Annotated in this window: 63 protein-coding genes and 2 CRISPR repeat arrays (2 of these 65 running past the window's edge); of the genes, 18 read left to right on the top strand and 45 right to left on the bottom strand. The window is 66.3% G+C overall.

Going from position 1 to position 54,093, the window contains the following annotated elements; all coding sequences use genetic code 11:
* On the top strand, positions 1–590 hold the final stretch of the coding sequence (locus tag J2852_RS23990) for a plasmid replication protein (protein WP_209880597.1). 676 nt of this gene lie to the left of the window's left edge; only the last 590 of its 1,266 coding nucleotides appear in the window; its start codon lies off the left edge, out of view; its stop codon occupies positions 588–590.
* A gap of 871 nt (positions 591–1,461) precedes the next feature.
* Here J2852_RS23990 and J2852_RS23995 read toward each other — a convergent pair.
* Positions 1,462–1,710, bottom strand: a complete 249-nt coding sequence (locus J2852_RS23995) for a hypothetical protein (protein WP_209880598.1) — start codon at positions 1,708–1,710, stop codon at positions 1,462–1,464.
* Between the two features lie 119 nt (positions 1,711–1,829).
* On the opposite strand from J2852_RS23995, the gene J2852_RS24000 reads away from it, so the two are divergent.
* The gene (locus J2852_RS24000; protein ID WP_209880599.1) at positions 1,830–2,072 is read left to right on the top strand and encodes a hypothetical protein; all 243 of its coding nucleotides are present in this window, start codon (positions 1,830–1,832) and stop codon (positions 2,070–2,072) included.
* Between the two features lie 108 nt (positions 2,073–2,180).
* Here the strand turns inward: J2852_RS24000 and J2852_RS24005 are convergent, their stop codons facing one another.
* The 5 genes from J2852_RS24005 to J2852_RS24025 all read right to left on the bottom strand — a co-directional run bounded on the left by J2852_RS24005 (position 2,181) and on the right by J2852_RS24025 (position 4,751).
* Entirely contained in the window at positions 2,181–2,342 is a 162-nt protein-coding gene (locus tag J2852_RS24005) for a hypothetical protein (RefSeq protein WP_209880600.1), read from the bottom strand.
* Between the two features lie 480 nt (positions 2,343–2,822).
* Positions 2,823–3,272 (bottom strand): hypothetical protein, encoded by a 450-nt coding sequence (locus J2852_RS24010; protein WP_209880601.1) that lies wholly within the window; start codon positions 3,270–3,272, stop codon positions 2,823–2,825.
* Complete coding sequence (locus tag J2852_RS24015) at positions 3,269–3,754, bottom strand: AbrB/MazE/SpoVT family DNA-binding domain-containing protein (protein ID WP_209880602.1); 486 nt, start codon at positions 3,752–3,754, stop codon at positions 3,269–3,271. The genes J2852_RS24010 and J2852_RS24015 overlap by 4 nt, the downstream gene beginning before the upstream one ends.
* Positions 3,751–4,287 carry a hypothetical protein gene (locus J2852_RS24020; protein ID WP_209880603.1) on the bottom strand — a complete coding sequence of 179 codons (537 nt, stop codon included), beginning with the start codon at positions 4,285–4,287 and terminating at the stop codon, positions 3,751–3,753. Before J2852_RS24020 ends, J2852_RS24015 begins: the two co-directional genes overlap by 4 nt.
* Positions 4,284–4,751 carry a hypothetical protein gene (locus tag J2852_RS24025; RefSeq protein ID WP_209880604.1) on the bottom strand — a complete coding sequence of 156 codons (468 nt, stop codon included), beginning with the start codon at positions 4,749–4,751 and terminating at the stop codon, positions 4,284–4,286. The genes J2852_RS24020 and J2852_RS24025 overlap by 4 nt, the downstream gene beginning before the upstream one ends.
* A gap of 188 nt (positions 4,752–4,939) precedes the next feature.
* Here J2852_RS24025 and J2852_RS24030 point away from each other — a divergent pair, with 188 nt between their 5' ends.
* From J2852_RS24030 to J2852_RS24040, 3 genes are all read left to right on the top strand, one after another.
* The gene (locus tag J2852_RS24030) at positions 4,940–5,143 is read left to right on the top strand and encodes an antitoxin Xre/MbcA/ParS toxin-binding domain-containing protein (protein ID WP_343206809.1); all 204 of its coding nucleotides are present in this window, start codon (positions 4,940–4,942) and stop codon (positions 5,141–5,143) included.
* A gap of 74 nt (positions 5,144–5,217) precedes the next feature.
* The gene (locus tag J2852_RS24035; protein ID WP_209880605.1) at positions 5,218–5,535 is read left to right on the top strand and encodes a hypothetical protein; all 318 of its coding nucleotides are present in this window, start codon (positions 5,218–5,220) and stop codon (positions 5,533–5,535) included.
* 316 nt (positions 5,536–5,851) lie between these two features.
* Positions 5,852–7,309 (top strand): lysozyme inhibitor LprI family protein, encoded by a 1,458-nt coding sequence (locus tag J2852_RS24040; RefSeq protein WP_209880607.1) that lies wholly within the window; start codon positions 5,852–5,854, stop codon positions 7,307–7,309.
* A 159-nt stretch (positions 7,310–7,468) separates the two neighbouring features.
* Here J2852_RS24040 and J2852_RS24045 read toward each other — a convergent pair whose 3' ends face one another.
* The 7 genes from J2852_RS24045 to J2852_RS24075 form a co-directional block, all read right to left on the bottom strand.
* A complete protein-coding gene (locus J2852_RS24045) occupies positions 7,469–7,996 on the bottom strand; it encodes a hypothetical protein (protein WP_209880609.1) in 528 nt (175 codons plus the stop codon).
* Positions 7,997–8,446: 450 nt separating this feature from the next.
* Positions 8,447–9,616 carry a tyrosine-type recombinase/integrase gene (locus tag J2852_RS24050; protein ID WP_209880611.1) on the bottom strand — a complete coding sequence of 390 codons (1,170 nt, stop codon included), beginning with the start codon at positions 9,614–9,616 and terminating at the stop codon, positions 8,447–8,449.
* A gap of 364 nt (positions 9,617–9,980) precedes the next feature.
* On the bottom strand, positions 9,981–10,259 hold the full coding sequence (locus tag J2852_RS24055; protein ID WP_209880613.1) for a hypothetical protein: 279 nt from the start codon (positions 10,257–10,259) through the stop codon (positions 9,981–9,983).
* 343 nt (positions 10,260–10,602) lie between these two features.
* The gene (locus J2852_RS24060) at positions 10,603–11,115 is read right to left on the bottom strand and encodes a hypothetical protein (protein ID WP_209880615.1); all 513 of its coding nucleotides are present in this window, start codon (positions 11,113–11,115) and stop codon (positions 10,603–10,605) included.
* Between the two features lie 18 nt (positions 11,116–11,133).
* The gene (locus tag J2852_RS24065; RefSeq protein WP_209880616.1) at positions 11,134–11,466 is read right to left on the bottom strand and encodes a hypothetical protein; all 333 of its coding nucleotides are present in this window, start codon (positions 11,464–11,466) and stop codon (positions 11,134–11,136) included.
* Positions 11,463–11,771, bottom strand: coding sequence for a hypothetical protein (locus J2852_RS24070; RefSeq protein ID WP_209880618.1), 309 nt, complete (start codon positions 11,769–11,771; stop codon positions 11,463–11,465). Before J2852_RS24070 ends, J2852_RS24065 begins: the two co-directional genes overlap by 4 nt.
* 5 nt (positions 11,772–11,776) lie before the next feature.
* Positions 11,777–11,992 carry a hypothetical protein gene (locus tag J2852_RS24075; RefSeq protein WP_209880619.1) on the bottom strand — a complete coding sequence of 72 codons (216 nt, stop codon included), beginning with the start codon at positions 11,990–11,992 and terminating at the stop codon, positions 11,777–11,779.
* Positions 11,993–12,069: 77 nt separating this feature from the next.
* Between J2852_RS24075 and J2852_RS32270 the strand changes: the two genes are divergently transcribed.
* Entirely contained in the window at positions 12,070–12,711 is a 642-nt protein-coding gene (locus J2852_RS32270; RefSeq protein WP_209880621.1) for an antitoxin Xre/MbcA/ParS toxin-binding domain-containing protein, read from the top strand.
* 140 nt (positions 12,712–12,851) lie between these two features.
* Here the strand turns inward: J2852_RS32270 and J2852_RS24085 are convergent, their stop codons facing one another.
* Both J2852_RS24085 and J2852_RS24090 read right to left on the bottom strand, forming a co-directional pair.
* The gene (locus J2852_RS24085; RefSeq protein ID WP_209880623.1) at positions 12,852–13,655 is read right to left on the bottom strand and encodes a hypothetical protein; all 804 of its coding nucleotides are present in this window, start codon (positions 13,653–13,655) and stop codon (positions 12,852–12,854) included.
* A 497-nt stretch (positions 13,656–14,152) separates the two neighbouring features.
* Positions 14,153–14,365, bottom strand: a complete 213-nt coding sequence (locus tag J2852_RS24090) for a hypothetical protein (RefSeq protein ID WP_209880625.1) — start codon at positions 14,363–14,365, stop codon at positions 14,153–14,155.
* A gap of 184 nt (positions 14,366–14,549) precedes the next feature.
* On the opposite strand from J2852_RS24090, the gene J2852_RS24095 reads away from it, so the two are divergent.
* Positions 14,550–14,951: a response regulator gene (locus J2852_RS24095; protein WP_209880627.1), complete on the top strand. Its 402-nt coding sequence runs from the start codon at positions 14,550–14,552 to the stop codon at positions 14,949–14,951.
* Between the two features lie 93 nt (positions 14,952–15,044).
* A complete protein-coding gene (locus tag J2852_RS24100) occupies positions 15,045–16,355 on the top strand; it encodes a hypothetical protein (protein ID WP_209880629.1) in 1,311 nt (436 codons plus the stop codon).
* 76 nt (positions 16,356–16,431) lie between these two features.
* Here the strand turns inward: J2852_RS24100 and J2852_RS24105 are convergent, their stop codons facing one another.
* On the bottom strand, positions 16,432–16,581 hold the full coding sequence (locus J2852_RS24105; protein ID WP_209880631.1) for a hypothetical protein: 150 nt from the start codon (positions 16,579–16,581) through the stop codon (positions 16,432–16,434).
* A 239-nt stretch (positions 16,582–16,820) separates the two neighbouring features.
* On the opposite strand from J2852_RS24105, the gene J2852_RS24110 reads away from it, so the two are divergent.
* Complete coding sequence (locus J2852_RS24110; RefSeq protein WP_209880633.1) at positions 16,821–17,048, top strand: hypothetical protein; 228 nt, start codon at positions 16,821–16,823, stop codon at positions 17,046–17,048.
* A gap of 116 nt (positions 17,049–17,164) precedes the next feature.
* Here J2852_RS24110 and J2852_RS24115 read toward each other — a convergent pair whose 3' ends face one another.
* From J2852_RS24115 to J2852_RS24160, 10 genes are all read right to left on the bottom strand, one after another.
* Positions 17,165–17,389 carry a hypothetical protein gene (locus J2852_RS24115; RefSeq protein ID WP_209880635.1) on the bottom strand — a complete coding sequence of 75 codons (225 nt, stop codon included), beginning with the start codon at positions 17,387–17,389 and terminating at the stop codon, positions 17,165–17,167.
* Between the two features lie 378 nt (positions 17,390–17,767).
* A complete protein-coding gene (locus tag J2852_RS24120; RefSeq protein WP_209880636.1) occupies positions 17,768–18,079 on the bottom strand; it encodes a hypothetical protein in 312 nt (103 codons plus the stop codon).
* The gene (locus J2852_RS24125) at positions 18,072–18,362 is read right to left on the bottom strand and encodes a hypothetical protein (protein ID WP_209880638.1); all 291 of its coding nucleotides are present in this window, start codon (positions 18,360–18,362) and stop codon (positions 18,072–18,074) included. Before J2852_RS24125 ends, J2852_RS24120 begins: the two co-directional genes overlap by 8 nt.
* Positions 18,363–18,369: 7 nt before the next feature.
* The gene (locus J2852_RS24130; RefSeq protein WP_209880639.1) at positions 18,370–18,567 is read right to left on the bottom strand and encodes a hypothetical protein; all 198 of its coding nucleotides are present in this window, start codon (positions 18,565–18,567) and stop codon (positions 18,370–18,372) included.
* Positions 18,568–18,605: 38 nt separating this feature from the next.
* On the bottom strand, positions 18,606–18,839 hold the full coding sequence (locus J2852_RS24135; protein WP_209880641.1) for a hypothetical protein: 234 nt from the start codon (positions 18,837–18,839) through the stop codon (positions 18,606–18,608).
* Positions 18,840–19,351: 512 nt separating this feature from the next.
* Positions 19,352–19,621, bottom strand: coding sequence for a hypothetical protein (locus J2852_RS24140; protein ID WP_209880643.1), 270 nt, complete (start codon positions 19,619–19,621; stop codon positions 19,352–19,354).
* A gap of 35 nt (positions 19,622–19,656) precedes the next feature.
* Positions 19,657–20,157, bottom strand: a complete 501-nt coding sequence (locus tag J2852_RS24145; protein WP_209880644.1) for a hypothetical protein — start codon at positions 20,155–20,157, stop codon at positions 19,657–19,659.
* 208 nt (positions 20,158–20,365) lie between these two features.
* Positions 20,366–20,980 carry a hypothetical protein gene (locus tag J2852_RS24150; protein ID WP_209880646.1) on the bottom strand — a complete coding sequence of 205 codons (615 nt, stop codon included), beginning with the start codon at positions 20,978–20,980 and terminating at the stop codon, positions 20,366–20,368.
* A gap of 79 nt (positions 20,981–21,059) precedes the next feature.
* Positions 21,060–21,800, bottom strand: coding sequence for a hypothetical protein (locus J2852_RS24155; protein ID WP_209880648.1), 741 nt, complete (start codon positions 21,798–21,800; stop codon positions 21,060–21,062).
* Positions 21,801–21,819: 19 nt separating this feature from the next.
* The gene (locus J2852_RS24160) at positions 21,820–22,053 is read right to left on the bottom strand and encodes a hypothetical protein (RefSeq protein WP_209880650.1); all 234 of its coding nucleotides are present in this window, start codon (positions 22,051–22,053) and stop codon (positions 21,820–21,822) included.
* Between the two features lie 99 nt (positions 22,054–22,152).
* On the opposite strand from J2852_RS24160, the gene J2852_RS24165 reads away from it, so the two are divergent.
* Positions 22,153–22,311 (top strand): hypothetical protein, encoded by a 159-nt coding sequence (locus J2852_RS24165; protein ID WP_209880651.1) that lies wholly within the window; start codon positions 22,153–22,155, stop codon positions 22,309–22,311.
* 221 nt (positions 22,312–22,532) lie between these two features.
* Positions 22,533–23,537: a CRISPR direct-repeat array (repeat unit 29 nt; unit sequence CGGTTCACCCCCGCGTGCGCGGGGAAGGG).
* 107 nt (positions 23,538–23,644) lie between these two features.
* On the opposite strand, the gene cas2e is transcribed toward J2852_RS24165, so the two are convergent.
* The 7 genes from cas2e to casA are packed head-to-tail and all read right to left on the bottom strand — an operon-like array spanning position 23,645 to position 29,740.
* Positions 23,645–23,932, bottom strand: coding sequence for a type I-E CRISPR-associated endoribonuclease Cas2e (cas2e, locus tag J2852_RS24170; RefSeq protein ID WP_209880653.1), 288 nt, complete (start codon positions 23,930–23,932; stop codon positions 23,645–23,647).
* Positions 23,913–24,833 (bottom strand): type I-E CRISPR-associated endonuclease Cas1e, encoded by a 921-nt coding sequence (gene cas1e, locus J2852_RS24175; protein ID WP_209880655.1) that lies wholly within the window; start codon positions 24,831–24,833, stop codon positions 23,913–23,915. The genes cas2e and cas1e overlap by 20 nt, the downstream gene beginning before the upstream one ends.
* Positions 24,830–25,498, bottom strand: coding sequence for a type I-E CRISPR-associated protein Cas6/Cse3/CasE (gene cas6e, locus J2852_RS24180; RefSeq protein ID WP_209880657.1), 669 nt, complete (start codon positions 25,496–25,498; stop codon positions 24,830–24,832). The genes cas1e and cas6e overlap by 4 nt, the downstream gene beginning before the upstream one ends.
* Before the next feature lie 2 nt (positions 25,499–25,500).
* Entirely contained in the window at positions 25,501–26,403 is a 903-nt protein-coding gene (locus J2852_RS24185) for a type I-E CRISPR-associated protein Cas5/CasD (protein ID WP_209880659.1), read from the bottom strand.
* A 7-nt stretch (positions 26,404–26,410) separates the two neighbouring features.
* Positions 26,411–27,448: a type I-E CRISPR-associated protein Cas7/Cse4/CasC gene (gene cas7e, locus J2852_RS24190; protein ID WP_209880661.1), complete on the bottom strand. Its 1,038-nt coding sequence runs from the start codon at positions 27,446–27,448 to the stop codon at positions 26,411–26,413.
* 43 nt (positions 27,449–27,491) lie between these two features.
* A complete protein-coding gene (gene casB / locus J2852_RS24195; RefSeq protein ID WP_209880663.1) occupies positions 27,492–28,079 on the bottom strand; it encodes a type I-E CRISPR-associated protein Cse2/CasB in 588 nt (195 codons plus the stop codon).
* On the bottom strand, positions 28,076–29,740 hold the full coding sequence (gene casA, locus J2852_RS24200) for a type I-E CRISPR-associated protein Cse1/CasA (RefSeq protein ID WP_209880665.1): 1,665 nt from the start codon (positions 29,738–29,740) through the stop codon (positions 28,076–28,078). Before casA ends, casB begins: the two co-directional genes overlap by 4 nt.
* A gap of 242 nt (positions 29,741–29,982) precedes the next feature.
* On the opposite strand from casA, the gene cas3 reads away from it, so the two are divergent.
* The 4 genes from cas3 (at position 29,983) to J2852_RS24220 (ending at position 35,821) form a co-directional block, all read left to right on the top strand.
* Complete coding sequence (gene cas3 / locus J2852_RS24205) at positions 29,983–32,616, top strand: CRISPR-associated helicase Cas3' (RefSeq protein WP_209880666.1); 2,634 nt, start codon at positions 29,983–29,985, stop codon at positions 32,614–32,616.
* Between the two features lie 123 nt (positions 32,617–32,739).
* A CRISPR array of direct repeats spans positions 32,740–33,439; the repeat unit is 29 nt; unit sequence CCTTTCCCCGCATGCGCGGGGGTGAACCG.
* A gap of 188 nt (positions 33,440–33,627) precedes the next feature.
* Positions 33,628–34,833, top strand: coding sequence for a hypothetical protein (locus J2852_RS24210; protein ID WP_209880668.1), 1,206 nt, complete (start codon positions 33,628–33,630; stop codon positions 34,831–34,833).
* 49 nt (positions 34,834–34,882) lie between these two features.
* A complete protein-coding gene (locus J2852_RS24215; RefSeq protein ID WP_209880670.1) occupies positions 34,883–35,455 on the top strand; it encodes a hypothetical protein in 573 nt (190 codons plus the stop codon).
* Positions 35,456–35,494: 39 nt separating this feature from the next.
* The gene (locus J2852_RS24220) at positions 35,495–35,821 is read left to right on the top strand and encodes a cyclic-phosphate processing receiver domain-containing protein (protein WP_209880672.1); all 327 of its coding nucleotides are present in this window, start codon (positions 35,495–35,497) and stop codon (positions 35,819–35,821) included.
* A gap of 3 nt (positions 35,822–35,824) precedes the next feature.
* On the opposite strand, the gene J2852_RS24225 is transcribed toward J2852_RS24220, so the two are convergent.
* The 3 genes from J2852_RS24225 to J2852_RS24235 are packed head-to-tail and all read right to left on the bottom strand — an operon-like array spanning position 35,825 to position 38,317.
* Positions 35,825–36,295 (bottom strand): hypothetical protein, encoded by a 471-nt coding sequence (locus J2852_RS24225; protein ID WP_209880674.1) that lies wholly within the window; start codon positions 36,293–36,295, stop codon positions 35,825–35,827.
* 47 nt (positions 36,296–36,342) lie between these two features.
* Complete coding sequence (locus J2852_RS24230) at positions 36,343–37,071, bottom strand: hypothetical protein (protein WP_209880675.1); 729 nt, start codon at positions 37,069–37,071, stop codon at positions 36,343–36,345.
* A 40-nt stretch (positions 37,072–37,111) separates the two neighbouring features.
* Positions 37,112–38,317: a Fic family protein gene (locus J2852_RS24235; RefSeq protein WP_209880676.1), complete on the bottom strand. Its 1,206-nt coding sequence runs from the start codon at positions 38,315–38,317 to the stop codon at positions 37,112–37,114.
* A 1,156-nt stretch (positions 38,318–39,473) separates the two neighbouring features.
* Between J2852_RS24235 and J2852_RS24240 the strand changes: the two genes are divergently transcribed.
* Positions 39,474–39,716 (top strand): hypothetical protein, encoded by a 243-nt coding sequence (locus tag J2852_RS24240; protein WP_209880677.1) that lies wholly within the window; start codon positions 39,474–39,476, stop codon positions 39,714–39,716.
* Positions 39,716–40,285 (top strand): hypothetical protein, encoded by a 570-nt coding sequence (locus J2852_RS24245; protein WP_209880678.1) that lies wholly within the window; start codon positions 39,716–39,718, stop codon positions 40,283–40,285. Before J2852_RS24240 ends, J2852_RS24245 begins: the two co-directional genes overlap by 1 nt.
* Positions 40,286–40,586: 301 nt before the next feature.
* Here J2852_RS24245 and J2852_RS24250 read toward each other — a convergent pair whose 3' ends face one another.
* The 4 genes from J2852_RS24250 to J2852_RS24265 all read right to left on the bottom strand — a co-directional run bounded on the left by J2852_RS24250 (position 40,587) and on the right by J2852_RS24265 (position 47,040).
* Complete coding sequence (locus J2852_RS24250) at positions 40,587–42,920, bottom strand: peptidoglycan-binding domain-containing protein (protein WP_209880679.1); 2,334 nt, start codon at positions 42,918–42,920, stop codon at positions 40,587–40,589.
* A gap of 126 nt (positions 42,921–43,046) precedes the next feature.
* On the bottom strand, positions 43,047–43,517 hold the full coding sequence (locus J2852_RS24255) for a hypothetical protein (RefSeq protein ID WP_209880680.1): 471 nt from the start codon (positions 43,515–43,517) through the stop codon (positions 43,047–43,049).
* 259 nt (positions 43,518–43,776) lie between these two features.
* Positions 43,777–46,248 carry a DUF4852 domain-containing protein gene (locus J2852_RS24260; protein ID WP_209880681.1) on the bottom strand — a complete coding sequence of 824 codons (2,472 nt, stop codon included), beginning with the start codon at positions 46,246–46,248 and terminating at the stop codon, positions 43,777–43,779.
* Between the two features lie 45 nt (positions 46,249–46,293).
* On the bottom strand, positions 46,294–47,040 hold the full coding sequence (locus tag J2852_RS24265; protein WP_209880682.1) for a glycine zipper 2TM domain-containing protein: 747 nt from the start codon (positions 47,038–47,040) through the stop codon (positions 46,294–46,296).
* 383 nt (positions 47,041–47,423) lie between these two features.
* On the opposite strand from J2852_RS24265, the gene J2852_RS24270 reads away from it, so the two are divergent.
* Entirely contained in the window at positions 47,424–48,206 is a 783-nt protein-coding gene (locus tag J2852_RS24270) for a helix-turn-helix transcriptional regulator (protein ID WP_209880684.1), read from the top strand.
* Positions 48,207–48,406: 200 nt separating this feature from the next.
* Here the strand turns inward: J2852_RS24270 and J2852_RS24275 are convergent, their stop codons facing one another.
* A complete protein-coding gene (locus J2852_RS24275) occupies positions 48,407–49,732 on the bottom strand; it encodes a calcium-binding protein (protein ID WP_209880686.1) in 1,326 nt (441 codons plus the stop codon).
* A 583-nt stretch (positions 49,733–50,315) separates the two neighbouring features.
* Here J2852_RS24275 and J2852_RS24280 point away from each other — a divergent pair.
* Positions 50,316–51,194, top strand: coding sequence for a DMT family transporter (locus tag J2852_RS24280; RefSeq protein WP_209880688.1), 879 nt, complete (start codon positions 50,316–50,318; stop codon positions 51,192–51,194).
* Positions 51,195–51,339: 145 nt separating this feature from the next.
* On the opposite strand, the gene J2852_RS24285 is transcribed toward J2852_RS24280, so the two are convergent.
* The 4 genes from J2852_RS24285 to J2852_RS24300 form a co-directional block, all read right to left on the bottom strand.
* The gene (locus J2852_RS24285; protein ID WP_343206810.1) at positions 51,340–51,963 is read right to left on the bottom strand and encodes a helix-turn-helix domain-containing protein; all 624 of its coding nucleotides are present in this window, start codon (positions 51,961–51,963) and stop codon (positions 51,340–51,342) included.
* Between the two features lie 266 nt (positions 51,964–52,229).
* A complete protein-coding gene (locus J2852_RS24290) occupies positions 52,230–52,703 on the bottom strand; it encodes a hypothetical protein (RefSeq protein WP_209880690.1) in 474 nt (157 codons plus the stop codon).
* Positions 52,704–52,794: 91 nt separating this feature from the next.
* Complete coding sequence (locus tag J2852_RS24295; protein ID WP_209880692.1) at positions 52,795–53,337, bottom strand: uracil-DNA glycosylase family protein; 543 nt, start codon at positions 53,335–53,337, stop codon at positions 52,795–52,797.
* On the bottom strand, positions 53,286–54,093 hold the 3' portion of the coding sequence (locus J2852_RS24300) for a hypothetical protein (protein WP_209880694.1). The gene runs 11 nt beyond the window's last position; only the last 808 of its 819 coding nucleotides appear in the window; the start codon falls outside the window, past its right edge; its stop codon occupies positions 53,286–53,288. Before J2852_RS24300 ends, J2852_RS24295 begins: the two co-directional genes overlap by 52 nt.

Raw genomic sequence — 54,093 nt, forward strand, 5'->3', positions numbered from 1 at the left:
AGGAGACCTACCTGGAATTCAATCCTCTGGTCTCGTCGGCGATCCGGAACTTGGAATTCCAGCCGGTGTCGTACCGCTGGCTCATGAAACTGAAGAGCCCGGTCTCGCGATGGCTCTACAACCGCCTTTCGGTCGAGTACGGCGAGGTCAGCGACATTGGAGCCTTGCTCGCCTGTGACGTCCAACCGGTAACGCTGACTGCAGACGAGATCGTCAAGTACAGCGGTATGAATGAGTGGAGCAGGCGTCGCGATACGCTGCGCGTCGTAACCGCCGCCGTCGATGCGCTGGTTGAGGAGGGAATCCTCGATCGCGTTGAAAAAGACTTCGACAAGCAGGGCAAGAGGATCGACGACATCACCTACATCATGACGCCGTCGAAGGAGTTCATGGCCCAATTGCGTCGCGCCAAGCAGTTGGAGGCAGCCAACACCTTGGTGCTTCAGGCCATCACCGGCAGCACAAGTAAGCCGGATGGCTTCGTGCCGGTGTCATCGACACAGGCCACGGAGACGCGCCAGCGCCGCGTAAAGCGCCTGAGCACGGACGAGGATGACGCTCCGCTGCTGCGCCTCCGTGGGCAGGGCTGACGTTCCCCACGCAGGTCCTCGCGCCCGAAATCCATCGCCTCTCCGATGCCGCCCACCGATTCCTGCAGGATTCGATGGCATAGTTCCGCGAACAGGGTTTGGCGTCGAGGTTGCGGAGGCACCCATGGGACTGGCAATGGCGATGAACGCGCGCGATCTGTGCGAGGCCTGCGTCCGGCACGCTTCCGATTTGGCCGCGTCGATGGAGCGCTCCGGACGCCCCGACCTCATGCGTGGCGCGGCCGAAGTTCTGGGACGTGACCTGCTCCCCGAGCCTCCTCCACTCAGAGAGCGAGTCCTCTCGATTGATGCCCTGAATGGGCGGCGATGGCAACTGGGGCCGGGGCATGCCCCGGCCCCAGTTGCGGCGATGTTTGTCGGGCGACCTCGATCGGCGTGGCGCCGCCGAGGCCGGAGTGCGGGCGATTCCTCTCGGGCCGCGGGTGTGTCCTCTTGGTGATGTCCGACGCCGCCAATCTGTGGGCGGTTCCTCTCACAGTCCCGCCCCAGCCTCGATGTCCGCGAGGTATTCCGCCCAGGACCGGGCCTTGCACGGGGGCGCCGCTGACGTCCGCGAGCCAATCCCCTCGGAAAGGTGCGGGTGATTCCTCTCGCCCCGCGAGCCGTTCCTGCCGGCCCTCACCGTCGCGCGACAGGCTATCCACTGAAACGCCGAAACCATTTCAGCGATTTTTCCACCCGATCACCCCGGCCTTCATCCGGGCCAGAAACCGAGGCACTGCAGTGCGTTGGCGTTGTCGCCTCATTCGACGCATCCGCCTCAACGGACGCGATTGCGTTTTTCGTGTCCGAAACTCCGGTGCCGGAACACGGTGCCAGCGGGGGGTTGTTTTCGCGGTGCGGCCTGTGTTCAGCGGGCGAAAGCCTGCAGCGCGACCCCGTACAGGACTCCGCCGATGCCGAGGCACACGAGCGCAAAGCCGCCAAGGTGGAACAGCGTGTCGATCGCGACCTCGCTTTGCATCGTCGCGTGGTCGTCTAAGACCTGGATGCCGTGCTCATTTCGCCGGTCGAACCGGCGCCGCTCTGCGATACCCTGGAGATGGAGGCCGCCAGCGATCAGCACGCTGCTCAGTGCGACGCTGAGAAGAATCGACATATGGGGCCCTGCGGCAGTTGTTGACCACTGTATCCTGTTGGTGAGTCGCTAAGAATCCACTCCATCCGACCGTGTTCGCCGGGCTACAACGTCGGCGGCGGGGAGCGGCGGAGGGCGGGATGCCGAAGAGGATCAGGTGGACCTACACGACGGCCAGAGCCGCGGCGCACGGATGCGACCTCACGGTCTCAGCGACTACCGGCGCCGGTGACACCTGGGCCTGGTTCGTCGTTGCCGGCGGACAGCACGTCGCCAACGGGGGCGCGCTCAGCATGGAATCCGCCCAAGAGCAGGCCGAGGCCGCGGCCAGGCGCCACGCCGAAGGCATCGAGGAGCAGTCGCGGCAGATGACGCTGTTCTGAGGCGGCGGTTCCCGGCGCCATCGGGACGGCCGCGGAAGGGCTGCCCGGCCGGGGCGCACCGGGGCGGGCCGCTCGCGCGAGCCCGCCCGCCGGCGCTGAAGGGCTTGGTCAGCGCGTGCGCGTCAGCCGGCGCTTGCGCGTCGGCTTGGGCGGCTTGACCCCGCCGACGGTCGTGACGACCGGCTGCGGCGGCGGCTCGACGGCCGGCGGCAGGGCCGGGGCGGCGACGGCGAGCGCGATGGCGACAAGAAAAGCGGCAATCTTCGTCATGTCCGATGACCTCCTTGCTTGGGACGTCATCAATATTAGATCGCCTGCGCCGCGCCGTCCCTCAAAACGTTCCAGTTCTCAAAGCGCCAATTTACAGTTATTGAGCGCGAATACAAGCGTTCTATAAGCCTTGAATATTTTATTCAAGTGAAGAAGTCGGTATTTTGACAGGGTTCTCCTGCCGCATGGCAGTGTTGCGCGGCGCGCGGGGCGGCGTCCGCCGGTGCGGGCCGTCGTGGGGATTCCGGTGTTGATGTGGCGTTGTGTCGGTCGCGCGGATGCGCGGTCTGTTATTCGGCTGTTGGGTTTTTCTGTCGGAAAACCCCGAAATCGAGGCGGCGGTGACGAAGAACGCTGGCGCGGCAGAGCGTTGGCGCGATGACCTCGCCCTATGCCTCATCTCCCGCCGAAAGCGCGCCTGAGACAGGACTCTGACGCGCTTCTGTGCCCCATATGCGGCTCGCTCGAAAACAGAACAAATCATGAATATTGGCTCTTCCCCATTGGGGAAGAGCCAAGCCTCCATCCGTCCGGTGCCACCGGCTCCACGGTCAAGTGCTGCCTGTCCAAGCCGTCGGCGAGGACGTAGATCGCGTCGTGCTCGCCGTCCGGCCCGTCGGCCGTGATGCCGTACTCAAGCAGTTCGGCGATGACGGCACGGTCTTGATGCGCCAGCAGGATACCGCGTTCCGGTTGGACTTCCAGGACGGCAACTGGCTGGCCACCCAGGACGTGCACCGCCGGGCGGACGCGCATCGGCCGTTCCGTTGCGCGGTCAACCAATCCCCACAGCGCCTCCTCTTCCAGATCGCGCGCCCGCGCGCCACGGCACCGCGCCGCGAGGCGTCGGCGGGCATCCGGCGGCAGGATCCACAGCAGGGCACGCGCGAGTTCGGAGCGCGCAATCCCCAGCCGGGCCGCCTTCGTCATTGTTGCGCGATCCTCCTTGCCGCCCGCCAGATCCTTCGCCGAAGGTCGATGTCGGCGTAGTAGCCATCACCAAGGAGCGGTGACGAGGACCGCAAGCGCTCCATTTCTTCGCTGCGCTCGGTGATCCGTCGGCGGAGATCGGCCAAGGGAAGGTTGAGCAGGGCGCGCCACTCAGCAACGCAATCTGGCTGCGGCGTTCCGGTGTCGGCGACACGTGCGCGGGCGCGGGCGAGCAGGTCGGGCTCGCGCGGCAGACGCCGGGCGATGAGGCGATGCATCAGGCGCTTGGCCGCGTCGTTGACGCGCTCGGCGTTGGGCCTCGGCGCGGGCTCGGGCTCATCCTCATCGGGCAGCGGCGCGTCCAAGTCCCCGCGCGCGTCGCCGACCAGCGCCCTCATCCTGGCGAACAACGGCCCGGCGGGCTTGTAAATCCCAGCGGCGATGTCGCGCTCCAGGTCGTCACCGTCATCGGGATTCGTCATCGATCCTCCGGGTAGCAGCCGTCGGCGATCGCATCGATTACGTCCGGATCCGTGACTGGCCCCTCCGCTCCGCGCGGCGGCGCGGCGATGCCGGCCTTGGCCGAGGCCAACGCCGCCTCGATCTGCCGTAGCGCAGCCACGCCCTCTTCGCCGGCGGCTGCCAGGGCCCGGATGCGGTCGATGCACTCGGAGGCCGTGTCGTCGATGCGGCGCCGGCGGTCCTGCCGACGTTCCGGGTGGGCAACCGGCAGATCAGCCAGTGTGGTCGCGTAGTCGATGCCCAACGCCTCCAGGTCGAGGTCGGCCGCAACGGCGGCCAGCAAGTGAAGAGGATTCCGGTGCCCTGACCGATCCTTGGAGACCTCGCCCTTTACGACGCTGCCCACCCCGGCGCAGTTGGCCACGGCGAGGCGGTAGCCATGCGCCGGCTGACCTTCGGCGCCGACGGTCGAGCAGATCGAGCCGGTGAGCAACGGGTGTTCGCCGGCAACCGGCTCGCCGTACGGCACAAGTGTCATCGTCAGCCGGATCATGGCCTCACCTCATCTGCGGCCGCCCGCTCGATCGCCCCGGCCAGCCACCATGCGCGCGGATCGGGCGATCCCCGCTCCCGTAGCGCCCGGGCGACCACCAGCCAAATGGCGCGCGGATCGGCGTCCCGGTCGATATCCTCGGCCCACAGGCACGCCTCGTGACTCCGCCAGGCATGCTCGATCAGCGCCGCCAGCCCAGCCGGCAGCGGCTCGCGCGGCGGAATCGGCTCGGACCAGATCCGAGCGTCCGGCCCGCCGGCGAAGCGCAGCATCCGTTGCCGGACCTGGGCCAGATCAACGGTCTGGTGATGTTCGTCCGCCCACCGCCCGACAGCGGCCTGGGCTTGGTCGAGCAAGGCATCGCACCCGGTGATGCCCCGTGAACGGGCCTCCCCGATGGACTGCAGCAGGAGGGAGCGCAGGGTGGCCTTGTCCGGCGTGCCGCCCTCCAGATCGACCTGCATCACACCCTCCTGCCCTTATCCAACCAAACCCAAACGACTGCCACAAGGTAATCACATGCAGTGTGAGCCGACAAGGGCAAGTCACGCCCTAATACAAGCGGATGATGGAAGTGGCGACCGCGGCGACAAATTCTGGAAACGACTGTTGTGATCGGTGACCTGGAAACGAAAGCCTGCGGAGGTGTCCGGTGGGTGCCGAAGAAGACCAAATTCGAATCCTGGCGAAAGCCGCGCAGGTTCTCGGATCGCTGGAGGCCGCCGAAGCGTGGCTCTTGATCCCGGCAGTCGGCCTGGACGGTCAACGGCCCGCCGATTTGCTGGCCACGCCGGCCGGCGCGAAGGCCGTCGAAGAGCACCTGGACGAGATCGAGCGCGACGGCGACAAGCCGTAGGCCGATGGGCTGGTTGCGGCCGGAATCCCGGCCCGGCAGACTTGAGCCTGGCGGGATCGGAGAGGAGTGGGACGTTGGCTGAGGTGATGGCGGAGCGGACGGTCGGGGGCATCCGGATCGAGCGGTATTGCACTCTCCATGTCGCCGGTGACCGCCACCTCGTCGGCCGCGTGCTGCCGGGCCGCTGGGTGGTGACGGGTGCGGTTGTCGTGGAGGAAGGCGACGTGCTGATCACGCATGACGCGAGGCGGTACGTCCTGGGCGAGCCGGCCAAGGCCCTATTCCCGGAGGCCGAAGCCGCGGCGCGCGCCGTGTTGAAGGGGCTGTGCTGCTATGATGCCGAACAGATCGACGCCATCGTGGACCGACTGCGGGCATTGGTCGCGGGCTGAGGGGTCGGCTCTTGCGGGCTATTTGCCGCAAGCGTGCCGTCCTCATCCTCGTCAGGCAGCGGCGCGTCCACGTGCGCACCTCCGACCAATGCCTTCATAGGCGAACTCTGGAAACAGAAAGCCGCGGAGGTGCCTCGCGGACGCAATAATGGGCCAGATCATTGCCAAGGCGGCCGAGGTGTTCGGCTCGCGAACAAACGAGCGGAAACGCAAGTCGGGATCGAATACCGAGACCCTGGGGAAATTGACCGAGCGACGAGAGAATTGCTATTGAGGGGTGTGGAACGGCGGGTCTTTCGGTGGACGGGAAGAGCATATGAGGGCGCTTCGACTCTCTGTGGTGGCGTTCGGGTTGGCCACCGCAGCCATGGGAGTGAGCGAAAGCAAGGCTTTCGACTGCTCGAAGGCATATCTCGCAGTTGATCACGTCATCTGCTCGGACACCAACCTGGTGGAGAGCGTTGACCGACTCCAGAGCGTCTGGAACGTGTTGCGGAAATCGCTCGATGAGGACCGCCGGAAGACCCTGACCGCCGAACAGAAGCAGTGGATCGCTGACTACACCCGGATGTGTGGCGTGCCGGGACGCGGTGTGCCGCCAGCGGATGTCATCGCCCGAAGCCGGAGTTGTGTTGGTGAGAACCTCGCAGCGCGCACGGCGTACCTGGACGGTCTCGGGCATTCGACGTCGGCGCCTGCGAGCGGAGGGGCGGCTTCTGGTGAGGTGAACAGACCCGCCGGCCCGCCGACCGCTTCGTCAAAGCCGGGTCCCATCATTGAGCATATCGATGACGACCATCTGACGTTCATGGGCGAGCCCCCGTGGCTGCCGCAGGTCACCGGGACGGCGTGGCGCATCCAGTTGTTCGGCCCGTTCGACAAGGGTGCGTCGAGGCGGTTTTCCGCTTTCCTGGAAGCCAACAACGTTCCCGATGGATCAAGCGTCATTCTGAATTCGCCTGGCGGCAACCTTGCCGAAGGCATTGCCCTCGGGCGCGAGTTTCGGAAGCGCGGCTTCTCGACCACCATTGGTGTTCGCAGGACCACAGACAGCGGGATTGATCCCGGTTACTGCTACAGCGCCTGCGCCACCGCGTTTCTCGGGGGCAAATTCCGCAGTGTTCCGTCCGGCTCCAAGTATGGTGTCCATCGCTTCGCATTTTCGAGGACAACCGGACAGGACAGCGATGCCGCCCAGATGGTGAGCGCGCTCCTGGTATCCTACCTCGGCGAAATGGGGATCGACTCTGGGCTCTTCCCCGTGATGACCCGTGCGTCGAGCAGCGACATGGTTGTGCTCTCCCCGTCGGATCTTGAACGGTACCGCGTCGTCCACTCGGGGACGGATCCGAAGTGGACCATCGAGTCCCTGGACTTTGGCCTTTATGTGAAAGGTCAGCAGGAAACCTGGAATGGCGCCAGCAAAGCCATCTTCTTCTGCAACGAGGACAAGGAGATCAACTTCACCGCGATGTTCATGGGGGCTGATGAATCCTTTGCTCTGGCAGCCCGGAATCCTCCGCAGACCCTGACCCTTGATCAGACGCCGATCGCTGTCAAAGGATTCAAAGGGGCACTTCTCGAGCGTCGCGGTGAGTACGTTGCCGGGCATTACGTACTGCCCGCCAATGTTGCGGCGATGGCCGCCTCCTCAAACATGATCCGGTACGCGTTGCAGCCGCTCAATCCGGACTTCTATTACGGATACGAGATGAAGATCACGGCGGAGGCGAGAAAAATGCTGAAGGGGCTTGTCGCCTCCTGCCAGAAGTAGCCGTGCGATCCGAGACGAAACGTTTTTCCGGTGGGCAGCCGACCGTCGCCGATGCTTTTACCGATCAACCGAGAAGCGCTGGTCGGCCCATGCGTCGTGAAGTGCTGCCCGATGCGCTATCGGGGCGAAATGATCAGTTGACAGTGGGCCGCCGCGCCATCACTGGCGGCCTTCCTGCACCTCCAACTGGTTTAACATAATATGCAGTTCCGCATCGCCAAGTAGGGTGATCGCCTTCCTTTTGGCAGCATCGAGGCTCTCTTGCCATACCGGCCAGGGTGGACTGAAACGAGTCGGAAGATGCTCGACGTTGACTAGCCAGCGGCCTCGCGTCTGCGGAACTAGATTGATTTCGAATAGGTTGCCGATCACCGCGTAAACCCGTCCGTCCGGACGCCTTTTCCAATCCAGATTGGCGTATTGCGTCCGAAGAAGACGCTGCCGATGCACAAGCATCCTGGCGATCACGAGCATCTCACCAGAAACCCCGGTCTCACCGGAGGCCATGCGCTGGATGCTTCGAAGGATGGCGGCCACGGAGCGATGATCCCCCAGACCGTGCATTCGCTTGGCCAATTCCGGCGGTGTCTCTTCCATTTCCTCCAGCAACCGCCGAAACTCGGCCAGGAGTTGGTCGGGCGACCGCTTCGGGAAGACGGAATCATCAACAGGATCGGCTTCGGTCATGATGGTGCTCGCAAATTCAACCTCCTGTCATGATGTACCAGTTTGTCGTCTCCAGCAAGACATAATGACTGTTAATCAGCGACAATATGTCGTTCTTGTTCAGCCATCCGTGGGCTTCGCCCAATGTGAACGGAGGCGGCATGGTTAGCCGATGGCAGATGGAACCAAGCCCCGGCGGTACTCGGGCGGTTGCCTTCCACGAGAACTGCCATTTGGATACGCCGATGCGGGACTGCTTCAGCGTTCAACGTGGTTCAACACCATCCCAATGACCCGCTTTGCGGCTTTAAGAATGCCCTGCCGTTCCGGCAACCGGCCAAAATAGACCGGGTGCCCGAGCCCGATTACCGCCAGCGGCCGGCCAATATCCGGCGTAAAATGATCTTGGCATCGTGCGACTGCAGGAGACGCTCGCGGGCTGGGTGATGGTGCCGGAAATCGGTGCCGCGATCACAGGTCATCGAGGGTCACGCTGACGTAACGCGCCGACGATTTTTTGGTGTTGGTCGCCAGATAGCGGTTGGTCGTGGCCACCGAGGCGTGGCCCAGGGTGTCACGAACCAAGGCCAGATCAGCCCCGGCCTCCAAGGCGTGGCTGGCATGGGCGTGGCGGAACCAGTGCGCGCTCGTCCCGGCCTTGAGGTCGGCCAGCAGCCGCTCGTTGCCGGCCGCTACGGCCTGCTGCCGGGCGCTTTCCAGCGCCGCCTTGATAAGTCGGTGAATGCTGCTCGGGTGCAGATGGCCGGCATTCCGGCCGACCGTCTTGCGCGAGCGGAAGATCGGCTGGTCGGCTTCGACCAGGGCCGGGTTGAGGGCGGCCGTCCGGCGGCGCAGGTGCTCCAGGTCATGCACAATGCTTTCCGGAAGCGCGACGTGCCGGGTTCTAGCCCCCTTGCCGTAGACGGTGAGCACGGCGGCCCGCTCCGCCGTCGGGTTTTCCGACAGCGCAAGGTGGCGGTAGCACAGGCCCGACACCTCGCTGACCCGCAGGCCGGCAATATAAAGAAGAGCCAGGAGCCCGCGGTCGCGTCCGGGCTTCGCGGCCGCCACCAGGGCGCGCACGGCGCGCTTGGTGAGGATGCGCTCCGCCAGCGTGTCCTCGGGCGTCGGCAGTTTCGCGGTTGCTGCCTCGTTGATGGCCAGGTGGCGCTTGCCCACCGCGTATTTGAAGAGAGACCGGATGGCGGTCAGGCGGCGTTCCCGCGTGCGGTCGGAGACCGGCGAGCCGTCCTTGGCGGTCATGGTGAGGACATGCCGCTGGATCATCGCGTCGGTGATCGCGGCGAGCGGCCGGCCGACCCACTCCAGGAACGCCTCGATGTCGTCGCGGTAGGCGCGCCGTGTCCGGTCGGACTTCTGCGTGGCCAGCCAGCCCAGGATGATGTCGTGGTCCGTCCGTCGGATCGGCTGCGGCTCCACCCAGACGTCCATCGCCCCAGTCGGCGATGGGACGGGCACCAGCGCCCCCGTTCCTCCACCGCCAGGCGGATTCGGTTCGGCGTCGTCTACGACCACGACCTCGAACTCGGCGTCGGTGATGGTCGGTGACGCGGATTGTCGGCGGGGCGCGCCTTCCGGATCGGTCGGCCGGTCGTGGAACGGATGGTTGGTGTCGGTCATGGGTGGCCTGTCCATCGGTCCGGCGGGTCCGCCGCGAATGCAATATAATGACCCATAGATTGCGTTGAAAAAAGGTTCCAACCGGTCCGACCGGCGTGAAAAACCGGCGTGAAAATTTTCACGCCGGTCGGGCAGGGAAGGGCGCTCGTTGGAACGGCATTTGCCTTTGCCGGTCGCCCGCTCCGGCGGCCATTCACCGCGCCTTTTGCGTGCATTCGCATTTGAAGGCGCGACGGATGATCCGGAGGCGGAGCCGTCAGCGCGATTTCACGACCGGCGTTTGCGGGATACTGGAGCGGGGAGGGCAGGGGAAATTCACTTGGAGGAATTTTCCAGCCGAGGTCATTCGGTGGCGGCGGTGATATCAGTTGGTCACGCGGCGCAGTTCCTTCGCCCATTCCCGGCGGTGGCGCCCGAACAGGTCGGTGACCATCGCCCGGTCGGGCTCGGGCAGGCGCTTGGCCCGCTCCAGCATCCGGTCGAGGTTGGCGATCATGTGGCTGTAGAGCAGCACCAGGTCGTCGTTGTCGGCGGTGGCCATCGTCGCCTCCATCCTGTCGCACCACCACGCTACGCCGCCCAGCCGGCCGTCGCCGCAACGCATCCGGACGTCTTCCGGCAGGAGGACGGCCGCGACGAACACGGTGGCAAAGGTCCCGGGATCGGTTGTCGGCCGACCGGGTTGCGGTCGCGGGGGCTTTCCGGATCGACGCCTACGGTCGGGCGGAGCGGGGCCCGTCTCCCCGCTCCGAATACCTCATCATCCCGACCGCTTCACGGCGTCGCCGGAACCTTGGCCCCCGCTTGACTGGCCGGACCGCCCCCACACCCCTGCTGCGCAGGCCGCGGCGGGCCAAGCCCGCCACGGCGCCAGTGGCGAAAGGATCGTGGGGGGCATCCGTCCCGTCAACCGCTGCCCGCACCACTCGGCCGCGGCATCGGACCCGGCTCCAGGAACACGCCACCGGGACGACGGCGCCCGTCCATCACGCTGCTGGAGGCCAGCCGCCCCAGCGTACGGCCGACGCCGGCTCTACCCATCCGGCGGCTTGTAGGTCACAGGCGCGCCCGTAGCCCCATTGGCGCAACGCCCGCGCGAAGGCGAGCAGGTGGTCCACCGGCGGTTCACCCTCGCCGAGCGCTGCCAACCCGCCGCGGATCCCGTACACGGAGCCCGTCTGCGTCAGCACGACGCCGCGCGCCGCGTCAACGCGCTCGATCGGGCTCGTGACGACCGGCTCATCCAGGCCCTCGACCGTGCCGACAGTGTGCAGCCACGTCGCCCAGGGCGCGCCGAGGTGTTCGCGCTCGTCCATCCGGACGATCCAGATGTCATCGAGCGTCGCCACCGGCTCACCGTCCACGGACCCCGCCAGCGTAGCCACGTCGCCGTTGGTCGCCGGCGCCAGGCGCACATAGTCCTCGCGGCCGAGCAGGCCGGCGAGGGTCGGCGGTGGGGGAAGGTCGGTGGCGGGTTTGACGATCGATGGTGCGGTCATGGCGGTTCTCCGGAGCCCTCATGTTATGTCACCGACCGAATTGAGGCGGTCATACTCGCGCGTCAACCAAGCCATTTCGCGGACCCACGGCGCCGCGCGGGCGTCGCCCAGGTCCCAGACCGCCAGGGCACGCTCCAGCGTCGCGAAATCGACGACGCCGGCGAGCACCAAGTCGTGCAACGCCTCCTCCGAGCATTCGTCGAACAGCGCCTCGACGTGGGGACGCCACTGCGGGTCCGGCGAGTCGGCGCGCAGGCACTCCAGCAGCCCGTCGCCGGTCAGCCACACCGGCCTGGGCGCGTTGATCGTCGCCAACACGGCGTCGAGGCAGGCGTCAGCGTGGTTTGTCATCGGCGCTCATGCTCCGGCGCATGCGGGCCATAGTCAGGCGGGACTTCTCCGGCCGCCACCGACGCGAGATCGAAGACCAAATCGTCGATCAGTCCAGCCACCATGCCGCCGACGCCGGCCGGGTCGCAGGTGCCGCTGCGCCGCCGCCATGTCGCGGTGTCGTCGATGACGACGAGCACGGTGCCGCCGGTGCCGGGAACCACGCGCACGCGCATTTCCCGCGGGCAGTCGAACACCTCCTCGGCGGCCTCGGTGAGCGCCCGGAGGTAGCCGGCGCGCTGGTCGATGTCGCTCGGCTCCGACATGCTGCTCACCTGGGTGGCCGGCCGGCGATCCGCGTCACCAGGTGCCGCAGCCAGTGCGCGGCCGCGTCGCGCTGGAACCCCCACTCCAGGGCCCGGCTGTCAGGGCCGGAGATCACGTAGCGATCACTGCCGAGACGGGCCATAATCTTGTGGCCGTCGTCAGCGTCATCCGACAGCCACCCTGTGTAGCCGCCGATGATCGAGCAGACCTCGGTTGCCATCGTCATCCTCCTCCACGCCAGCCCTCCATATATATAATAGCACGCGCGCATGCGCGCGCGGGAGCAGGGAGGACAGCGTGGCCGTGGACAAGAGCATCATCGCCGACATCATCCGCGACGTCATCCTCACGGCCAACGTCGATGACAGCGGCCCGGAGCCCGTGACCCTCCAGCATGTGCTGGAATCGGGCATCCTGGCCGAGGTGAGCGATCCCGACGTGGTGATGCGCCTCATCGCCGACCGGCTGGCCGAGGCAATCGCCCTGCGCCTGGAAGATCAGGTGGCTGCGGCGCCGGTCCCGACGCCGACGGAAATCGCCGCCGCATCCCGGCCGCGACATCTGGAGATCACACGCGAATCCATGGCCAAAGCCTTGGAGGCCCTGGATTTTTGGGGGGCGACGGACGAACAGGTCATGGCCATCCTGGGTGCCGGGCTGCACGGCGTCTTGCAGGGCTGGCGGCGCGGCGTCGGCATTGAGATTGCGTTGGACGACCAGCACGTGAGCGAGCGCCTGACCGCGATCACCGTCATCATCCATCACCTGGGTCGGTTGTTTGCCGATCCGGAGGACGTGCTGACTTGGATGCGGTCGCCGGCTGATGCGTTCGGCGGCCGGAGCCCGCTGGAGCGGATGGCCACCGGCAGAGCGGAGGACTTGGAAGCGGTCCGCGTCCATCTCCGGCACCATGCCAACGCTGCCGCTGGCGACCGTTAAGCCGCGGTTTGTTGAAAATCCCGGAACCTCGGTGGCGAAGGTCCTGGGAGGCGCGGGGCGCTTCCCGCCCCGCTTGACTTCCTCTGCGCGAACCCCGCTTTGTGTCCGGCGCCGGGCTGCGCGTGGGAGGCCCTGCCCTACTACATGATCAAACGGCCACGGTCGCCGAAGCACGTCGGCTTGATGTCCAGAGACGCGACAGTCTCCAGGCGTTGCTTGCGGCATTTGAGGCTGCTGACACTGTACTGGAGCCAGGCACCGGTCCGGCGCTCAAGCCAGCCGGACGCGAATACATCGCCGGCGTTAAAGCCCGCATTGCCAACGGACACCCACTCCTCACCACGATCGGTCGGCCACAGCGCGACGTGGACGGACACCTCGTCGAATCCCGCGTCGCCGACGTAGCCGATGGCCGGGATGTCCCCGATGGTGAAACGGAACACGGCGCCCGAACCGCCGGGCTGGCGGTGCTGTTGGGCACGGTCGGGGGTCCAGCCCGGCCAGCGGTTATCACCCGGCCTCACCGAGATGAGGCGCTGCTCGACGGCCGTGTTCACCGCCGCGACCATGACGTTACGCCAAGCCCGTGCGCGGATGCTCGTGTAGTCGATTGCGTCGGCCGAGGCCGGTCGCGTTTTGATGAGGATCTTGCCGTCCTCCGGCACCCGGAGAAACGCGAACAGGCCCAGCCCGTCGTCGGGCGACATGGCATCGACGCCGAGTTCGGAGAGGCGCCGGAAGAACGCCACCTCATCGAGAAGGCGGATCTCCGGATCCCGCGGATCACGGCGCTCAATGTCGGCGAGCAGAGCAGCGTGCTTGCTGTAGCCAGCCGCAGCGGCCATGGCTTCGGACAGGTGCGAGGACTTCGCGTCGGGTATGACGTCGCGCACGGCGCGCTTGACGGTCAAAACGTTGTCGGCGGTCAGAATCAGAGCGGTCATGAGAGTCGCCTCATGCTGGGGTGGTGTCGATGCCCGCCGCTTAACATCGACCAGCAAAACGCGAGGTCGACTTGGTGCTCTGTTTGCCCACGTTTAACTCGGCGGTAAGTTGGGCTTGGGCGGCCAACACCTAAGGTGAGGCAGCGTGGGCTTGGCGTCAAGGTGGTAATGATCGTTTTCTTCGTCCCCGCCGCCACTAGTGTCGTGAGATGCCGGAATCCGCAATCGAGACATAATCGACACCGGGGATGATCGGGGGCACCGCAGCCCATCCCGGGCCGCCGAACCCAAGGAAAACCCTCATGTCCGGCCTCCAGGAAATTATCGTCATCCTCACCGCCATAGACCTCATCATCCAGCGTGTCGGCCCGCTCGTGCGGGCGATCGAGCCGCTGCTGACGATGTGATCAAAGCGACGAGCGCAGGCATAGACAGGCGAGGATAGGCCGGGCGCGGCGCGCCCGGCGTCTCCCTTCGGCGGCCCGGAGGCCGCGCCGTCAGTAAGACAGGATGCTCGTCTCGACGACGGCCTTGGCCGGCTGGAGCCAGCCCATCACTCCCCAGCCGCCGACCAGGACGTGGACGGCCATGTAGGCGATGCCGGTGACGTAGATCGTCGGCTTGTGCCGCATCAGGCAGGCAACCCAGTAGGCGCCCAACAGGGCCAGACAGACGACGGCGGCGGTGGCGATGACTGCAGATGCGGTCATGATGAAAACCCTTCTGTTTGAGCCGGAAAAACCCCGGTCTTTCCAGTGTCACCCGGATTTATGCAAGCCACCCCGGCGACATGCGCGTCCGGATTTGTGGACTGGTCGCGCCCGCCCGGCGCCCTTGCGCCCGCCGCTGCCGAGGCATAGACATCGGAATCCGCAACCGATCCGAGCCGCCACCGTGGACATCCAGAACACCCGCATCCTGCTCATCAACGCCAACGACGCCCTGCGCGCATCGGATCGTGATGTCCTGCAGGCCGCCGGATTTTCGACGGTCATCGAGGGCAAAGAGCCGCCGGTCGAGGGCGTTGTCGCCGCCGGAGCCTGGGGGCAATGGGACCTGCTCATCGTCGAGTGGCGGCCCGATGGTCTGGAGATGGTGCAGGCCCTGCGCGCCGAAGAAGGCACGCGGCACAAGCCGGTGATCGGCATCACCAGCGACCCGTCGCCGGAATTGGCCGTCGAAGCACTCAGGGTGGCCGGCGCGAACGGCTGGATCGTCCGGCCCATCAGCGACCCTGTGCGACGCGTCCAGACAGCCATCGAGCGCGCCGCCGCCAAGGCCGCCGAAGTGGCTTGAGCAAGCCGCGGAATCCATCGATTCCGGTCGGCCGGCCCGGCTTATTTTCGCTTCGCTGTGAGACCATGATCCCGCAAGCGCGGGAGAAAGAGCATGGCGCAGTTGAGCAGGACCGAGCAACGCAAGGTCAATGAGGTCGCGGATTACCTGCGCGGCCTGGACGCCGCCACGGCGGCGGCCATCGCGCCGCGCCTGACCGCCGGACTGTCTGCCGGGGCATCGGCCGGCATCACCCGCGCCGCCGAGCAGCGCGTTCGCGGCACCCGCGACTTGAGCCGCGAGTGGGCCGAGGCCGACACCCGGCAGCGCGCGTTGGAGAACCGCCGCCTGGACGAATTCCGGGGCCGCCAGCAGGCGCAACGCGCCGCCCAGGCGCGCCGGGAACGGGATCTCCAAATCTGGCTCCTGTTTCAGCAGATCGACGATCTGCGCCGCATGTCCGACCGCCAGGCCACCGCGCATTTCCGCGCGGCGATGGTGGCCGACCAGACCTGGCCGGCCGCGCGCGAAGCGCTGCGCACGGCCATGATCACCTCGTCGACCGAAGCCTTCCTCGACCGCAAGCGCGAGGCCGCCTTAGCGAACGGCACTCCACTGGCCGGCGTGGAGACCTTTGACGCGGTGCGCCACATCCTTTCGTCCGACACGGTGAAGGGCATCATCCGGGAAGCGCTCATGGAGGCTCGCCCGGCCGACGACCAGCCGCAGGCTGCCGCCGAGAAGGCTGTTGCCGCCCGCGAGACCATCGAGACCCGCCTGATGCAGGCCTTGGACGCCGGCAACGCGCCGCTGTCGCTGGAACAGCGAGCGGCTTTTGAGACGTCGATCCGGGGCTCCCTGGCCGACCATTTCCGGGAATTCGGGCTGGGCGCGGGCGTTCCGGTGGCGGCGGCCGAAATCGAGGCGCACGCCGAGGCCCTGCGCGGGCGCATTACCACCGACCTTGCCGACCTCCTGATGGACGACGGGCTTGGCCTCGATGCCCAGCACTACTGCGCCATGCTGACCAGCATCAACACGTCGATTTCGGCCCTCACCACCTTGCCGGCCGCTGAGCGTGAGGCGGCGGCGAACGCCATGATGATCGACCACCAGCGCAAGATGATCGGCTCGGGCCTGGATCCGTCCGGGTGCAGCCCGGAGACCATCATGGCCCAGGCGGCAAGGTCAATGTACGAGGTGGCCGCCCGCACCCTGTCAGACCCGGCGGTCGCCTCCCAGGAAGACCTGGATATGGCCCGCGCGCTCGCCGAGATCGCGCAGCGTCGGCCGGAAATGGATCTGCAGCCGGCGGCTCCGGCGCTGACCGTCGGCGGCGTCCTTGATCGCCTGCACCAGCGCCGGGCGGCAGCCTTGGACCAGTCGGCCGACCTCGCGGCTGAGGAAACCATGCGCCCCCGCTGACTCCGTTGACACCGCTGACACAGAAGCGGCGGGGTGTCCGGACACCCCGCCGCCTCATCCAGCCGTTACGCCGTCGTCAGGCATGGCCAGCCCACGCCATCAGCGTGGCGAAGACAAGGTAGGACGCGCCATAGCGGAGCGTCGTATCACTCCGGACGACGGCGCGAACGAAGCCGACGAAGGCCAAAATGACCAGCGAGGCGAAGAAGAGAATGTCCGTGGACATGGTGCGTTTCTCCTGAGTCGTGCACCGCGACAACCGGATTGGCTGCCGCTCAATACACGCTCCCGCGGCCCCGGAACTTTCGCAAGCACCATCGTGATCGCGGCACTGGAAGTCGCGTCAACCTTAACTTTTGCGAAAGCCGAGGCGGCCAGGCGGCGATGTCGGATGCGGAACAAAAGGCGCACGGCCACGCGTGGCCGTGCTACGGTGCCGCGCCATCCGACCGGAGAGTCGACACCGTGAAGACATGGGCCGTCCTGGGATTCCGCGCCGCCGAGGAGACGGTGCCAGCGGTGATCTGGCACGCCGTTGCCGAAACGGCTGGCGACGCCGAACAGGTCGTCCGCGACGGGGACCCCGGCTCGGCGGAGTACGTGATCCGTGCCCACGCCACGGCGATCCGCGGCACCCACAGCGGCGGACCGGCAAACTTGTACAGAGGCCCTTGGTCCTGGGATCGGCTGTAGCGCAATCGAGGCCCGCAACTGCGCTGGTTCAGGGGTGTGCAAATTTTCACAGGGGGCTTGGGGCGGCATTTCCCCAATGGGGAAGGGCCGGAGCCTGGTGTTTGTCCCGGCGCCGGCTACCGCCCACGCAACAGCAGCGCCCGGGCAGCGCCGGACACCGCCGGGCCTTGGCTGTGCGCGTCACGCTGCAGGCCGTAGACCAGCGTGGCCCGCGCCTGTGCCACGGCGACCGACAGGGGCGTCGGCTCCGCCTTCTCCACCGCGGCGGCGGCGGCCATCCCAGCGGCCAGGTCCTTCACCAAGGCGTCCGCCGTGGTCGTCTGCGCTGCTGCGATCATCATCCCTGCCCTCCCCGCTGTGATTCTGGTGTGGCGTCCAGTCGCCCGGATGCGGAGGCGGCGGCACGTTGTCGGCCTCGATCCGCAGCGCGGGATCGTCGTCGAGATCCGGGTGCTGGGCTGCGATGCGGTCCAACAGGCGCGTCAGCCGGCCGACGGTCGCCGGGAAGACCGCCCCGGAATCCGCTATGTCGGCCAGCACGGCGCGAAGGCGGCGCAGACCGTAGAGCCGGGCGGCTTCCTCGATCAGGTCGCGGCGCTCGATGAACAGGGCGACCTCAATCATCCAGTCATTATCCTCCAACCGCGCGGGCTCCAGGCCCGACGCCGCCGAGACACGGCCGCGGAAATCATCGGTGCCGGTGACCATGGTGCCGGGCCTCAGTGCAGGGGCTTGATGAGGATGCGACGGGTTTTTGGCGCCGGGGCAGCGGCGGCGCGGGCCTCGGCCTGCGCGGCGAAACCGCGGCTGCCCTGCGTCCTGACGGCCAAGCCGCGGGCCGCGAGGGCGGCCATCTTGGCCACCTGCTCAGGCGTCACCTTGGCGGCTGGGTCGCCGTCGATCCAGCGATACAGGTGGTCGATGAGCAGACCCGCGTGTGTCGCCAGGCCAAGGATCACCGCGTGCCCCCGGCGGCGCAGGTACTCGCGCAGTAACTCGCCAACAATGTCAACTTCCTGCTGGTCAGCCATGACCCACTCCTCCATCCTTTTGCTGTGGACGCGGCCGCAGGTCCGGCTTGCCCTGCGCCTTGGCCTCGCTCCAGTCCGGCCGCGCACGCACGCGAGCGCCGCACCGGCTGCAGGTCAGCATGATCGACGGGATGCTCCGCGCCGGTCCGAGACGCTCAATCACCGGGCCGATCGGCACGACAGCGTGATGGCCGCAACCGCACCACCCCTCCAGCCCGGCGACACCGTTTTGCCGCGCGTTGGCCAGCGTCATGCCGCCTTCGACGATGTGATTCCGCTCCATGGCCGGCTCAAAACGGAATCAAGGGGCCGTCATCGGCCCCATCGGCGGGAGTGACGCACCCTGCAGTGACGGCCTGGGCCATGCCCCGGCGGAGCGCGCGGATGCGGCGGCCGCGCAGGATGACCTGATCGTTGTGAGCGATGAGCCGCCCGAGGTCGCCGCCGAACAGCGCAACCTCTCGCTCCGGGTCGTAGATCCGGGCCAAGTCTAAGTCGGACTCAGATTTCCTCGCCATGGCGGGCCTCACCGGACACGCGGACGCGAGGGGGGGCCGTAGTCGGCGAGACGGCTCACAGCCGCATCGAAGTCCTCGTCCAGCAAAATGATCTTCGCGCCGGACAGGCTCAGCATGGTCCTGCCATCCTCCAACTCATGTATGCCCATGATGCTGTTCGGCCGGATCGCATGCCGACGGCCTTCTGCTGCATCGCGGAGGACGATGTAGGGCCCCTGCTGGCTGCCATCCTCGATTTCCATGACATCCTCCCCATCGCCGCCGCATCTGCGGACTCGAACCCTGCAAGCAGGTATCTGTTCCTGCATCTTCTCCATTTGTTCGCGGTTTGCAACCGAAATCCATCTCGGCCAAACGTCGTAATTGATTGATTTAAAAAGCGAAATCGTGACGTCACGGAATGCGCTGTCGATGCGCCACGCATGCGCTCGGCATGCCGTCGGCGCTGCACGGCGGTGTGCGATCGACCCACCCGCGACCCTGGCGCGGGCCTGACACGTGGGTGGGGTAAGGGGTGTGTCCTACCTGTCGCAGGCCGGTGCATGCAGGGTTTCCCGGCCGCGCTTTGCGGGCGCGGGGAGATCCGCCGGGTCGGCATCCGTGGCAGAGTGGTGGGCGCGCCTACCCTGCTCTGCGCGTTGTCCTGGCCCTGCCGGCGCCGTCTGGCCGCCGCGGAGCAGCGACAAAACCTCAAAGGGCCACCCGGTCTTCCAGGTGGCCCTTCTTCCTTCCGCATCCCGTCTCCGAATCCCCGCTACCGCTGTTCCGGCGTCGCTGCTCGCCGCCCGGACCGGTCCCGCGCGCCCTTCGGACGCCCGGTCTTGCGCGGCATCAAGTTGGGGGACTCCTCCAGGCCCAGCCCCTTGATGGCGGCCCGGATCAGGGCGGCGGCGGTGGAGCAGCCGGGGTACGCGGCGGCCAGGGCCTCGCGCAGGGCCGGCTTGACCAGGGCGTCGGTGCGGTCCACGCCCCCGGTGGCCTTTCGCCGCCGGGAGGAGGGGGAGGTGGGCTTGGTCGAGGCCATGTTTGCTGGTCCTTCTTTTTTGGGGTGGTTGGCGGTCAGACGGTGACGGTGGAGGCGGTGATCATGCGGGCGAGCATCGCGTCGAGCGCGGCCTGCGTCACGGCGTCGGCCACGCCGTCACCGTCGAGCACGCTGTCGGAGGTCTTGGCGTTGTCGAGCCGGCCGACCGTGTGCCACGTCCCCGACCAGCGCGCCTGCAGGGTGATGTTGTCGTCGGTCGCGCCGGCTAGGCGGAGGTCGGCCGTGGTCAGCGCCCCGGAGGGCGCGGCGAACCTGAGCCGGTCCCCGGCGGTCTCGTCGTAATCCATGACCCGGACATCGGCGCTGCCGCCGAGTGGCTTGATCGAGATGAGATCGGCGCCAGCGTCGCCGTAAACGTCGATTCGACCGGAGCCAGCCCTGTTGATGGCCAGCGTGTCGGAGCCGCCATTGCCGTGGATGACGAGGGTGTCGTCGGCCTGCTGGGGATGGCTTGTGTCAACGGAGATGGAGTCGGCGCCGGAGGATCCGTCGATCCCCTCAAAATCGATTGCCATGAGACAGTGCGACGTGCCAGAGCCGACGCGATGCCCCGCCGCCGACCGACCGCCAACGAGACGCCGCCGACGCCGGGAGATCGCGCGCGACCGGCGCAAGGCTGACCTAATCCTGGCGTTCCGATGGCTGCCGCGCGCCTACGAACCCCTGCCGGAGGGGGCCGACTTGGCCCGACCGGTGGACGCGCGTCCCAGGAAGTGATCGCGGCTACTTTCCTATCCCCAATCTGCCCGCCAGCGTCCCAATTCGGTTGAGCAGCCGACCAGTGAGAGGAGGGGCTTTGCCTGGCACTCTGTAGGCTTCCCGTCGGAGCGTATGAACAATTCGGTCGCGCGCCTTGGCAGATCTCGGCACCCATCGCTCGGATCCGTCCCAGACGGCGACCGAATCGTGAGGCAGAGTCAGGCAGTTGAGATGCCCTTCACCAGGTGACGGCTTCTGCGCTCCGCTGAATGTCCCTACGATAATCCAACCTCGCTCATGGGCTCCTAAAGCACCATCTGGCACAATCTGGAAGCCTTGAATCTTTTCAGGTTTGATGCGCTGCAAATCGATGCGGCTTAAAAACCACGAGCGTGGAAACTTTGTCCACTTTCCGACAGCGTCAGTCAAACTCTCATAGAACCATACCCCTCCCCATCCACCACCGTTCGGGATGTCGAACCCCGAGGAGTCTGTGGGCTTGTCCCAATTGTTAGGGAGCCGGAAGAAAAATGGTTTCGAAAAATACTTCTCTATAGATGTCTCGTCGGCACTTTCGACACGGTACCCAAAACGAAGCACTCTCTTGTTGCTTCCAGGTGTGGTGGTGGCGATCAACATCGCGTTCTCGTTGTGTCGTAGGCGTGAGCATGGGGCAAGGGTCTTATTTGCAGAGAGCGGCGCGGATGGCGTCAGGCTTTCAAGCCGTGCCCGCCCGCTCGCCGCGACCGTGCGCCAATGGCAATCCGGTGAATGGGTTGGATGAGAAGTCGTCGAAGCACCATCCGCTTCGCTCGACAGCCTGACGCACGCTGCTCGTCTTGTGACGCTGGAGCCGCTCCAGCAGGGCGGCTTCAACGTTTCCGACGCCGTCGAGCAACGGCGCCCAGGGAAGTTGGCGGTAGACTTCGGGCTTGCGCAAGGGCTGGCCGGTCGGGTTGAAGCCATATAGGTCGGCCACCCGGTACCGCAGCAGGGCCTTGATCTCCTCGTCCTTGTCCGTCACGCGGGACAGGAAGGCCGGCGAGACGCATAGGTTCGCCAAGTTGGTGAAGCAAAGGATCTGCTGCTCGACATCGCCTTCGTCACCGGCGTAGATGTGATTCAGGGCGAGGTTCCGGCCGAGAAGGCTCGTCAGCCGCTTGGTTTCGCCGTCCTCCTGGATAACCTGGATGACATTCGCTGTGGTGAACAGCAGGTGAGGACCGGCATTGTCGTCGTTCATCAGCGAGGAGTCGTCCTCGCAGAAGTCCCTGCGTTTGGCCCCATGGCGCCACATTCGGAAGACATTCAAGTTCCTAGTCTGCGCGACGGCTTCCTTCGACGGAAAAACGGTGAGCGCCGCGACGGCCGCCGGCAGATTTCCGTAGTGCGTGCCGCTGACCACGGCCTTCAGTGCGGCTAAACCGTCAAAGTTGTGCTCGGCAAGGGTGGGTGGCATGGGCTGTCCTGGGTCATCGTTAAAGCAGCGGCGGTTGCACGCGGTCGCCATCATCCGCGTGTCGGCGCGCGGCGTCCACCGCAGCATCCTGGGCACCCTCCTGGCTGTGCGCCAGACCGCTGGTGATCTGCTCACCGGCGACCATCACCACCCAAGCCCACCGGCCATCGGGCTTCCACATCACGGCTAGGTCGCAGCCATGCGCGCGGGCAACAGCGTGGCGGGTGAACCAGGCGGGAGCGGTGTTCGGCATCGTGTCCTCGGTGGCGGGATGGGTGGCACAGTGCCACAGCACAGTTGACGCACCTGCACGACGGCCTGTTCGGCCTCGACATCACCCGGCAGCCGACGCGTGACGACGGTTGTGGCCGATCTTGAAGGAGGTCTGCTGGCGTTCGCCGCCGGGCTGGCCGAGGAGGAGCGCGACGAGTTCCGCCTGACGGCGCCGCTTGCCTACGTGGAGTTGGTCGACAGCGGCTGGCTGCACGAGCAGAAGGAACGGTTACGTTGACATCGTAGGGGCCGCAGGTTGCGCCCACCATCCACGAAGGCCGAAACCCCAATGGGTTGTCGGCCTTCGCCATGTCTGGGGCGGGCTTTCCAAAGCAGCAATTGTCCCAAGACTGTCCCGAAAAGCCTTACACGTCCTGATGGACGAAGGGTTGCCTACAAAACAATCATCCGCAAAGTAGAGGAAGGGTGTGATCGCAACCTTGACCTGCGCCAAGCGATTGATTTACCCCCGCGTGCGCGGGGAAGGGTCCTCCCCCTCCCGCACAGGGGAGGGCTGAGACGGTTCACCCCCGCGCATGCGGGGAAAGGGAGCGGCGCACCCGGATCGTGCCGCTCACGTTCGGTTCACCCCTGCGCATGCGGGGAAAGGGCGCCGACCACCTGCAGGCCGGGGATCATCATCGGTTCACCCCCGCGTGCGCGGGGAAGGGGCTTCGGACCTGAACGCGAAGAAGTTCCTCGCCGGTTCACCCCTGCGTGCGCGGGGAAGGGTGATCGCGTAGGCTCCGCGCCCAATCGGGATGCGGTTCACCCCCGCGTGCGCGGGGAAGGGGGCCACACGATCCACTGGGTCGGCGCCGCCGTCGGTTCACCCCCGCGTGCGCGGGGAAGGGTTCCGGACCTTCAGCGTGTACTCGCACGAGATCGGTTCACCCTCGCGTGCGCGGGGAAGGGTACATCGTCGCTTCCTCTCTGGCGATGGCGAGCGGTTCACCCCCGCGTGCGCGGGGAAGGGGCCACCGAGGCGGTGGAGACTGTCCTGGGCGCCGGTTCACCCCCGCGTGCGCGGGGAAGGGCGGGAACTGGACTTCCGCGCCAGCACCGTCGGCGGTTCACCCCCGCGTGCGCGGGGAAGGGGGCGACGCGGCCCCAGACCTGGCCATCGTCTTCGGTTCACCCCCGCGTGCGCGGGGAAGGGGTCGCGGCGGACGTACGTGGCGTCGATGTGGTCGGTTCACCCCCGCGTGCGCGGGGAAGGGGACCCCAACGCCATCGCTCAGGGGAAGCACACCGGTTCACCCCCGCGTGCGCGGGGAAGGGGCGACCGTCTCCAGCCCTATGCTGTCCTGCTGCGGTTCACCCCCGCGTGCGCGGGGAAGGGCGACCACAGATCGATGCGTACGACGCGTGGGCCGGTTCACCCCCGCGTGCGCGGGGAAGGGGCAGGAGCGGGAGCGTCACTCGACCGTTCCTTCGGTTCACCCCCGCGTGCGCGGGGAAGGGTATGGCTGGAAGCCGTTGCTAAAACACAGGAATTCGCATTGCGGGAAGTCCACCAACTTCCTCCCGCATCACGAGCGTTGTTCACAATGTCCAGGAACCAACCTTCCTCATTCCCCTTCAGGATGGAAGGCGACCAGCGGGTAGCCATCGCTGTCCAACGGCATCCTGCGGGCGCGCCCGGCCGTGCGAAACGTAAACCCCGCTTCCAGGCTGGAGTTTGCCTCGACGAGAACCGCGTTCCCGTCCTCAATGTTTGCCACGATTTCATCCCAAAGCCGGTCACGCAGCCGTGGCGACGCCCGCCCGACGTAGACACCGGCGCGAACCTCCAGCAACCAAAGGGCTAGACGACCTCTCAGCCGTGGTGGGGCCGCCTCAAGAACGATGACCAGCATCGCCGCTCTGTTCCTTCTGCTCGATCGCGACTGGCAGTGCCTCGGGCGGAGCCGATGGCGGCTGGACACCATCAATGGTGAGCACATCCTCGATGAGCGGTACGATCCGTTTGAGCAGCCGGCCCTTCAGGAAGAGATCGCGGCAGGCGATCCTCGCCTCCCTCTCGGGCTGTTTCGGGTTCTGGGCCGCGACCCGGAACGCGGCCGGCACGCTGGTCTCGAACTTGACGATGTCGGCAATGTCGTAGACGAACGATTGCGGCTTTCCCGTGTGCAGAAAGCCGATGGCCGGAGCGTAGCCGGCGGCGAGAATGGCCGCTTCGCAGACCCCGTACAGGCACGCGTTGGCAGCACTCAGGCAAATATTGGCGACATCCCCTGAGGAGAACGCCTTCGGATCGTACCGCCGGCCATGCCATGCGACGTTGTTTTGGGTGGCCAGCAATTCGTACATCCGCTTGACGCGGGCGGCTTCCATCCCCCGCAACTGATCCAGGCTGCGGCGCTCCGGCGGTTCTTCACCAAATCGCAGGGCGTACATCTTGCGCACGACCTTGAGGCGGCATCCTTCGTCGAGCGCCAGGCGCGCCTGATGAAGCAAACGATCGGATCTCGCGCCGCCAGGCTGTCCCGCCGCATAGAGCCGCACCCCGCCGTCGCCGATCCAGACCAGGAGGCAACCGACCCTGGCGGCCAACTTCACCGCCTCGTGCGTAACCACCGCTCCCGGTTCCAGGAAGAGGACCGCCAACGCGCCGATCGGGATCTGCATGCGCACGCCCTGCTCGTCCGCCACGACCAAGGCGCCGTCCTCGACGTCGATCCGCCCGCGGCCGACCCAGACGAAGGACGAACGGTCCTTAATCGGAATCGGTCGTGGCGGCGGCAGCCCTGGCGTCAAGCCAGCCTCCGCAGCAGCAGCATGCCACAGCCGTAGATCTTCGCGCTGCCAATGCCGTTGAGGATGCCGGAGGCGAGCGCAGCGGGGTTCGTCACGGTCGCTGTCCCCGACACATCGATAGAGCGCACGGTGACCGGCCGACCGCCACGGTCATGTGGAAACTGATGCTTGGCCGACCCCTCGACCACCATGCCGTCCAGAGATGCATCCAGACCAACCTTGGCCAGGCGCGGCGCCAGCCATGCCGGCACGACGCGTCGCGCGGTCTCGTCCCAGCGCTCGTCCTTCGGAGCCGCGCGCCGCGCGTCGGTCACGACGTCGTGCTTCTTGCCGTCGCGCGACACCACCGGGTTGACGCGGATCGACCAAGCGACCCGTTCACCGGCCGCCTGCGGCAGCGGCATGCTCTTGCTTTCCACCGTCCACAGGCCAGTGGTGTCCTTCGGTGGTTCGGCCGAGTAAAGCAGGATGGGCTGGCGGACGCCGGCCCCCGTCATGCGGTAGAGGAATTGTCGGTCGCCGCCACGGTCGCCGAACAGACTCCACACCAGGTGGTGGGTGTGGCCCAGGCTCTGGGCCGTGCGCGCCAGATAGGCCACCAGCGCGCCGGACGAACCGTCGGCGTCCGGACGCAGTTCGATCTTCGAGAAGAGGATGGCGCTCATGATCAGTCCTCCCAGAACCGGTCCAGAATGGAGGAACTCCCGCCCGTCCCCGTGCCTCCGGCGGCCGGCAGGACCGGGCGGCGGATGGTCGCCCGCATCTCCGGACGCGTGGCGAAGCGCCAGTACACGCGGGAGGTCGGGTCGTCCTGGACAAGGCGCGTTTCCTCGGCGTCTGGCGCACCGGGAAAACCCTGATCCCAGGCCAACTCCACGTCACCGCTCAGCCGCCGCCGCAGGCTGCGGGAGAAGGATTTTAGGACCCCTTTTCCGAACTCCGGAACCGTCGGATAAGCGTCCAAAGCCTCGGTCAGCCCACCGTCAATGACCTTGGGATCGGGCGGCAGGCCCAGAGGCATGTCGCGCCGGCCAAGGTAGAGTTCGAAGGCCGGGCGGCGCAGCGCCCTGGCGATGGTGTCGAGATCAACGTCCGCTCCGGGGCGGGCAGCGAGGAAGATGCGCCAGACGCCGTCCTCGACGTGCTCGCGGTAGGTCACCATGGTGTGGAAGCGCTTCCACCCCGGCTTGCGAGGGTTGGCGCCCTCCGGCACCGTCCAGCGGACGTGGCGTTTGCCGTTCTCCTCCTTCAGCACCGGCTCGAAGCCAGCGGTGTCGAAGGCTTTGCCACGCGAGGCGAAGGGCGGCAGGTTCGAGGTTTCCACCGTCTGCACCGTGCGGAACTCGTTGCGCACGCGCCTCGGCCCTTCCGCGGCAACGGCGGTCCACAGGCCGGCCGCCATGCGCCTGCGGTCGTCCTCGTCGTCGCGCTCGATGCCGAGCGCCGCGTCGATCATGCCGAGCACGGCGCCGCGGCCGAAGTGGCGGGCGGTCGGGCGGTTGACCGTGCCGGCCTCCTGCGTACCGCAGGAGGCGAGCGCGCCATAGGCCCGGAAGCAGAGCGTCCTCATGGCCGCCTCAGCGAGCGGCGAAGGCGCAGGCCGCCGCCACCACCTCGTCCAGCGTGCCCTCGCCGGTCAGCACGTTGAAGGACGCGCGCTCCAGGTTCTCGCCGTAGATCCGGTCGAACTGCTCGGCCACTTCGGTGACGCGCTTGACCGCGACCGCGATCTGATCCCCTTCATCGATCGGGTTGTAGATCGCCGGAATCAGGTTGCGCGGCGCTGCGTTGCCCATTTCCACCATCATCCAGGTTGGCCGGGCATGCGTGCCGAAGGACGCCGACTTGCCGCCAGGAAAGGTGGTGGCGAGGCCGCGGACGTAGGCCGCCACGGCGCGCACCGCGAGATCTCGGTCGCCGCCCAGGTTCTTGACCAACTGATCGAGATTAATGGCCGACCAGCCGAGCATCACGCCGGCGCTGAAGCCCTGGTGGCCCATGAAGCCGGCGCCGACGTCCTCCTCCGCCGGCTTCTCGTCGTCAATGGCGACGTAGAAGTCGTTCTCCGTCGGCGCACGGCCAACCGAGATCGAGTGTGCCATCGACACGGCGGCGGTCATCCGGGCCTCCCCGCGGTCGGCGAACATGCGCCCGAACAGGGCGATGTCGACGGCGCGGACGGTGTTGTGGATGATCGCGTCGAAATCTTTGTCCTCGACCTTTTCGCCCGAAAGGATGCGGCGGGCCAGCGTTTCGGCGGCGTCGAGTTCTTCCGGCGCGATGAAGGCCAACTGCTCGGTCTGAGCCTTATCGGCCTTGGCCTTGCCGAACACGCCGACGATGGTCTTGACGGCCTCCTTCGCACGCTCCTCACCGAACTCGCCCTTCAGGCGCTCGATGATGAGATCACCGATGCGCTGCGTGCGGGTGCCGATGAGGCCGTCCACCGCTTGGGCGAAGGCCGCTGAGGTGCGCAGGGCGCGTTTCAGCGACTGGCTGGGGATGCGCAGGCGCTGCACGCCGTTGACGACGGCCGATTTCGGGCGACCGGCGTCGTCCCGCACGACGCAACCGGGGCCGACCGGGGTGATGGTGCTGATTTGGATCGTGTTCATGGATTCTGCTCCCGATGTTCCGCTGCCGCTTGGCTTTTTGTCGTCACTTGGCCGGCGCGACCGGCTTCGCCAGCCCGAGCACGGCGTCGTTGTAGCGGTAGGCCCAGCCGCTGCGCGTCTTCGGCCAGAGCATCATCCCGTGGGCGAGGTCGACCACATTGGCCTTCTCTCGCAGCGTCGCGATGATCTGCACCGCGTGGTACAGCGCCTCGTCCGCGTTCTCCGTGCTCAGGAGGCCGTGGGCCACGACGCGCGAAACGCGCGGCCGGCCGCCGCCGGCGTCCTCCGCCATCTGCTCGGGAAAGGACTTCCGGAGGTCGGCGGCGCCGACCTGCCCGACCGCCACCGCGGCGCGCGCCAGGGCGGCAAGGTTTTTCGGCCGCTCGGCGAAGGCTTTCCGCTCTGTCTCGTCGGGCAGGACGTAGCGGACGAACTGCGCGAACGGCGGCGCCAGCAGCGCGTCCGCGACGGTCCGGCAGCGGGCCATCGCCGACCGGGCGCCGCCGTCCTTCGGCAGGCCGGGCTTGGGCACGGCCTCGGCGCCCTCGGGCAGGTCCGGCGCGCGGCCCGTCAGCCACTGGTGCCAGAGAAGAACCCCGTTCTTGAATTGGCTGTCCAACGGCGTGCTCATCGCACCTGCTCCTTGCCCCCGGTTTGCTTGGCTTTCGTTTTGCCGCCGGTCTTCGTCCCGACCTTGTCGTCCACCGGCAGGCCGAAGGCGCGGCGGATGGGCGCGCCGTGCACGGCCATCAGGAGGTTGCGTCGGGCGGTAACCACCCGTTCCGGGTTGTCGGTCTGCCCCACGTTGATGCGGTCGTCGAACAGGTGGACAGCCGCTTGGCCGACGGCGCCGTGCAGCCCGGAGAGGAGATCCATGACGGCCTGATCGTTCGGCGCCCCGCCGCCCACCAGGTGATCCCGAACCCGCTTGGCGAAGGACCGGAAGTGCGATTCCGTCCGCGCCCAGAAGTCGGCCTCGATCTGGTTGCCGTAGGACAGCGGCACGTTTTCCAGCGCCTTCGGATCGAACTGGGCCAGCAGCGTCTGGCGCTTCAGCGTCGAGGCGAGGCTTCCGGTGCCGTCCACGACGTTTTCCACGATGCCGGAGAACTCGACCTCGATCGACGGGGGCACGGCCAGGAAGGGCATCGCCGCCGAAACGGTGCCCAGCACCTTGGCGTTGTCGCAGCGGTAACCGAAGACCTGCAAGCGGACCGTTTCCTGACCGGTGTCGGAAGCCCGCTCCTGGCGCCAGGCGCGCACGGTCATCGCGGGCTCGACGCCGGCCTCGCCGGCCTCGCCCTTCTCCTGGAACATGCCGACATAGTCGCGCCAGGATACACCGAAGGCCACGGCGCCGCCGAGCCGGGGAAGCCGCTGGACGGTGCCGCCCTTCTTCAGCCGGTAGTAGGGCGAGAGGGGATGACGCCAGAGGTCGCTCTTGTAGTCCGGCCCGTAGGCCGCCATCCGGATCTCGCGCACGACCGGTCCGGGCTGGCCGGTGATCTCGCAGGTTCCGTCATCGGGCGTGGACAGCAGGACGCGCCGCGGGCAGGCCCAAAAGAGATGGGAGGACGGGGCGTCGAGCGGCGTCGGCGCGTCGACCCGGAAGTCGATCCAGGGGATCAGCGACGTGATGTCGCGCGCCTTGTTGCCGAGGGCTTCCCATTCAGGCTTCAGCAGGATGTTGGACCACACCTTGGTCCACAGCGTGTCGCCCGTGAGGAAGGTGCGCAATGGTCCGCCGCCGCTGGGGGAGGTGCGCGCGCCGCGGCCGCCGGCCGGCGAGTAGATCTGCAGCGCGTACAGCGCTTCCATCGCCGCCGGGATACCGACGGCGCCGATGTCTTTGCCCCAGATGTCCTGGTTGCGGCTGCGCGTCTGCTCGCCGGGCTGGAGCAGGAACAGCGCCGACACCCCTTGCGCCGCTTCGCCCGCGACCGACGTGTCCTGGAAGGCCGGTGTGGCCCCGAACAGATCGAAGTGGGGGGCGAGGCCCGATTCGTCGATGATGCTCCCGAGGCGTTCCGGAGCGGGCGGGTCGAAGTAGCCGTCGAGCCAGTCTCCGCCGGTCTCCGGGGCCATCAACTGCTGGACGGCGCCGATGAGGAACTCAAGCCGGGCCAGCCCGCCATCCGGCATGTTCCCAAGCACCCGCAGCGGCGTCTTGCGATCTTCGGTCATTCCGATTTCACGCAACGCAATCGAACGCGTGCTGCCGTCATCCAGTAATGCTGGAATCCAGCGCCCAGTCAGGTAGTTTGCGCTACCCTGAGTCGGTGCGTTTCCCATCCCGTTCCTCTCGAATCGCAGGAGGATGTACTAAGGATCAGTACATGCGCCTTAGATCCGATAATCGGCGAGGGTCAACGAAATCCGGGCGATGGAGGGTGCGATGTGCTCCACAACCGACACGATGCCAGACCTCCCGCGCGGGAGAAGGCGACGCTTCCGGGCATGCTGCCAAGGAGCAGTACGGGTCACCGCTCGGTCGAGCGAACCGTTGCGGACCACATCGCATTCGTGAGGTAAACATGACGCCCTACTGGGGCAAGGCCGAAAGGGATGGTGGACCCGAGAGCCCGTTCCATCCCCTCGTCTGCCACAGCCTCGACGTCGCGGCCGTGGCGGACTGTTTGCTGCGGCGCATGCCCTGGCTGGTGAGCGCTCTTCTCCACACGCTCGGCCTCTCCGACGCCGCGCGGGAGTCCCTCATCCGCACCGTCGTGTTCCTGGCGGCGATCCACGACCTTGGCAAGTTCTCAAACGGTTTCCAAAAGATGCGCCCGGAAATCTGGGAGCGGGCCGCCCCGTCCGAAGAGCGCGCGAAACACTGGGACTACGGCGGTCTTCTGCGCCACGATGCGCTCGGGGCGGCTCTCCTCCTGGAAATGGGCATTGCTCGCGCCTGGTACCAAGGCGAACGGCCGAGCGCCGCCATTGCCCTACGGACCTGGATCTACGCCGCGTGCGGCCATCACGGCTCGCCGCCGGATCTCGCCAAGGCGCGGCAACGCCTGCGCTCCTGCTTCTCGGAGCGCAACATGGCTGACGCGGCGTCCTTCGTGGCGTGGGCGCGCGACACCCTTGGCCCAGAGCGTATGCCGGTTCTTGCCGAAACCACGGCGCGCCCGGCTTCGTTGCTCATCGCCGGGCTCATCTCGGTGGCCGACTGGATTGGATCGAACCGAATGTGGTTCCCGTTCGCTCCGGAGATGCCGGATCCCGCAGCCTACTGGGACGAGGCCCGGCAGAAGGCCGCGCGGGCTGTGGACGAAGCGCGTGTCGTCCCTCGCTGCCCGATCACGGCGCCCTCCTTCGCCGCCCTCTACCCGGAGATCGCCGAACCGTCGCCGCTGCAGGCGGCGGTCGACGGCATGGTCTTCGATGGTCAGTGCCTCGTGCTGATCGAGGAAATGACCGGTGGCGGCAAGACCGAGGCGGCGAACCTGGTTGCGGCGAAACTCATGGCGAGCGGGGCCGCCCACGGCTTGTACCTGGCGCTGCCGACGACGGCGACGGCCGACGCCATGGCGGAGCGCGAGGCCGCGATGTACCGGCGCTTCTTCCAGGAGGCCGGTGCGTCCTTCGCCGTGCTGCATGCCAAAGGCGGGAAGACGCAGGCAGGATTGTCCGACGCCTACGGCAGCACCTGCGCGGAGTGGATGACCGAAGACCGACGGCGCAAGACCGTGGCCGAGATCTGCGTCGGCACCATCGATCAGGCCCTCCTCGCGGCCCTTCCGTCGAAGTTTGCTTCGGTTCGCCTGTTCGGGCTGATGGGCAAGGTGTTCGTCGTGGACGAGGCGCACAGTTACGACGGTTACATTCAGGAGATGCTGGTCGGCACCGTGCGGCTGCTGGCCGCCGCTGGCGCCTCGATCGTCCTGGTCAGCGCCACCCTGTCGAAGGCGGCGAAGCGGCGTCTCACCAGCGCGTTCTGCGAAGGAACCGGCTTTCCCATCGGCGACGCGAGCATCCTGGACGACGACCGCTACCCGCTGGTCACCGTTCTGGGCCGCCATGGGCTTCGCGAGCCCGTCGCCACGCGTCCCACCCCGCACGCGCCGCGGCCGAAGGCCGTGCGGATGGTGCACGGCGTGGCGGAAGCGGAGGCGTTGGTTCTGCGGGCGGCCAAGGCCGGCAAATGCGTGCTGTGGAGCCGCAACACGGTGGATGATGCCATCCAGGCTGCGCGGCGGCTTCGTGAGGTGCATGGGCACGCGGACGTGACCGTGTATCATGCGCGGTTCCCAGACGCGTTGCGCGGCCGCATTCAGCAAAGGCTGTTGCGGCGCTTCGGCAAGAACGCACGTGGGCGGGAGCGGGCAGGCGGAATCGTGGTCACGACTCAGATCATGGAGTCGAGTTTCGACATCGATCTCGATGTGGCGGTCGTTGACCTGAAGCCGATTGACTCGGTCTCACAGACGGCTGGACGGGGATGCCGCCATCTGCGCGACGCGCACGGCGACCTGCTCAACCAAGACGGGCGCGTGTATGATGCGCGGGAGCCGCACGAGATTGTCGTCGTGTCGCCGGATCCGGACCAGGTGCACGATGCCGATTGGTACCGCAGCGTGTTTCCGGCGGCCGCGGCGATCTACCCGAACGTCGGAGACCTGTGGCGGACCGCGAAGGTCCTCCGAAGCATCGGCGAGATCGCCTACCCGGCCGGCATGAGGCTGCTCATCGAGGGGGTCTTCGGCGACGACGAGACCCCGGAGCCGCTGCGTGATGCTTCCTTGCAGGCCGAAGGCGACGATTTGGCCGAGCGCAGCCTGGCCCGCCCGTACGTCCTCGACCCGGCGAAGGGGTATGAGCGCGCCGTCGCCTGGGGCGATGACGAGCGCGTCCCGACCCGGCTCGGCGTGTCGCTGGAGGTTGTCCTGGTGAAGGACGACGGGGTAGTAGGGGGCGTCCGCCCATTCGACGGTGCGGACTGGTCGTCGGGGTGCCTGCGCCTGTCGTCCAGACGGGTCCGTGGCACCGTTCCGCATGATCTCGCGGCTGACGTGGTGGAGGAAGTTGAGGCGCGGACGGGTCTCGCTGAGATCGTACGCATTGTTTTCTCGGCTGTCACAGGCAAGTGGGGGGGGACGCTTCTGGGCAGTGAGAAAACAATCTCCTTCACCGTTGACGATTTCTACGGTTTGGAGTGGGTGTAGGCGTCGGAAGGCGGCTTGACCTGGGATCTTGGACATCGTGCAGACGGACATCCATTGCGGGAAGAAGTTGGTAGACTTCCCGCACACCGATTTTGCATGCTGGAGCAATGCCTTCCAGGCATACCTTTCCCCGCATGCGCGGGGGTGAACCGGGGGCGAAGAGCATCGCTCGCCCTCACTTCACCCTTTCCCCGCATGCGCGGGGGTGAACCGCGGTCGGCGCGCTCGGCCGAAATCAGCCCGAACCTTTCCCCGCATGCGCGGGGGTGAACCGACACCGCCGGTGCCCCCGGCGTTGCTGCTCCACCTTTCCCCGCATGCGCGGGGGTGAACCGACCTCGCGGCGCTGGGCTCCTGGGACGGCGACCCTTTCCCCGCATGCGCGGGGGTGAACCGTCGCCGGCGATGTCCTTCGTCGCCACGCCCAGCCTTTCCCCGCATGCGCGGGGGTGAACCGAAGTCCTCGCCCTTCTCCCACGGGGCCTCGCCCCTTTCCCCGCATGCGCGGGGGTGAACCGGTCTGCCCCAGTTCCAGGGCGCGGCGGTAAACCCTTTCCCCGCATGCGCGGGGGTGAACCGTGCTGGGCGATTCGGGCCACCGTGTTTCTGACCCTTTCCCCGCATGTGCGGGGGTGAACCGGTGACGCCACCGACGATCAGCGCTCCTGGATGCCTTTCCCCGCATGCGCGGGGGTGAACCGCTCTCCGCCGCCCCGTCCCACGCTGCGGAGCACCTTTCCCCGCATGCGCGGGGGTGAACCGTATTCCGGGGTCGGTTCATAGCCGATTTCCGCTCTTTCCCCGCATGTGCGGGGGTGAACCGGCTCCAAGGGACAGGACAGCCTTTTCGCCGTGCCGCCTGCAACGGCGCGGAGCCGGTCGGTGGGTGCTACAGCAATACAAGCGACAATGCGGGGCAGGGGAGGGGCTGCTGCGCCGCGTCTACCGCCGACTGTACTGGTGCGGGTCAGGCTGGCACGATATGCTGGTCTCCCCTTCCAGAGAGCGAGCATGGTCTTCGACCTTTCGTCCGTCGCCGGAATTTACTTCCCCGTGGCCTGCAGCCTGCCTGACGGGCGGATGCTGTTGCTGCCGCGTTTTGCGGACGAGGTGGAAGACACATTTCTCGCGGCCTATCCTCCGGACACGTCTCTCGATGCCGATGCGTTTGCCCGTCTGTTTCTGCGCGTTCTCGCGCGCATTCCGGCCGAGGGCGCGGATCTTGCACAGGAGAGGATCAAAGACGACGCCTACCAGAATGGCGAGCCGCTGACGGAAGACGAGGTGAATGCCTGGCCGCTGGCGTGGGTTGAGGACGTCGTCTCTGCGTATCTTTCAACGTACACTCACGTCTTTTTGCCATTCAGCGGCCGGAGGGGGCTTCCGCGGGTTGAGGCACTCAGCAGGCGGAATGAAGGCGAAAGCGCGTGCGAACACCTCAAGCGTCTGGCGGACGCTCTCTTCGCCCGGACTGAAGCATCGGTAAAGCAATCGCTTGCGAACCTGAGAAGCAACGGGTTGGGGCGGCAGGCTGAAGCGTCGGCCAACAAAGATCCGCGATCCCAAAGCGTTAAGATGCATCTTATGACCTGGGATCCGATTTTGCGATCGCTCGGAAGCGGACTGTCCGGTCTGTCGAGCACCTCTTCGGCGGCAGGTTTCGGTGATCCTGCACGGCTGTTCCATAGACCGGAACACTTGGCTCCGCCGCCAAATCATGGCCTTGACGCCCTGCGAAGCATCCAGCGCGAAGCAGCCGAGCAGCGCCGGGTACAGCACGAGCAGGCACAGGCGCTCCTGCAGATGCTTGAGGAGACCCGGAGCCAAAGCCAGCAACTGGATGCCTTGGCGGCTGCATTGCGCCTGCTGACCGACCAGACACAGCGGCATGAGGCGCTATTCTCCGGCCTTCTCCAGGAGGCGAAAAGTTCCAGCGCCGAGGCGGCGAGAAACTCGTTCGTTGCCGTCGCATCCCTTCTGGTCGGTGCATCGTTGGCGGCGGCGTCACTCTGGGTCTCCATGACGAGCAAAACGGACGATCTGCTGGCGGAGTTGGTCAAGTCGGTTACGGCACAGACCGAGGAGTTGCGCGCGCTTCGTCCGCCAGTCACCCCCGCCACAATGGTCGAGGTTTCGAAACCGGCATCCTCTTCTGGTGAGGCCGGGTCGCCGCCACAGCGTGAGACAGGATCGCTTGGTCAGTCGCCGAGGGAGTAGCCGGCGGCTGCGGGCGTCATGTGCAGGGAGCGGTTTGAGCGCAATGCATTTGTACATCACCGACTACAGGGACAGCACCGTTGACGACCTGTCCGACGATCTGAAAGCGCGCATGGCCCATGATGAAGGCGTGAAACTGCGCGATTTGCGGTACTGGGACATCACGCATGACAACGGTCAGCCCATAGCGGAGGAGTTCGGCATCTACTGGGTCGCCCTGGACCGAAGCCCTCTTTACATTGGCAAGTGTACTTCCTTGTCATTCGTTGAGCGGATCGGTGGTCATCTTTCCCTTGGCGCTCACCACTGGAAAAATTTGCTGCTGCGACGCCACGCCGACATTTGGCAACCGCGAAGCGGCTTGGTTCCCCAGGATTCTGTAGAGACCCTGGCAGACGCCCAGATCGGGCTGCTGCACATTATGCGCCGTGGCATGCCGGGCGACGTTCCGAGGGACATGCTTCAGGAGGCGTGTAAGGACATCGGCAGGCTGGAGAAGGCGTTGCGGGGTGCTCTGAAGACGCCTTTGACGCCGGCCCCACCAAACGAGGCGTATCTCGCCATCCCTCTCGACGAGGCTTTGCGCCACGTGTGGCGGCTGCACGAGGCTATCGATGCGTAGCGGAATCCTACGGGCCTGCGCGCCAAGGAGGACACCAGCGTGCCCCACCTCTTCCTCGACGATGAGCGCGAGCCGGTCGGCGACGGCTGGGTGGTGGTGCGCTCGGTCGTCGCGGCGATCGCCTGGGTCGAGGAGCATGGGTTCCCCGATTACGTGTCCTTCGACAACGACTTGGGGCCCGGCCTGCCGGAAGGCCGTGACTTCGCGGAATGGCTGATCCAGCGGGATCTCGATACGGGCGGCATGCCGGAGGGCTTCGACTTCTATGTTCACAGCCAGAACGCCGTCGCCCGCGAGGCTATCGAGGGGAAGTTGCGGGCCTACCTGGAGTTCCGGATGACGGGTGCGGCTGCTGGCCCGTGCTGAGGTTCAGCGATTCAGGAACTCGCGGATCAGATCCCAACGGTCGCGGTATCCTTCCAAGCCGGTCAGGCGGCTGCGAACGATCTTCCCCCAGACGTCGGCAAGGTTCCGGACCTCCAGGACGTACGAGACCGGAAGGATGTAAAAGTCTGGGCGGCGGACGCCGCTGTCGCCCTTCTTTGGACCGGTCCGATACCCCCGGTTCAGAGCGGCAAGAACCACAAAGTCAGTGTCGAAGTTTTTGATGATCGTACCGACGAATCCAGTGTCGACGCGGCTCTTGACCTGGACGCGGGCCGACGTGTTGCGCGCCGGATTGGTGGCGATGATGTCGTAGCCTGGGAAGTTGGTGTAGGTCTTGTATGACGGGATGCCCTCCAGGAGGAGGTGCCCGAGGACCAGGAACTCGGCTCCAGCCGCTTCGAGCGAGGTGTCTCGGCGCTTCGCCTTCGGCACGGCCTCGGTGAACCCGGTCATGATGGCGTTCCTAAGGAATGCCTCGTACAGACCCGCGCAGGCGCGACCTACGCCCCGAACCGTGACGCTTCGATGGTTTTGATGAACCGGAGGAACGCGCTGACCGATTCGAAGATGAACCGTGCCTCTGCCTGATCGAGCAGATCGAAGACGCCGAACGCATTCTTGACGATCTGGAGCGTCATGTCGCGCAGTTCCCGCTCCTGCGTCAGTGCCTTGGTATATTTGCCCACCCGGCTACGCAGCGCCTCTGAGCGGTCGCACGGAATGCCTCGCTCGTCGAGCAGATGCTCAAATTTCTTCATGCAGTAGGTGTGCAGTCGGTCGAGAGCCGCCGACGGCCGGTTGGCGGCAATGTCGCGCTCGATGGAGGCCACGAGTTCCTCCAGCGTGGGGTCGCGCGCCTTGAAGCGCTCGATGGCGTCGGTGCGCGGCCCCGCGTCACCGCCTTCCATCTTGCTGATGAGGGCGAACAGGCGAGCCTTGATGGCCTCGCGCCCATCGGCCTCCCGGTAAGCCGGGATCTCCTCGCTGTGGTCCCACAAGCGCCGCAGCACTCGACAGACCGTGTGCTCGTCTTCGGTCTCCACGAATGCGTTCAGGTGCTTGGCCTTGGAGCCGCCGTTGTAGGCGTACTTGGTGTCGTAGATCTCAATGCCGAACTCGTCTTCAAAGAACTCGGCGAACGTGCCGTTGCTGAATTTGAGGACGTATCCGCCGTGCATGTTGAATGCGTCAGCGATCGTCCTGAACTCCGGCTTCTTCAGCGCAACCATCACCCGCCCCCACCCAATCATACCCCACCATGAATACCCATCATCCGGTCTCCGAACCAGAGCCGGGCAGCACCGGCTCGGCGCCGAACGGCCGGTTGATCACCGTCAGCGCCTCCGTGGCGGCGAACAGCCGGTTGCGCCGGTAGCCGGTCCGCTCGGTCAGGATGCCGGCCTCCTGCAGCAGATGCACCGCCGTGTCGGCCGCCCGGAACGTCACGTCGAGTTCCTTGGCGAGTCGGTTGACGGTGATCACCGGGTAATGCGGCAGCAGGTCGAGGGCGCGCAGCGCGGCCGAGCCGCGGCGGAACGATCGGCGCCCCAGCCAGATCGCCCGGAGAGCCGTCAGAGCGCGGCGCGTCACCATCAGTTCGTCCACGGTGGCTACCACCGCGTCGGCCAGGTAGCCGACCAGCGCGTGCCATTCGAGGCGCTGCTGCGCGGCCTTGAGGGCGTCGTAGTACGCCTGCTTGTGAGCCTCGATGTAGGGGCTGAGGTAGAGCGGAACGTGCCCCTCGGCCGCCATCATCAGCGGCAGCAGAAGACGGCCAACGCGGCCGTTGCCATCGCGATACGGGTGCACGGCCTCGAAGTGGGCGTGGCCGATGGCCATGCGTGTGAGCAAGCCCTGCGTCATGGACTGCATGCCTTCGTTCCGCAGGTATTCCAGGCTTTGCGCGAGGCACGCGGGCACATGCTTCGGCGGCGGCGGGTTGAAGGACGAATAGGCGATGTTGCCACCCCCGCCGATCCAGGCGACGACCTGACGTAGGTGGCCCGGCACGTCTCGGTACGTCGTGTCGCCCTTCATGATGGACCGGTGCAGGTCCTGCACCAAGTCGAGGGTGAAGATCGTTGACCTCTCCGACTGGGCGCGGGGCAGGAAGGAGTCGAGGGCTTTGGCGTAGTCCCGCACCTGCACTGCCGCCTCGGTCGCATCCCCGTCTTCGGTCTCCTCGACGGCGAGCAGTTCGTCGAGGGTCGAATTCGTGCCCTCGATGCCGGCACTCGACACCGCCTCGCGCCGGGTCAGCACGCGGCTCAGCAGGTAGGGATCATGCAGATCGGTTGCGAGCGCATCAATACGAGCGAGCGCCTGGTTGGCCGCTTCGCTACGCGCCAGCGCCGGCCCCAGCGGCACCGCGTCTTCCGGTGGCGGCAGGGGCACGACGCCGTAATGCACCTGGTGCGGCGCCGGCAGGCGGACAAGCCGCTGGCGCACGTCATGGCACAGATCTTCGCGGCGCATGGGGAGAAACCTTCAGCGTGGGGCCGTGAGAGTCAGCCTTATTGAAGGTTACCACGCCAACCTACACCAGGGAAGGCCGCCGGAGTGCCTTGGTGAAGGTTGTCCGTTCCGTCGTAGCGCGGGCGACTGCTGCACGGTGGCACGGCGAGAAGGTGGTGCGCCGGCACATCGGCGCGCTGGAGGCCCGCGGTCAAGTCGTACAGATGCGCTTGCGCGAGGGCGGGAAACGCGTGGGCATGCGAATCTACTGGCCGTCGGGGTGCTGACGTCAGGTGGCTTGGACGTTTTCAATCACCGAACCCCCCAGCGCCTCCCAGACTCACATCAGCGATGCTGGAAGGAAGCCCCCTAGAACCAGGCGCGCATGAACCACCTTGCTGATGCCCGCCGCACGAAGGTTGGCCATCACGACCGCATCGTATTTGACGCACTGGTAAAGGCCGCGCTCGAACAGCCTCCAGCGCCGTCTGGGTCGCCGCACGCCTCGACATTCGCGGCCGCTTCTCCTTCTATGCCCGAATGATCAGGAAAATCGCCTGCTCGCAGGAGATCCCGTCCCGGAGGGCGGCGTCGAGGATAGTCTGGGCTTCCATGCGCTGAGCCACGCTCTTCCGCACGCGTCGTGCCGTTACTGTCGTTCCAGCCACGGATTCATTTCTCCCATCGGTGCGGTCACGTAACAGTGCCTGCTGCGGCGCGATCGACGATTGTCATCGCTCCACAGATAGCCGTGTCGTCAATGGTATCCCGACAGCGGCCTCGCAAAGCGAGCCGAGCACCTCGAAGGCAATGGGTTGCGGACACCCAGGAACGTTGGCAGGTGAAAATCCGAGAAGCCCAAATTCACCCATCCCGGATCATGTGAAACGCGCACCTCCATGCCCTCCTCAAACGAGGCCGCGGTACTCCTTGGTCCGGGCCCGCGGCGATGCTCTCGCCGCATCCCGCCGACCATGCCGACCGATCTCCGGCGGGCGGTCGAGACGGTGCATCGGAACGTCGCCACCGGGCACGGGCGCATCCTGGAGGCGGCGCAATTCCAGACGCTGTTCGAGATCATGATGGGGGAGCGTGTTGCCCAGACCACCGCAACCCGCGTGCATAGGATGCTCAACGCCCTCGCGCGCCGTTCGTTTTCGACTACGCCATCCCAGCCGTGCGGGACACCTACCGTCCGGATGAAGAGAACAGCATCGTTTTCGCCATCGCCGGGCACCATCATGAGTTTTGTGACGTCGCGCCCGACGCCCTGGAGCCGGTAGCGCTGCGGCTGGACCGCGACCTCGTGGCCGACCTGACCGGCGCCAAGGCTCCCGTTAGCGATGAGATCGAGGCCGAGATCCGCCGACACACTTTGTATCTGGACCTTGGTATCTGGACCTGCCCCATCGGGCGCTGATGCTCGGTGACGAGGAGGTCCGGGCCATCTTTGTCGGCGGGCAACCGGAGCGAGGCGGCTACACCGCCGCCGCGGCCGTCGTGCTGACCGAGCCGGGCCGCGACCATCCCTACTCCACGCTGGTCTGGCCCTTGGCCGATGCCGACGCGGAGCCGAGCGGCCCGGTGCCGGATGGATTCAATCAGGCCGAGGCCGAGCGGCAGTTGTCCGACCTCGTGCGGCTCGTCGTCGCCTACCGGATGACCCGGCGCGGACAGCCGGAAGAAACGGTGCCCCACACCCGGCCGGAGATCCTGGCCGCCGACCGGAATTGGCGGGCCGAGGCGAAAATGACCTCGCTGTTCCGCGTCGCCGACCTGCGCGCGCCGGCCGACCGTTTCGGTCGGGCCAGCACCAGGCCAGCCAGCGAGGCGTCCTGGCGCCTGGGCTGGCGATCGACGGTCAGCCCGCATTTCCGGTGGCAGGCGCACGGCCCGCAGTGGTCGCTCAGGAGACTTATGTGGATCAAGGCGCATGAGCGCGGACCGCGGGGCGCGCCCCGGAAGGCGGAGATCGAGACGCTGCGCTGACCGGGAGGCACGCCGAGAAGCACAAAGGTCGGGTTCATCGCCCGGCCTGTGGAATGCGGTATGAAAATGGCCTTCCGTCCTCCGCCGCGGCCTGCGGCCGGCCCCGGCGCGTCGCCGCCATCGGCAGGAGTTGGCGTCAGCACCCGAATCCTACGGCCGCACAACGGATACCGCTACACCCGCCGAGGCTCATGAATGTTTCCGGCCCAAAGCACCTGTGGCGCTGCCGCAAGGAGCCCCTTGATTTGCTACCCGCCCTTTGTTGTCACCGTTATGCCCTTCGCCGGTGGCGCCGCGCATCTTATCTCTGCCCAAACACCAAGGCCGCCCCTTCTTTGCAAGCAATTGTCCGCGCTGGTCCCGGATCGGTCCCAGTCTCCGTGACGATCTCGTGGCGGAAGAAGAAGCAAGAGCGCCCCTTGTCCTTCGGATCATCGGCCATACCGAGCGTCGCAATGGTGCCGCGGTGCGCTCCTACATTCCAGGCCACTGTTGCGGTTTCCGGCAAAACCTTGGCTGCCGAGGCGAGGGCCGCCACGATGCGGAACCGGTCATCTTCGGTGAGGCGAAGCCGCGTCGTGTTGCGCCATTCCCGACCAACCAGCACTTGCTCGGCGTCGGGCAGGCGCAGTTTGATCTTGTCGTCGCGCACGGCCTTCACGATCGACTGGATTGCCGGTCCGAAGCGTTGACGGTCGCGCGGATCAACCGCGCCCAACACCCGCTCGCTGGCGTCCAACGTCTTCGCCCCGGACACGCCATCCACCGCGCCCGCGTACACGCCGAGCGCGCGCAGATCCTCCTGAAGGAGGCGGGTTTGCCCGTCCGAGACCGTTTTCTGTGCTGCCGTGCCGTCATGCCCCGGCGCCTGGGGCGCGATGGACGCGCGGGCCTGTTCTGCCGTCCGGGCCGCGCGCAAGGCTTCCTTACGCTGGGAGAACGCCATCCGGTTGGTGAACACCGTGCGCCCCTCGCGCCGCGCGTCCCACTCGGCCGCCATGCGGGTCAGCACGGCCCCCGGCGTGTCGCCCGGCTGGCGCGGCTGCCCGAGCCCGTTGTGGGCGAAGGACAGCGTCACGACGTAAAGCGCCAGCAGCGGGACCGTGACGAGGAAGGGCCACGCCCCCTGCGATGGCGCCTTGCGCGCGCCGTTCTCCACCACCGCCGCCAAGCGCTTGCGCCCGATGTCGCGGGCGACCAGATAGAGCGCCACGATGGCCAGCACCGGCCAGGCGATTTCCCACAGCGCGCGCTGCGGCCCGTCGTCCCAGATCATTGGGTCGAGTTCCACAAGGTCGAAGAGGAAACCCTGCACGTCGACCAGGACCAGCGCGGCCATTAAGCCGGCGAGAACCGGAACCGCCGCCAGCCAGAGCCCCATCGTGGCCCCCCGGCTCAGCCCGTGATACCCGCGCTCGATCCCCAGACGCAGGCGTTGCGTGAACGCCTCGGTGAGCGCCCCCTTGTATTCGGCGACGAGCCCATCGACGTCGGCCGGTGCGGTGCCTCCCACCATCTTGAGCAGGCGGCGAGGCACATCCGCCTCTTGGGCCGCTTTCAGCACGTCGTAGGGCGCCTTCCCCTCCCCGACGATGCGCTCGTGCAGCGGCTTCAGCACGTGGTCGAGCCATGGCGGCATCTCGTGGATGAGCACGGGCTTGCCGTAGCCGGTGACGGTGAAGCAGACGTTCGGGGCGATGAACTCTGCCTCGACCAGAGGGATGGCGCCCGTGAAGCGATACCAGATGGTGCCGTCCTTGACGTTGCGCTCCGCAAAGGCGAGGTCGAGGATCGTCGGGTGCAGGTCGGCCGTGGCGTGTTTCTCCAGCGCCTCCTTCAGCCGGCCCGGTGCGTTGTCCCTCAACCGGTGCTGACGGCTCGGCGACACCTTGATGTAGGCTGTGTGGAGGTGGGTGAACCCGCCAGCACCCGTGCAGGACGAGCAGACGACGACGGCATTACCGGCGCACGTCGAGCAAGTCACCCAGCCCCGGCCGCCGCAGCCGAAGCAAACGCCGCCCCGCCTGCTGCCCCAGCACTGATTGCAGGTGACATGGCGAAAATCGTAGCACTGCCGGCTGCTGTCCCAGAAGTTTTCCCGCTGCCGGCCGGTGCCGCCGCACCCTGAACAGGACGTCTTCCCGTCGCCGCAGCATCCGTAGCAGGTTACCGTCCCATCGGAACAGGAGGGACAGTCCACCTTGCCGGACTCGCGGCAGGTGACGCAGCCTTCCTGTGTGTAAAGCCGCGGCGCCGACGAGGACAGGCGCAGCGTGCTGGTGAAGGTCAGGAGCGCTTCCAGCGGATCGCCGATGGCGGCGATCGCCCGCTCCAGCGTCCCGGCGCTCTGCGCCTCGACGCCGACGGTCTCCTCGAACATCCGGTTGAGGCTGCTCCCGCCGCAGTGTGTGGCGTTGGCGACGTCGACGTACCCGTACCGCGTTTCGACCGACGTTCCCCAGCCCACCGTGGCACCCAGCCAGGCGCTGACCGGGTGGTCGGTGCGCGCGATCGCATCGACCGTCACCTCCTTGCCCGCGGGGAGATTGCCATGGCCCAGGGCCCGCACGCAGTCTACGACGCGCGCGCACAGCGGGTCATCCAGGCTCCGCACCCTCTCCTGCGTTTCCAACATTCCGGCTTTATCCTCCCGCCCCTCAGACCGGACCAGATCCCTCGTGGCCCGCCTGTCGTGCTAGTGCCCTAAGGTTGCTGTTGAAGGCGCGGAACGCCACTTTTGACGATAGACTTCTGAAGCGCTTTACGCGCTCATCGCTGCGGTCATGTCATTGAGGAGTGCGCGTCCCGGCTCCACCGTCAGCCCATAGAAGAGAACCTTTGGCTTGCTGTTGCTCTTCTCCCGAAGGTTCAAGGTGATCGATCGTGCGCGCTGGCGCGATCCCATCACTTGCCCCATTCCAATGGCTGCGTTCGACGCCGCCATCGCCACGTTTGCGGTCGCGCTCGCCGCAGCCAAGCCAACCCCTACCGGGCCGGTGCCGCCCACGAAAACCGCTGGCGACGAAGTTACGATCGGAGCGGAGGAGTCCGGTGCCTTCAGATAGAGTTCCGCAATGTCGGCAACCGGGTAAAATTGGTCGCCAACCTTGAGGCCGGACGCATTGGCGACAAAGGTCACCGGCTTACGCCTCTTGCGGTCGCGGATCACAGCAAAGTGCCAAATAACCCATAGAAAAATCACGGCCGGCGCCAGTATGACGATACCCGGCATGCTCCGCGTTTCCGCAGCCATGATGCTGCAGTTGCCAAGCATGAACACGGAAAGCAACGAGAGGAAGATAACTAAGCCCCTGGAACCTCGCGCTGGTTCAACTTCGAAAATGGTCCCTTCTGGAGTGTCCTTTCGGATGAAGCGCGCCTCACGTGATGACATCGTGACTGCCTTTACTGATTTGCTGCGCCCCTCCTTCAAGGGACGCCAGCGTTGCGGTGAAATTCCAATGTGATGTCCATTCCGCGCAGTGGCGCGCTTAGAGTTTGACGTCGACCTTGGCCTTCTCCTCCTTTTCCTTGCGGGCCTTTTCCTCGGCCTGGACCTTGCGGTCGCGGAGGATCTGGTCGGTCAGGTAGGAGCCCAGAACGTAGACGGGGCCGTCGTTGTCGTTGAAGGCGCTGCCGTCCATCTCCAGGGCGAACTGCGGCGACTGGACGTTGCGGCCGTCGAGGCGGTCGTCCGACCAGCGCCGGCCATACCCCCGGTAGGCGGTGACGTCGCTGTTGCTGTGGTCTGTAATCTTGTAGATCGGTGCGCCGTACTTGGCCTTGATCGCCTCGGTCACCGGCTGGGCCTTGTTGCCCGGCAGCACCTGACGCAGCGACAGCGTCGCCAGGACCGTCTTGCCGTCCTCCTCGACGAAGGTCGCCTCGAAGCAGCGCTGGCCGATCTTGTGCGGCGCGCGCTCGGCGCCGTACATGCCTAATGAGCCGGTGCTCTTGCCAAACGAGCACTGATCAGAAGGCGAGGTCAGCCGCTTGCTGCCCGGCGCCCAAGTCAGCGTCTGGGCGAGTTCCTTCTCGGCGATCGCCTTTACCTCGTCCAGCGTCATGCCGCCCTTGACGCCGATGACGTCGAAGTCGCGCGCGGTGCGCGGGTCCTCGGAGCGGCTCCACGGCTTCGGGCCCTCGCCCGGCGCCGCGATGCGCCACTTGACCTTCTGGCCCTTCACGGTCCATGGGAAGTCGACGTACAGGATGTGGCCGATGACGCTCTTGCCGCCCTTGAACTTGTCGTTGTCCACGCCGACCGGGGCATAGACGACCTCGCCGTTGGCGCGCAGGCAGGAAGAGGTCTTCAGTTCACCCTTGGCCTCTTCCGGCAGCGGGATGTTCTCGAACGCCTGGACGTTGGCGAACTTCAGCGTCGCGTCGTTCGAGCGGATCCGCCACGGTGTGTCCATGCCGCCGAGTTGCTCCAGGCGGTCGGTCGTCGTGCGGGCCTTGTCGCCAACCCCCTCGGTCTTGCCCTTGCACATGGAAACTTCGAGCACCACGCGCTGCGGACTCTCGTCGGTGATCGGCTTGCCCGAGGTCAGGCGGGTGAAGGTATGGTCGAGCGTCATGAAGTCCACATCGACCGCCTTCTTCCGCTCCGCCTTGGCGGCGGCCTCGTCGGCCTGCGCGCGCTCGCGGTTGGCGTCGGCGAGCGCCATCTTCGCGGTCATGCGGTTGGGGTCCAGCGTGTAGAGCGTCTTCGGCGGCTTGCCGCCGTCCTCGACTGAGGCGGCGACGATGCGCGCCTTCACCGGCACCGCCTCGCCGTTGAGCAGCAAACGGTCGTCGTCGCGAATCTCGCCCTTCTCGAACACGTCGATCGCGAGGGTCATGGAGACGACCACGCTGCGGTTGATCCAGCCGTGGCTGTCGGTGCGCGCGGCGATCAGCGCGTCCGCCTTGGCCTTGTCCATCGGCAGGCCGACCATCACCTCGGGGTTGGTGATCTCGACCTTGAAGCGCTGCGGCAGGCCGGCGGTGTCCGCCGGGAAGCAGTTGTCCCAACCCTGCTTGGCCTGGATGCTCTGCGGCTTGTCCACCGGGAAGTAGGTGCCCTCGTTCAGCGGGACGAAGGCGAACTCCTTGCGGTCGAAGTCGTACTTGCCGAATTCGGAGTTGATGCGCAGCACCATGTTGGTCTTCGGCGCCAGAGGCAGCGCCGCCGCCTTGGCGCGGCCCTGCTCCAGCACCTCGTCGCGGCGGAAGTCGTTGTCGCGCACCTGGCGGTAAGCGAAGCACTCGAAGTGGCGCGTGTAACTGTCCGCGAACTTCATGTCCTTGCGCTGGTCGGGGTTGGCGGCCAGCCACTGCTCGAAGAGAGTCTGCCAGTCCATGGCCGCGGCGCGCACCTTGTCGACAGACGCCGGGGCCGGCGACTCCTGAACCACCGAAGCGGCCGCGGCGGCGGGGGCACCGTCCTTCGCCGGCGCTTCGGCCGGCGCGGGGCCGGGGGGCTTGCCGGCGGACGGCGCCGCGGCCTCCTCAGTCTTCGGGGGCGGCGCCTTTGCGGGCGGCGTTTCGACGACCTTGGTCTCGGTGCCCTTCGGTTCCGGGGCCGTGGGTGCCGCGGCGGTCTGGACGCCGCCGTCCGGCGACCGGGAGGCGGTGAGCGCCCAGGCGTCGGCCGCGCTCATCGCCCCCTCGAATACCGTCTGGCCGGCGCTGCGGCCGGTCACCTGGATCGCCTGCGCCTTCGGGCACTCGAAGGACACGGCGAGGCGGGCGGTGCCCACCGCCTGGGTCAGGCGCTCGCCACTGAAGAAGGTGGGCGAGGGGGCGTCGACGCGCAGGCTCACCCGCTCGCCGCACCACGCCTTGCCACTGACGACGATCTTGGCGCCGTCCTTGGTCGTGCCGAGGACCCGCTCGTCCGCAGCCGATGCCGGCGTTGCCGACGCCGTCAGCGCGAGAACGGACGCGGCCATCGCGGCCGACAGCATCGTTCTGGTCATCTGGTGTTCCTTCCCGGTCGTCGGATCAACAAGGCCGTCCCAGGCTTACGCCTTGGGCGACCAGCCGTCCGGGCCGCGGCAGACGGTGACCGAGTCGGTCTTCTTTTCGCCGTTCGTCAGCGTGACCGTCTGGTCGATGGTTTTGCAGTCGGTCTCGGCCTCGACCTTGGCGACCTCGACGGTGGCCTTTGGCGCGCTCTTGGTTGAAGCCGGCGCCGCGGCGGTCTGCGTGGCCGCCTTCAGGCTGCCCAGCGGCACGAATCCGGAGGCGGCGGCGCCGTCGGAGACCAGCGCCCAATTGGTGCCCTTGACCTTGCCGACCACCGTAACCGCTTCACCGGCCTTCAGGCTGTCGACCTCGACGTAATTCGTCGCCGGGCCGCCGCGCACAATGGTTTTGGCCTTGGCCTCGTAGGTCTCGCCGACGAGGTCGAGCGGCGGCATGGTCTTGACACGCTCCTTGTAGACCGGGATGGCGGTGGTCTGCCTCTCGGTGGTCTGCTTGCCCACCTTGGTCTCGCCGGTCACGCCGGTGCCATTGCCGTTCCAGCGGATGGTCTGGCCGGTTGAAGCCGTCTGGATGGCCGCCGCCTGCGCCGTTTTCTGGTCGGCCTCGGTCAGGTAGGAAGCGATCTGGTTGCCAATGATGGCGCCGACCAACGTGCCGACACCGACCGCCACCAGTTTGCCCGCGCCGCCGCCGAAGCGCGATCCGACCACCCCGCCGACGACGCCGCCCGCCACGGTGGCCGCCGTGCGCGCTGCGTCGCCGTTGGTCTGACAGCCCGTCAACAAGCAAGCGACCAGAGGGAGGAGAACAGCAGTTTTTTTCACGTGTTGTTTGATTCTCATCATTTCCCCTTTGCCAACTGACCATTCGGTTCCGGGGATGCTTCGCGCGGTCCGTGATGGCGGATGGTCAACCGGCAACTGTGAAGCGGCATATGGCCGCCTTCCTTGTTTCGCGCGGATGGCGTTGCTGAGCGGATTCGAATCGCGTGTTGCACTTTTCCTTGAAAGCGTCTGGTAAGGGCAGGAGGGCGGGGCTCCCACGCCTTTGGTAACCACATTTTGCGTGTGGTACGACTACCAGTTCTGGTAGGTAGGGCTGTAAGGGGGAAAGCGTGGGAAGACGTTTTGCTGCCTATGGTTGCAGTTGAGGGGTTCGCCATCAAATGCATGTGTCGTTTCTTGACGAAATTGCCTCCCTTGATTCGTGCGACACCGCCGAAGACATCACGAAGGTTGTCGATGCGGTTGCTCACCGGTTGGGGTTTTCGGGATTCAGTTATCTTGATGTCCGGATGATCGGGCCGGGCACGTCCTCGACGGTCACCCCGTACTACCTCTCGACAGCGCGTGCCGATTTCGTCGCGGGCTACGCGGCGGAGCGCCTGTACGAGGTCGATCCGGTGGCGCACGCCGCAAAGACATTGAACGTAGCGTCTTCCTGGAGCGAACTTGTCGGCAAGGGCCGCCGAAGCGCGGCTGAAGCGGAGCACGGCGCGGGTGCAGAGCGTGTCATGGGGTTCGCGCTCGACCACGGATACAAGAACGGACTGACCATTCCGTTTCACGGTGTTTCCGAAACCGGTGCTCCCATTTCCTCGCTGACCACGCTGTTCTGGTCCGAAGCGCCGGCGGAGTTCGACCACCTCATCGCAACCAGCCGCTTCTCGCTGCACACATTCTCGCTCTACTGCAACGACAAGGTCGCAAAGATCAGGGGGTGTGAAAACACTCTTGCGAACGATGCATTGCCGTCATTGACAAATCGCGAGCGCGACTGCCTTTCTTGGAGCGCTCAAGGGAAGACCTCCGCAGAGGTGTCGATTATCATGGGAATCAGCGAGAACACCGTCAATTTTCATTTGAAAAATGCCATGCGGAAACTTTCCGTGCACACCAAGAGCCATGCTGTCGCGCGTGCCATCACTCTCGGGTTGATCGCGCCGTAGCGGCAATCCGGCGTGTGTGGAGGCACCTAAAAATGGACAGTGGCCGCAACCGGGCGCGGCAGGTCGTGGCCCTGGTTGCGGCACTGGCCGATCAACGGCTTTGATCGGCTTGGGACGCCGCGCGGTCAACGGTTTGGCATAGCCGCGCGGCGTCTCAGACGTGGCCGGAGGCACTATCCCCGGCCGTGCTGTCCCGTGGGTCAGGCGACCAGGAACCAGCCGGAGTTGACCTGGTTGATCCCGATTCCCGCCAGCGTGACGTCGTCGTTGTTGGTGAAGGTGATCACCGCCTCGCCAGCCCCGTTGGCGGCGACCGTGTAGGGCAGTCCGGCCACACGGATGCGGTCGCCGGCCGCGGCGTCGAAGTCGGCGATCCGGTCGTGGCCGCCGCCGGCGCCGAAGGCGAACACGTCGGCGCCGAGGTTGCCGGTCAGCAGGTCGTTGCCGACGTCGCCCGACAGGAAGTCGTCGCCGGCGCCGCCGTAGAGCAGGTCGTCGTCGAGGCCGCCGAACAGCGTGTCGTTGCCGGCGTTGCCGAGCAGGATGTCCTGGCCCATGTTGCCGAGCAGCAGGTCGGCGCCGTCGCCGCCGATCAGGCGGTCGCCGCCGTCGTCGCCGCGCAGCACGTCGTTGCCCAGGCCACCGACCAGTTCGTCGACATCGCGGCCGCCGAACAGCGTGTCGTCGCCGGCTTCGCCATAGAGAATGTCGTTGCCGGCGTTGCCGAACAGCAGATCGTTGCCGCTGTAGCCATTCACCACGTCGTTGCCGCCGCCCGCCGAAATCGTGTCGCCGTAAACGTTCGAGCCCACCAGCGAGTCGGACAGCGCCGTCGCGACGCCGCTGTCGCTCAGGGCGGCCACGTCCAGCGCGGACAGGCCGTAGCGCACACCCGACGGGGTCACCGGGTCCATCACGTCGGCGGTGGAGGACCCCTCGTGATACAGGCTGCCGTCCAGCGCCAGCGGGCCGCCGGTCACGGCCATCGTGTTCGGGCCGGTGAAGTAGAGGCCGCCGTTGATCGTCTGCACGTAGCGGTCGAAGGTGCCGATGTGATCGGCGTAGAGCGCGGCACCGTTCGTGTTGAGCAGACCACTCCAGGTCAGCGCGTGGCCGAACTCATGGGTGTAGACCGTCAGGCCGTCGGTCTGACCCGGCTGCGGTGCCGCGCCGGGGTTGAAGTTCGTCTGCGGCAGGAACTTGGTGTTCAGGTTCAGGACGACGTCGGCTTCGGCGCCGTTGGTGTCGATGCCGGTCATCGCCTTGTAGGCGGCCGACAGCATGTTGAGGTTGCGGCCATTGAAACCGTAATACGGCCCCACAATGACGTTCGAAACCGAACCAGCGTTCGCCACGGACATGCTGTCGCTGGTGAAGAAATTGACCTGGACCGCCAGGTCGGCGTTGCCGTTGAGGACTTGGCCCCAGGTGTTCATCGCCGCGTTCGCGGTCACGCGAATGCCGTCGTAGTAGGGCGCGTAGGCGCCGCTCGGGTCGTTGAAAGTGAGATTGGCAGTGAGGGTCATGGCCGGGTTTTCCCGCGTCTCGATGGCTGAGAAATGGACACGCCGACGGGCAGCGCCCTTTGGAGCCACCCTTTCGATCGTCGCCAGTTTTCGGGATCCCGCCCCCCTGCCGCATCACCATTATAGCAGCACAACATCGAAAGCAATCCTGCCGAGCACCGAGCGACCCGTTGTGCTTGTTGCGCGAACGAGGCGCGGTCTGCCATTCGTTTTCGGAGAGCAAGCCCGAAGAACCACGGCGGCGGGCTTTCCCCCTCACGCCTTTGGATGAAGAAGTTGGCAATCTTGCTCACAGTTCGGGTGGGCAAGCGCACGACCCTGCGCCCGCTGATTGCGCGGTCCCGTTCGGGGCCATGGCCGGCGACCGCATGCGTGCCACGCGCATCGATGCGGCGCGCTGCACCGTTCAAACTGGCCAAAATTCGCATGGCTGCGGATGCCGCCGCGAACACCCTATAATTGAGCGAGCCTTGCTGTTCCGTTTGCTCTGGTGTAAGTCGAGCCACGCTGCGGCGAAGCCGCCGGCCCTCGCTGTCCCGTCTTGCTCAAGCCTCTCCCATCACCACAGACCCTGGCCCTCATCGTGTCCCGTCGGCTCGCCAACCTCCTGCTTGTTCTCGCCGCGGCCATCTGGGGTGGCGCCTTTGTTGTTCAGAAGATGGGCGCTGCCCATCTCGGGGCGATGACCTTCACCGGCGCACGCTTCCTGATCGGTGCCGCGGTGGTTCTGCCGCTGGCTTGGCGCGCGTTGCCCGCAACGCGGCTCGACCGGCGGACTTGGCTGGGCATGCTGGCAACCGGCGGCGCCCTGTTCGCCGGGGCGGTGCTCCAGCAGATCGGCATCAATCACACCACCGCCACCAACGCCGGGTTCTTGAACACGCTGTACGTGCCGCTGGTGCCGTTGCTGGTGTTCGCGGCGGCGCGCACCGTGCCGTACCCGGTGGTATGGCCGGCCGCTGCCGGGTGCGTGCTCGGCACCTGGATGTTGAGCGGCGGCGGCGCGCTGGCGATCGCCCCCGGCGACCTCTGGGTGGTCGCGTCTGCGGTCTTCTGGGCGGTCCAGGTGTGCCTCGTGGGCGCTGTATCGGAGCGCGCCGGTTCGGCGACGGTGGTGGCCGTCGTGCAGTTTTTGGTCTGTGGGGTGCTGAGCACGGCCTGGGGACTGGCGAGCGAGCCGACGACAATGGCCGAGTTGGCCGAGGCTGGCTGGGCCATCGCCTACACTGGCGTGCTGTCGGTTGGTGGAGCCTTCACCATGCAGGCGATCGGGCAGCGTTACACGACGGCCGCCGATGCCGCGGTGATCCTCAGCGCCGAGGCCGTCTTTGCCGCACTGGCTGGCGCGCTGGTCCTGGGAGAGCAGGTGACGGCCCAACAGGCTTTGGGCTGCGGCGTGATCCTGGTGTGTATTCTGGCGGTACAACTCCTGCCATCGCTGTTCCGAGCCCGAGTGGCCTGATTCCGCATGAGCAACAGGAAGCATTTGTACGCCGCCTCGCGACGGAGATGGCAGCGCGCGGCACAGGCTGTCCAGAAATCTGATAGCCCATAGAAAGCAGCCGCATGCCAGAGGACGAGAGGCTCTTTGGCGCCGAAACGGCCGTCTAATCCTTCACAGCGCCGCTTTCATCGGCGTTTCCGGCATCCGCGAGGGCCTGCACCAGAGCGCTCAGCGCATCACGGACGCCAGCATTGGGTACACGCTGGATCGCCGACGCCGTCCGCAGCGCTCCACGGTCCGCCACGCCGTCCAACCCGGCGGCGACGTTCGGGCCGGCTTCACCCGCGCCGTCGAAGAAATACGACACCGGCACATCGAGTGCGTTGCCCAAGCGGAAAAGCGTGCCCGCGGAGATCCGGTTCGAGCCGCGCTCGTATTTTTGGATTTGCTGGAAGGTCAGGCCGATGGCTGCGCCGAGGTCGCCCTGGCTCAGGCCACGCAGGGTCCGGGCAATCCGCAAGCGCTGCCCGACATGGACATCGATCACGTCGGGACCGGCCTTGCCCTTTCTCCCCCGCGGACGGGCCGCCGGCTTTGGGGCGTCCGCGGCGACCGGCTCCGGGGTCGTCATGACGGCGACGTCGCGCGCCGGCGTTGAAGCGGCAACAGACACGGGTGCACCGCTGTCGTCGGCCGCCGCGGCCGGCTGCGGCGAGGTGGTCTTCGGCGCGATGTCGGCCAGTGACCACGTGCTTTTCGCCCTCGCGCGGGCGCGCTTCGGCGCCACCGCGCCGATGTCTGTCGGCGACCAATTCCGAGACCTGCTCATTGCGCTGACGAACCTGATGAATTGCTCTAGCGGTCGCCTATCATGCGGGCCATACCGACACAACAGACAAGCCCTGCGGCACCAAGAAACCGTCCGTAAAAGGGACGCTGAGACCTCCGCGGTTACGGTTTCAGAAAAATCGCCGACCAAGTCGACCAAAGACCGCGAAAGTGTTGCTCGCAGCCGGGCTTCGATTGTTGCCCATCCGCCGTGTGGGGACGCCATCAGGTCCTGATGAGGTTATCGGCTGGCTTCTTTTCCGCCGGCGCCGTCGGCGCGAGGCGGTCCAGGGCGCGCTTCAACGCGTCTATGCCGGATGCCGCCGAGCCCCTGGCCGATTCAACCGCCTCGGTGATCGCCATGCACAACTCCAGTCGCTGTTGCGGGTCCTGACGGCTTGATTCGAGCAGCCGGCCGATGACGCTGGTGCCGTCGTCGGTGCCGGGCTGCGACGCCCTCGGATCGACGCCGAGCAGCGGCAGGATGTACTCTCGCCCCTTTTCGCGGGCGATGGTCACCGCCTTGTCGCCAAACTTGCCGGCCGCCTGGAGTCCCATGTCCCAGGTCGTCAGCGCGGCGGACACCGTCGGCGCACACAGCGGGCCGGTTCCCGGCGCCGGATCGGCCGCCAGCGCTGGACCGGTGGCGAGGATGACGGTGGCGATGACGAATGCAGCGGAGCGTGAAACGGTCGGCATGAATCCAGGTCCCCAAGGTGGCCCCGCGTATTTGGGGGTGTGAGTGCCGCGGGTCCAGTCGGGCAGCGCGCGTCAAGGATGACCGAGCCGTCTACAGCACCCTCTTGATCGCGGCGTGCACGACAGGCGCGTCGTGCGTCGCGTCGTGGCGGGTGTGCGCTCCCGTTGGATGGCTCAGGTAAAACACAGGGATTCCGTGGAACTCGGCTCTCTTTGCGGCCCGCGTGTCAGGCATGGGATGGACGGGAACGTCCATGGCTTTTAGAAGCGGCATGCCGAGCGCGAGGACCGCAGCCGGTCGGGTTGCGCGTATAAGCCTGAGTGTTCTTTCCTCGCAGTTCCGCCGCAGATCCTTGGGTGCTTTGTCCGCGTTGGCGACGGCTTGGAAATGCCAGACGTTCATTCCCACGGCCGACCTGATCAGGTCCCGGTCGAACAACGCCATCAGACGCTCGCCGAACAGGTGTCCATTGTTGAGGTAGGAGTTGGTCTCGGGTATGCGGCCGGACAGCATGGCTCTGTTGTTCGGGCCGTCCAGCGGCGCGTTGCGGCCGTCAAAGTTCGAGGGATTGATGCCGCAGATCAGCAGGGGAGGGCTCTCCCTTGGAGGCGAGTAGAAGATGGCAAAGCCCACGTCAGGCGCCGTGGCCGGGGACAGACGTAACGCTGGTGCTGGGGCGATGTCTTGAGGCGCTCGAATTCGGCGCGCGTTTCCTCATACACGTCGCGGACTTGCCGCAGATAGGTGTTGTCTGAAGGGCTGCCCGACGCCGAAGAGGTTGCCTTGTTCGCCGGAGTGTCGTTCCCTCCGGCCTTTTTTGCGGCATTGTCGCGCGCCCATTTCGCCCGAATTTCGTCATAGCCGCATAAATCTAACTTGCCCCGCCGCTCTTCCTCCACGCGCTTTCGTTGTTCTTCGCGCTCCAACCAGGCTTTGTTCGAGAGCGCGAGATTTCGCTGCTGCTCCTCCTTCCGTCCGGCATCCTGCCTTTCGACGGTGGCGCGCCACGCCGCCACCTCAGCCGCTATTTGCTCCTCTTCGCTGAGCGCCTTTGCTTCGACCACCTCGGGCATCGGGAGGGGAGCCTCGGTCCGAACTGGTCGCCGACGCCACACGCCGCTGGTTTCCGGTTGGGCATTTGGTGCCGCGTCGGCCGCAATCCGGGGATCGTCGCCGGGTGACTTTGCTAGTCTCCGACGCCATACGCCCTTGGCTGCGGGTTGCGCGCATGACGCCGCGTCTGCGGCTTTGGCCTCGGACCGATTCAAATGTCTGTTGACGATGAGGATCAACACGCCTGCAGCGGTCAGCCCCAGCAGAAGGATCGCCACTTCCGGAAAAGCCTTGAGGATGGTGAGCAGCAGGAGCAGGACAATCAGCAGAAAGGCC

The organism is Azospirillum soli, assembly GCF_017876165.1.
Taxonomy (GTDB): Bacteria; Pseudomonadota; Alphaproteobacteria; order Azospirillales; family Azospirillaceae; genus Azospirillum; species Azospirillum soli.

Coding starts and splice junctions, on each gene's coding strand:
- J2852_RS24150 (WP_209880646.1), bottom strand. CDS start 20,980: ATGTTGATCGCCACCACCACACCTGGAAGCAACAAGAGAGTGCTTCGT.
- cas7e (WP_209880661.1), bottom strand. CDS start 27,448: ATGAACACGATCCAAATCAGCACCATCACCCCGGTCGGCCCCGGTTGC.
- J2852_RS24005 (WP_209880600.1), bottom strand. CDS start 2,342: ATGACGAAGATTGCCGCTTTTCTTGTCGCCATCGCGCTCGCCGTCGCC.
- J2852_RS24010 (WP_209880601.1), bottom strand. CDS start 3,272: ATGACGAAGGCGGCCCGGCTGGGGATTGCGCGCTCCGAACTCGCGCGT.
- cas2e (WP_209880653.1), bottom strand. CDS start 23,932: ATGCTGGTCATCGTTCTTGAGGCGGCCCCACCACGGCTGAGAGGTCGT.
- J2852_RS24260 (WP_209880681.1), bottom strand. CDS start 46,248: ATGACCAGAACGATGCTGTCGGCCGCGATGGCCGCGTCCGTTCTCGCG.
- J2852_RS24135 (WP_209880641.1), bottom strand. CDS start 18,839: ATGGAAATCGAGGATGGCAGCCAGCAGGGGCCCTACATCGTCCTCCGC.
- J2852_RS24275 (WP_209880686.1), bottom strand. CDS start 49,732: ATGACCCTCACTGCCAATCTCACTTTCAACGACCCGAGCGGCGCCTAC.
- J2852_RS24225 (WP_209880674.1), bottom strand. CDS start 36,295: ATGACCGGGTTCACCGAGGCCGTGCCGAAGGCGAAGCGCCGAGACACC.
- J2852_RS24155 (WP_209880648.1), bottom strand. CDS start 21,800: ATGCCACCCACCCTTGCCGAGCACAACTTTGACGGTTTAGCCGCACTG.
- J2852_RS23995 (WP_209880598.1), bottom strand. CDS start 1,710: ATGTCGATTCTTCTCAGCGTCGCACTGAGCAGCGTGCTGATCGCTGGC.
- J2852_RS24210 (WP_209880668.1), top strand. CDS start 33,628: ATGGTCTTCGACCTTTCGTCCGTCGCCGGAATTTACTTCCCCGTGGCC.
- J2852_RS24100 (WP_209880629.1), top strand. CDS start 15,045: ATGGCGCAGTTGAGCAGGACCGAGCAACGCAAGGTCAATGAGGTCGCG.
- J2852_RS24045 (WP_209880609.1), bottom strand. CDS start 7,996: ATGACCGAAGCCGATCCTGTTGATGATTCCGTCTTCCCGAAGCGGTCG.
- J2852_RS24185 (WP_209880659.1), bottom strand. CDS start 26,403: ATGAGGACGCTCTGCTTCCGGGCCTATGGCGCGCTCGCCTCCTGCGGT.
- J2852_RS24140 (WP_209880643.1), bottom strand. CDS start 19,621: ATGGCCTCGACCAAGCCCACCTCCCCCTCCTCCCGGCGGCGAAAGGCC.
- J2852_RS24160 (WP_209880650.1), bottom strand. CDS start 22,053: ATGCCGAACACCGCTCCCGCCTGGTTCACCCGCCACGCTGTTGCCCGC.
- J2852_RS24040 (WP_209880607.1), top strand. CDS start 5,852: ATGAGGGCGCTTCGACTCTCTGTGGTGGCGTTCGGGTTGGCCACCGCA.
- J2852_RS24105 (WP_209880631.1), bottom strand. CDS start 16,581: ATGTCCACGGACATTCTCTTCTTCGCCTCGCTGGTCATTTTGGCCTTC.
- J2852_RS24025 (WP_209880604.1), bottom strand. CDS start 4,751: ATGCAGGTCGATCTGGAGGGCGGCACGCCGGACAAGGCCACCCTGCGC.
- J2852_RS24290 (WP_209880690.1), bottom strand. CDS start 52,703: ATGCCGACCGTTTCACGCTCCGCTGCATTCGTCATCGCCACCGTCATC.
- cas3 (WP_209880666.1), top strand. CDS start 29,983: ATGACGCCCTACTGGGGCAAGGCCGAAAGGGATGGTGGACCCGAGAGC.
- J2852_RS24060 (WP_209880615.1), bottom strand. CDS start 11,115: ATGACCGCACCATCGATCGTCAAACCCGCCACCGACCTTCCCCCACCG.
- J2852_RS24050 (WP_209880611.1), bottom strand. CDS start 9,616: ATGACCGACACCAACCATCCGTTCCACGACCGGCCGACCGATCCGGAA.
- cas6e (WP_209880657.1), bottom strand. CDS start 25,498: ATGAGCGCCATCCTCTTCTCGAAGATCGAACTGCGTCCGGACGCCGAC.
- J2852_RS24065 (WP_209880616.1), bottom strand. CDS start 11,466: ATGACAAACCACGCTGACGCCTGCCTCGACGCCGTGTTGGCGACGATC.
- J2852_RS24235 (WP_209880676.1), bottom strand. CDS start 38,317: ATGCGCCGCGAAGATCTGTGCCATGACGTGCGCCAGCGGCTTGTCCGC.
- J2852_RS24070 (WP_209880618.1), bottom strand. CDS start 11,771: ATGTCGGAGCCGAGCGACATCGACCAGCGCGCCGGCTACCTCCGGGCG.
- J2852_RS24075 (WP_209880619.1), bottom strand. CDS start 11,992: ATGGCAACCGAGGTCTGCTCGATCATCGGCGGCTACACAGGGTGGCTG.
- J2852_RS24020 (WP_209880603.1), bottom strand. CDS start 4,287: ATGATCCGGCTGACGATGACACTTGTGCCGTACGGCGAGCCGGTTGCC.
- casB (WP_209880663.1), bottom strand. CDS start 28,079: ATGAGCACGCCGTTGGACAGCCAATTCAAGAACGGGGTTCTTCTCTGG.
- J2852_RS24270 (WP_209880684.1), top strand. CDS start 47,424: ATGCATGTGTCGTTTCTTGACGAAATTGCCTCCCTTGATTCGTGCGAC.
- J2852_RS24125 (WP_209880638.1), bottom strand. CDS start 18,362: ATGGAGCGGAATCACATCGTCGAAGGCGGCATGACGCTGGCCAACGCG.
- J2852_RS24090 (WP_209880625.1), bottom strand. CDS start 14,365: ATGACCGCATCTGCAGTCATCGCCACCGCCGCCGTCGTCTGTCTGGCC.
- casA (WP_209880665.1), bottom strand. CDS start 29,740: ATGGGAAACGCACCGACTCAGGGTAGCGCAAACTACCTGACTGGGCGC.
- J2852_RS24255 (WP_209880680.1), bottom strand. CDS start 43,517: ATGCCGGGTATCGTCATACTGGCGCCGGCCGTGATTTTTCTATGGGTT.
- J2852_RS24250 (WP_209880679.1), bottom strand. CDS start 42,920: ATGTTGGAAACGCAGGAGAGGGTGCGGAGCCTGGATGACCCGCTGTGC.
- J2852_RS24115 (WP_209880635.1), bottom strand. CDS start 17,389: ATGATGATCGCAGCAGCGCAGACGACCACGGCGGACGCCTTGGTGAAG.
- J2852_RS24015 (WP_209880602.1), bottom strand. CDS start 3,754: ATGACGAATCCCGATGACGGTGACGACCTGGAGCGCGACATCGCCGCT.
- J2852_RS24145 (WP_209880644.1), bottom strand. CDS start 20,157: ATGGCAATCGATTTTGAGGGGATCGACGGATCCTCCGGCGCCGACTCC.
- J2852_RS24085 (WP_209880623.1), bottom strand. CDS start 13,655: ATGACCGCTCTGATTCTGACCGCCGACAACGTTTTGACCGTCAAGCGC.
- J2852_RS24000 (WP_209880599.1), top strand. CDS start 1,830: ATGCCGAAGAGGATCAGGTGGACCTACACGACGGCCAGAGCCGCGGCG.
- J2852_RS24230 (WP_209880675.1), bottom strand. CDS start 37,071: ATGGTTGCGCTGAAGAAGCCGGAGTTCAGGACGATCGCTGACGCATTC.
- J2852_RS24120 (WP_209880636.1), bottom strand. CDS start 18,079: ATGGCTGACCAGCAGGAAGTTGACATTGTTGGCGAGTTACTGCGCGAG.
- J2852_RS24245 (WP_209880678.1), top strand. CDS start 39,716: ATGCTCGGTGACGAGGAGGTCCGGGCCATCTTTGTCGGCGGGCAACCG.